The sequence below is a fragment of the Streptomyces sp. NPDC056479 genome, from assembly GCF_042795335.1.
Classification (GTDB): domain Bacteria; phylum Actinomycetota; class Actinomycetes; order Streptomycetales; family Streptomycetaceae; genus Streptomyces.
Genome location: NZ_JBHTRZ010000002.1, coordinates 473,097 through 530,767, shown reverse-complemented (window position 1 = coordinate 530,767; position 57,671 = coordinate 473,097). Strand labels below are relative to the sequence as shown.

The window sequence follows — 57,671 nt, the reverse complement described above, 5'->3', positions numbered from 1 at the left end:
CCGACGGCGACCTGGCCGCACATCCCGGCGCCCTCACCGGCAACCTGCCCAACCTGATCGCCGCCCGTCTCTCCCAGGCACTCGACCTCGACGGCCCCGCCCTGGCCGTGGACACCGCCTGCTCCTCGGCGCTCGTGGCGCTCCACCTGGCCCGGCGCAGCCTGCAGAGCGGCGAGTGCGATGTCGCCGTGGTCGGCGGCGTCCAGCTCGCCCTCACCCCGACCGGCCACCGGCTGCTCGCCCGCGCGGGCGCCCTGTCCCCGACGGGCGGCAGCCGGCCCTTCGGTGCCACCGCCGACGGAATCGTGCCCGGCGAGGGCGGAGCGGCCCTCGTCCTCGTCCGCACGGACGACGCCCTGCGGGACGGCGACCCCGTGCTGGCCCTGGTCCGGGGCACGGCCGTCAACAACGACGGCCGGTCGCTGAGCCTGCTCGCCCCCAACCCGCGCACCCAGCGCGAGGTCATCACCCAGGCTTACGACGAGTGCGGCATCGACCTCGACGCGGTGTCGTACATCGAGGCGCACGGCACCGGCACTCCGGTCGGCGACCCCGTCGAGGCGCAGTCGCTCGGCCACGCCTTCCCGCCCCGCACCGACGGGCTGCCGCGCCTGCTCGGCTCGGTCAAGGCGAACATCGGGCACCTGCTGAACGCCGCCGGAATGCCGGGCCTGGTCAAGACGGTCCTGGCGCTCCAGCACCGGCAGGTCCCGCCGTCCCCGAACACCACCCCGCCCGCCCCCTACCTGGAACGTGTCGCCCCCGGCTTCCGGCTCGTCACCGAGCAGCGGGAATGGCGGGTCCCCGGGCCGCTGATCGCGGGCGTCAACGCCTTCGGCTTCGGCGGCACGAACGCACACGCCGTCCTGGAGGAGGCGCCCGGACGGACGGCCTCGCCGGCGCCCGCCGTCGACGGCCCGCACCTCCTCACGCTGTCGGCCCACAGCCCCGACGCCCTGCGGGAGGCCGCCGCCGACCTGGCCGCGCATGTCCGTACGCACCCGGAACTGCGGGAAGCGGACGTCTGCGCCACCGTCAACACTGCCCGCGACGACGGTCCCCACCGTCTCCTCGTGGTCGCCGACGGCGATCTCGCGGACGGTCTCGACGCCGCCCGCGCCAAGGACTTCACGGTCGCTCGTTCCCGGCCCCGGACGGTGTTCCTGCTGCCGGGCCAGGGAGCCCAGCGCCCCGGCCAGGGCAGCGCGCTGTACCGGTCGGCGCCGGTGTTCCGGGAGGTCCTCGACGAGGCGTCCTCGCTGACGGGTCCCGTGCTCGGGCACTCGCTCGCCGAGTGGTGCCTCGATCCCCGTATGGATGCCGGGGAGTTGGCCAGGACGGAGGTGGCCCAGCCGCTGCTCGTGGCGTTCGGGGTGGGTCTGGCCCGGCAGTTGGCGGAGTGGGGCATGTCCGCCGATGCCGTCGCCGGGCACAGTGTGGGCGAGATCGCGGCGGCGTGTGTCGCGGGTTCGCTGAGCCTGGCCGAGGCGGTCGGGTTCGCCGCGGAGCGCGGGCGGTTGGTGGGTGAACTGGCCCTTCCCGGAGCCATGGCCGCGGTGAGGGGCGACGAGGACACCGTCGTCGATTTCGTCGGCCCGGTCGGCGTCGCCGCCGTCAACGGGCCCGGGCAGGTGGTGATCTCGGGTGCCGAGGACGCCGTGGACCGAGCCATCGCGGAGCTGACGAGGCGGGGCGTGGCCACGCGCAGGCTCCGTGTCTCCCACGCCTTCCACTCACCGCTGCTGGAGCCGGTCCTCGATCCGCTGCGGGATGCCGCGAAGGCACTGACGGTCAAGCCGGCGGACGTACCGATGCTCAGCACGGTCACCGGGGAGTGGCAGCCCGGTCTCACGCCCGCCTACTGGCAGGGGCATGCGGTCCAGCCGGTGCGGTTCGGGGCCGCGGTGGCGCGGCTTCTGGACGAGGGCTACGACACCTTCCTCGAACTTGGCCCCGGGAACACCCTGGGCGGGGCGGTCCGTTCCGTCGTCGTGGCGCGGGACGCCTCGGACGTGGCGGTGCTTTCGACGGGAGCCTCGGCGGGGGCGGCCCGTGACGCGGACGGGAGCGGCGCGCGAGCGCTGCTGGAGACGGCAGGCCGGCTCTGGGCCCGCGGTGCGTCCCTGGACCGGACGACCCCGGCCGCCGGGCGGCCGAGGGTGCCGGTACCGACGTACCCCTTCCAGCGCACCCGTCACTGGCCGCGCAGGCCCGCCCCGGCGTCCATGGTGCGGCGCCTCGACTGGCGGGACGCACCGCTGAGGTTCGCCACCGGGCCCCGAGTGGTACGGCTGCTCGGCGGCGACCGGGCGCTCGGCCGGGCGCTGACCGAGCGGCTCCTCGGCCGCGGGGTGACGGTGCTGGGCGACGACGCAGCGGTCGGGACGCCGGCGGACACCGTGGTGTGGCTGGGCGAAGAGGAGGCCGCGCGGGACGGCAGCCCGCAGGGCCTCGACGCCGCCACCAAGGCAGCCGTCACCTCACTGCGCCACGCCCTCGACCTGCTGCGCGACTGCTCACGCCTCCTCGTGGTCACCGAGGACGCCTACGTCACCGGCACTTCGGACACGGAAGAGCCGAACCCGGCGCAGGCCCTCCTGCACGGCTTCGCGCTGGCACTCCCGGACGAGCACCCGGGGCTCGCGGTACAGGGCGTCGACCTGTCCTGCGGCGACCCGCTCGCCGCCCGGGTCGACGCCCTGGTACGGGAGTTGGGCTCGGCCCGGGAGCCGGGCGCCGAGGGCGCGGTCGCATGGCGCTCCGGGCGCCGGCTCGGCCGTACGCCTGCCGACGTGGCGGAGACCGAGGCTCCCGCAGCGCCCGGGCAACTGCCGCCGGACGGCACCTTTCTGATCACCGGGGGCGCCGGAGGGCTCGGTTCTGCGCTCGCGCGTGACTTGGCGGGGCGCGGCGCCTGCGAGCTGATCCTCACGGGACGTTCCGGGAACGTGCCCGACGCACTGCTCGCCGAACTCCGGGCCCAGGGCGCGCGGGCCCGGTACCACGCGGCCGACGTGGCGGACGAGGCCGCCGTCGACGCCCTGTTCGCCGTACTGCCCCCGCTGGACGGGGTCTTCCACGCCGCGGGAACGGTCCGACCGGGCACCCTGCGCGCCAAGACCGACGACGAGATCGGGCAGGTGCTCGCCGCGAAGGTACGCGGCACGGCCCTGCTGGCCGAGGCGCTGCGCCGACACGGCCAGGAACCGGCCGTATGCGTCGCCTTCTCCTCCGTCTCCTCGGTCCTGCCCGGACTGGCGGGCGCGCTCGGCGACTACGCGGCGGCCAACGCCTTCCTGGACGCCTTCGCCGCCGCCGAGCGCGCGGCGGGCCGGCCCTGGCAGGCGATCGGCTTCGGGCCCGTCGCCGACACGGGCCTGGCCGCCGGGTATGCCGACGCGGGCCTGGCCGCCGGATCGTCGGCCGAGGCACGCCTGCGCGCTCGCGGTCTGAGCCCCATGAGCACGCGGGCCGCTGTCACGGCCCTGCGGAAGGCGGTCGCCGCCGATGCCGCGCACGTGCTCGTGACTTCCACGAAGGCGTCGGCACAGACCGCCGCCACCGAAGGCGTGCACCTCCCGGTGCCCTCCGCGCCCGCTGAGATCGTCGCCGCCGCGGAACGCCCGGCCACCACGATCGCCACGTCACTCGGCGAACCCGCCCGCATCACGGCCCTGATTCGCCGCCTCCTGGCCGAGGCCCTCCACCGCGCCCCCGAGGACATAGGCGCGGACGAGCAGTTCCTCAGCCTCGGCCTGGACTCGCTCACCGCCGTCGACCTCGCACGCCGCCTGGAGGCGGAACTCGGGCTGCCCCTGCCCGCCACGCTGCTCTTCGAGCACCGGACGGTCGGCGAACTGACCGCGCACCTCAGCACACGGCGGCCGGAAGCCCCCGCCGTGCCCGCGCCCGTGAGCCGCCCGCAGGCGAACACCCCGACCCCCCTCACCCCGCTGCAACTCGCCTTCCTCACCACCGAGGCGCTCTACGAAGGCGTCACCGCCTACGGCTACATCCGCCAGACCGTCCGCGGCCCCCTCGACCCCGACCTCCTCGGCCAGGCCTTCGCCCACCTCGCCGCACGGCACCCCATGCTGCGGCTGCGCATCACCGAGGGCGGCACGCCGCCGCGCCAGTACACCGAGCCCGCCGAGCCCACCGACCGCGCTCCCCGTTGGTACGAAGTGCACGAGCCGGATGCCGCCATCGCAGTCCACGATCTCGAACGGCGGCTGTACAACCGCCCGTTCGACCTGACCGCCGAAGCCCCGGCCCGCGCCGTGCTGGTGCGCGACCGCGACCGCGACCACGCCCACCTGCTGCTCGTCGTCCACCACAGCGCGGCGGACGGCTTCAGTCTCAAGGTCCTGTGCGAGGAACTCTGGTCCCTGTACAGCGCGCTCGCCCACGCCCGCCCCCTCGAACTCCCGTCTCCACGCGCCGAGTTCACCGACTATGCGACCCGCGTGACCGCCGACCGCGAGTCCGCGTCGTTCACCCGGGACCAGCGGTACTGGCGAGACCGCGTCGCCGCGCACACGGCGGCGGCCACGACCCCGGCCCTGCCGTACGACGGCGACCCGGCAGCCCTGCCGGCGCCGCCGCTCACCCATCACCAGTCGACCGTCGACGCCTCGCTCACGGCCGCACTGCGGGAGACGGCGGCCCGCCACGAAGTCTCCCTCTTCCATCTGCTCCTCGCGGTGTACGGCCGCTGCCTGGCCCGCTGGGGCGGACAGCGGGCCGTCGGCGTGAACGTGGCACGTGCCCGGCGGGAAGCGCCGCTGCCCGGGATCGAGCGCCTCGTGGGGCCGCTCGCCGACACGCTCCCGGTGTTCGTCACCGTCGACGCGGACGAGCCCGTGACCGCGCTGGCCCAGCGGCTGCGGCACATCTGGCGCGAGGCGGAGGCCCACGGGACGCTCGCCAGCCCCGACATCGCCGCGCTGCTGCCCGCCACCGGCCCCGCTCCCCGTACGGTCGCCCCGGCCGGGTTCAGCTTCGCCCGCTTCCCCGTGAGCCACGGCCGCGACTGGCCGGTCACCGTGACGCCTACGGCGGCGGCCACCGCTTCCGCGGCGACCAGGCTCGGACTGCTGTGCTGGGAATCGGACGAGTCGCTGCACTTCTCCTGGAACCACCCCGCGCAGCTCTTCCGCCCTGCCACCGTCGAGCGCCTGGCGGGGGAGTACGTGCGGGAACTGCGCGCCGCCACCGAGCAGTCCGCCCCCGCCCGCAGTCACGACGGCGACGAGGGGATCGCCGACCGTCTGTGGGCCCGGTTCCGGGCGACACCGACGGCCGTCGCCGTGAATACCGGCAGCGCCACGCTCACCTACGCCGAACTCGACGCCGCCTCCGCCTCCCTCGCGACCCGGCTGCGCGCGAACGGCGTACGCCCCGGCGATCTCGTCGGCCTGCTCACCGAACCCGGTCCGGACACCGTCGTGGGCGTGGTGGGCATCCTCCGGGCGGGCGCGGGCTGGGTGCCCCTGGACGCGGCCCATCCCGTGGCCCGGCTGCGGGATCAGGTGACACGCACCGGCGTCGGCGCGGTGGTCTGCCACGCCGAGACGCGCGAGACCGCCGACGCCCTGGACGGCGTCACACCGATCACCGCCGACGTCCGGGCCCCGGCCGTGCGGAACCCGATCGAGCCGCCGCCCGCCGACCCGGACGCGATCGCCTACGTGATCTTCACGTCGGGTTCCACCGGGCGCCCCAAGGCGGTCCCCATCACCCACCGGTCCATGCTGAACTACCTCGACTGGTCACTGACCACCTTCGGCTACGGCCCCGGCGACCACCTCGTGCAGACCGCGTCCGTCTGCTTCGACGCCTCCGTACGCCAGTTGCTGGCACCGCTGCTGGCCGGCGCGACCGTCCACACCCTCACCCGGGACCTTCTGCGCGATCCCGAGGCGCTCCTGGACCGTCTCGTCGACGACCGGATCACGGTGTGGAGTTCGGTGCCGACGCTGTGGGAGCGGCTGCTGACCGCCGCCGAGACCCGGGCGAGGCAGAACGGCACCGCTCCGGACCTGTCAGCACTGCGCTGGGTGCACGTCGGCGGCGAGGCACTGCCCGCCGCGCACGTACGCCGGTGGTTCGACCTGCTGGACGTGCGCGGAGGAGCGGAGCACAGGATCTCCAATCTGTACGGGCCCACCGAGGCCACCATCAACGCCACCTGCCACATCATCGACACCCGCCCGGCCGACGACGTACGGCAGTTGCCCATCGGCCGCCCCGTGGCCGGCACCGAACTGGCCGTCGTCGCCGAGGACGGACGCCTGTGCGCTCCCGGCGAGGCCGGTGAACTGCTGATCGCAGGAACGGGCCTGACGCCGGGTTACCTGGGCGACCCGCAGCTCACCGCGGGGGCCTTCGTCGAGCGCGACGGCCGCCGCTGGTACCGCAGCGGTGACCGGGTCAGTCAAGGCCCGGACGGCGTAATGGAGTTCCTCGGCCGCCGCGACGACCAGGTCAAGGTCCGCGGGCACCGAGTGGAGCTCGGCGAGGTCGAGGCCGCGTTGCTCGCCCACCCCGACGTCGCGCGTGCCGCCGTACTCCTCGCCGACGGACGGCTGGTGGCGTACCTCGAGTCCCGGTCCGGAGCGGCCGAGCCCGACACCCGCGAGGTGCGGACCTTCCTGTCCCGTGTGCTGCCGTCGTACATGCTTCCCGGACGCATCCGCACGCTGCCCGCGATGCCCCTGACCGGCACCGGCAAGATCGACCGGAACCGGCTGGCCCCCGAGAGCGAGGCGACCGACGAGCCCGCGCTCCCGGAGCTCCCGACCGGTGGGCAGCGAACCCCGCCCGCCACTCCGACCGAGCACACCGTGGCGCGCATCCTGTCGGCCCTGCTCGACGCACCGGACGTCTCCCGCGAGGACGACTTCTTCGAACTCGGCGGCGACTCCATCATGGTGCTGGAATTCTTCGCCCGGCTGCGCGAGGAACTGCCCGCGGTGCCCCGCCCGACGACCGTCTACACCCACCGCACGGTGAGCGCCCTCGCGGCAGCGCTCGACCGGGTCGCCACCGAAGCGTCGGCACCCCGCCCGACCCCGCCGGATGCCGTCCCCGCGCAGCCCGCCGTAGGCCCCTACCCCCTCACTCCCTCCCAACGGGGCTTCCTGCTCGCCGACACCATCAATTCCGACGCGGGCTCCGGTTGGCTGGCCCGGTTCCGGCTGAGCGGACCGCTGCGCCTAGACGTCCTCCAGCGCGCGGTGGACGTTCTGGTGGCCCGTCATCCGATGCTGCGCACCCTCTTCCCGGCGGGCGCCCGTCCGCCCGTGCAGCAGGAGCTGCCGCACTCGCTGCGCCTTCCGGTCGAGTCGGAGACCCTCGCGCACCCCGACCTGCTGGAGCAGCGGATCGCCGAGGAGGCCCGGCGCCGACTGGAGCCGTGGGCCTGGCCGTTGCTCCGGCTGCGGCTGTTCACCGTGGCACCCACCGAGCACGTCCTCCTCGTCCACGCCCACCACCTCATCGGCGACGGCTACAGTGCCGCCCTTCTCACCAGGGAACTCCTCACCGCCTACGACCGGCTCGACCGAGGCCTGCCGCACGGACTCCCGCCGCTCGACGGCACCTTCCGCGACCACGTGACCCAGTCGGCCGTACGGCCCCGCCCGCAGGGACCCGAGGCGGAGCAATACCGCGCCCGTCTCCGCGCGCCCTACACCCCGCCCGTGCTGCGCCGGCCGACCGCCGAGGACGCCGACACGCAACCGGCGTTCCACACCACGGGATTCACCCTGGACGCGGCCACCACCGGCGGGTTGCGCCGTCTCGCCCGAGCGGCACACCGCACCCTGTACGTGCCGCTGCTCACCGCCTACTACCGCGCGCTCGCCGACCTCACCGGCCGGCGCGACCTGATGCTCGGGCTCGCAGTCACCGGACGCGAGGAGTCCACCGCGGACGCGCACCGGGTGTTCGGCCCGTTCGCGGAGGCGGTGGCCCTGCGCCCAGCGCCGCCCGCCGGGGAAGCGACAGAGGAGCGAACCGCCGCCTTCGACGACGACTTGCGGCGTGTGGCCATCGAGGCGGATCTGGCCCGGGCCGAGGGCCCCGGCGAAACGCGCACGGCGGCAGGACTGCCGCACCACGCCCAGTTCTTCTTCACCTTCCTCGACTTCACGTCTCTGGGGTCCGAGTCGGGCGGCGGCCTGTCCCTGCACGCGGACGAGTCCGACACCTCCCTGGCCCCACCGCCGGTCGGCACCGATGTGTTCCTGGCCGTGCGGCCGGTGGCGGACGGCGAAGGCCTGCGGGTCACCGCGCGGGCCTCGGCGGCCGCCCTCACATTCGGTGAAGTGACCGGGTTCGCCCGGGAGATGGAGAGGCAGCTGCTCGAAGCCGTTCGCGGCACCGGCGGCCGCCGGCGACCCAGGCTGGACGCCGCGCTCGTCGGATACCTGCCGGCCCCGCACCACCTCGCCGCGCTCGCCGGGCTTCCGCACGACACCCCCGGCCTCGGTCGTGAGGAGGTCCGCGCTCTCCTCTTCCCGGACGGTCGTGCCCGTCTCCTGGAGGAGACCGCGACCCCGCTGGGGAACTCCGGCTTCGTCGCCCTGCCGCTCTTCGCCGACGAGCTGGCCCCGGCGGGCGATCTGGCGGCCCGCACCGCCCGCGCCGTCGAGCATGCCGCCTCACTCGGCGCACGCCGTGTCTCGCTCGCGGGCATGATCCCGTCGCTCACCGGCTACGGCTACGACGTCCTGCGGGAGACCACGACCGAGGCGGCGATCACCACCGGACACGCGACCACGACCGTCGCCGTGGTGAAGACCGTCCAGGCCGCGCTCGCGGCGACCGGCCGCCGATTCGACGAGCTGTCGCTCGCCGTCGTCGGCTGTGGCTCGATCGGGACCTCGTCCCTACGACTTCTGCTGGCGACGGCCTCACGCCCACCGGCCCGGCTCCTGCTGTGCGACGTGCCCGGCAGTACCGCGCGGCTCGAACAGCTGGCGGCGGAGCTGTCGTCCGAGCGCCCTCGGATGCCGGTCCAGGTCGTCGAATCGGGGCGGACGCTGCCCCCGGCGGTCTACGCGGCCGATGTGATCGTCACCGCCGTCAGCGGCGCGAGCAACATCCTCGACGTCGCTCGCCTGCGTCCCGGCACGATCGTCGTCGACGACTCCTTCCCGCACTGCTTCGACACCGCGAGCGCGCTGGACCGGATGAGCCGGGACCAGGACGTCCTGGTCGTCGGGGGCGGGCTGCTGGCCGTGGGGGGCACGCGGACACGGCTCAGCGAGGACCTGCCGACCGTGGCGAGCGCGGGCTTCGCCATGCGGCCCGGAATTCCGGGCACCCTGGCCTCCTGCCGACTGGAGTCACTGCTGCACGCCCACCTCGCCGAACCCTGCCGTACTCCGGGCGAACTGCCCCTGATCCACGGCCTGGTGGACCTGCCCCGTGCCCTCGCCCACTGGGACGCGGCCGAGGCGGCCGGAATACGGCCCGCCCCGCTGCATCTGCTGGACCGTGTCGTCGCCGGGGACGGACGACTGCCGCTCAGGCCCCCGGGCGCCAGCCCAGTGCCGGACCCAGCCGGGTCGCGACATCGGTGAGGATCTGCACGTAGTCCTCGTGCTCGAAGGCGAACGGCAGCGCGAACGCCACCTCGTCCACCTCGCGGAACGCGGCGTGGGCGTGGAGGCGTTCGGCGATCTCCGCCGAGGTGCCGACGAGGTCCGGCGCGAACAGCAGCCGCGCCGGACCCTGCGGTGAGGTGGTGCGTGGGGTGCGCTTGGCGACGTACTCCTCGTACTTCGCACCCTGTTCGGGTGTCGCGGAGTCGGTGGGGATCACGACGAGGCCCTGGGAGACTCGGGCCTGCTCGCCGTCGGGGTGGTGGGCGCGGAAGGCTCGGATGTGGGAGAGCTGGATCTGGGCGAAGTCCGGTGCCCCGGCCGCGTCCTCGGGCCCCGGCGCCTTGACGACGCTGCTGGTCAGGAAGTTCATGCCGTGCTCGCCGGCCCACTGGGCCGAACTCAGGCTGCCGCCTCCGTACCACATACGGCTGCCCAGGCCGGGTGCCTGCGGCTGCACCCGGTCCGCGAAGACTTCGAAGCCCTCCGTGCCGCTGAAATCCGTGGCCGGCTTGCCCCGCACGAAGTCCAGCAGCCGCCGTACCCGTTCGTACCCGAAGTCCTCGCCGTCGGCCGTGTCCGGGTAGAGGGCCTCCTTGATCCGGTCGAAGTGCATCGGTGGGCCGACGCTCACACCCGGATTGAGGCGGCCGCCGGAGAGCAGGTCGACCGTCGCCAGGTCCTCCGCCAGCCGCAGCGGGTTCTCCCAGCCGAGCGGGATGACCGCGGTGCCCAGCTCGATACGGCTGGTGCGCTGAGAGGCTGCGGCCAGTACGGCGACGGGGGAGGAGATGCCGTACTGCAGATGGCGGTGGCGGACCCACGCGCTGTCGAAGCCGAGCCGTTCGCCCAGCTCGATGATCTCCAGCGTGGACTCATGGCCCCGGCGCGGATCCGCCTCGTCGAAGAGCCCGATGGTGAGGAAGCCCAGCTTGCGCAGCGGGCGTGAGGTCGGCGGCATGGGCTCCTCCATCATTGAACCTTCAATGGGACTGCTCAGATGCCAACTCGATCACAACCCGCGCTGTTCCCGTCGTCCGCGATCACTTCAAGGGGATCGTCACCTCGTCCTCGACCGGCGGGTCGACCTCCTGCGCGAGGTTGCCGGTCGCGGCGTAGCAACGCAGACGGAGAGTCTCCGGAGTGACGTCCACGCGGAGGAACTGCTTGAAGAACGGCGGGCTGTACGTCGCCGAGCTCGGTGAGAACAGCTGGGTGTGGATCTTGCGCACGGGGAGGCGGAACCGCTTGGCCCGGTCGGGACGCCGTCCCGTGCCCAGCAGACCGGCGACCAGGCGGGTGCGCCAGGTGATGCGGGCGTCGGGGTCCGCCGCGCGACCCGGCTGGATCTCCAGCCGCTCGGCGATGACGGCCGTGGCCTGCGCCTCGGTGAGGGTGAAGAAGCAGCGCAGGCGCAGTCGGCGGCCGTAGAGCCTGCTGTAGAAGGCCAGGGAGTCGCCGCGCAGCGGATAGCAGCGGAAGTCCTTCTCGGTGACGTTCGCTATGTCGACCCGCGGGATGGTGTGGGTGGCGTGCGTGAACGCACCGCCGCCCGAGACCACGTACTGGATCGTGCGGCCGTCCACCTGTACCGGATAGCGCTGGTAGTTGTGGATGTCGCCGCCGATCGCCGCGACATAGCGGTGGGCCGGATCTCGGACGATCTCGTCGACGGTGCCGCCGCCCTCGATCGCGCAGGGATGGTGTTCACCGTCCACGTACAGGGGCGAGCCCGTGACGAGGACCTTCGGGCGGGGATCCTTCGACACCTCACGCAGCCAGGCGCCCTGTTCGGCGTCGATCCCGCCGAGCAGCCCGGTGTCGATGCCGACGATCCGCACCGGCCCGGCGTCGATCGCCCAGTACGGCCCCGGCTGGACGGCCTGCTGACCGACCGCCGACCTCAACTGCCGTGCCTCGGGCAGCCGTTGGCCGTCGCCCTTGCGCGGCCGGTGCCATAGCAGCCGGCGCAGCCAGGCCCGGCCGAGCGGACGTGGCGCGGGCTCCGGTGCGAGGGGCGGGGCGCCGTCGCAGAAGACGCGCATGAAGGCGCCGAGGTCCTCGTACCAGTCGTGGTTGCCCGGTATCGCGTATATGGGCGCCTGATAGTCCTGGTACGGGCGGAAGAACTTGGAGCCGTAGTCGTCGGCGCTTCCGACGGGATAGATCACATCACTGGCGAGGACCGTGAAGCGTGTGTCCTGACCCACCTTCAAAACCCCCGGTACGACGGCGTACTGAGGGTCGTCGCCCTCGCCGGTGTCGCCGATGACGAGGAAGGAGAACCGGTCGGGGTCGTCCCGCCGGATCACCTTGTCGGCGGGCGCGCCGGCGGCCGTGCGCTGTGCCACCCAGCGGCTTCGGGTGCGTCCTGTGGGGTCGCCGAACCAGGACGCCAGCACACCGTTGCGTGCGGCCCACAGCATCTTGGGGTTGAGCCAGGAGATCTTCTCGACCTTGTGCGGCACCAGCCGCTTGTACGTGCCGAGTTCGGTGGCGCCCCAGCCGGCGCCCTGGGCGGTATCGCGTGAGGAGTCAGACACCGGTGCACCGTAACAATGATCTAGAGAACGGCGAGAGGGGGAGCGGGGGCGCGGCGCGTCGCCGGGGCCCCGGCCCCTTCGCGTCAGGACTTGCGGGCGTACGTCTCCCGGCGCGGCGGCCGTGCGTGGGCAGCGGCCTTCAACCCCGGTGCTCGGCTCACCTGTTGCGCCGGTGCCGTGCCAGCTCCACCTCGCTTGCCCGGGCCGGAACGGCTTCGCTCGCCGTCGCCGAGGACCAGGAGCGGGTCGAACATCACGACCACTCCGGCCAGCACCAGGAAGATGATCGGCCCCAGCAGCATGGGGAGCAGCAGTGAACTGGGCGAGTCGCCGGCCCAGTTCGCGCCGGTCGTGCCGTGCAGGTGCACGTCGACGGCCGCCATGCCCGTGTAGTGCATCCCGGAGACGGCCACACCCATGACCAGGCTCGCCCCCAGGCTGGTGAGGAAGCCGCGGATGGTGACGGCCGCCCACAGCGCCGCGGTCGCGGCGACGATCGCGATGAGGACGGACAGCGAGACGGTGAGCGCGTCGTACCGGATGTCGCCGTCGAGGCGCAGCGCCGCCATCCCCAGATAGTGCATCGCCGCCACACCGAGCCCGGTGGTGACGCCGGCGCCGGTGAGCGCGCCCCTGCCCGCGCCCCGATAGCCCACGATGAACACACCGATGCCGACGACGACGATCGCCACGGCGAGGCTGAGGACGGTGAGTCCCGCGTCGTAGCCGACCCGGGACTCCTCGACCTGGAAGCCGATCATGGCGATGAAGTGCATGGTCCAGATGCCGCAGCCGATCGACGCGGCGCCCAGCGCCAGCCAACCCGGCTTCCACGACTGTTTGTCGAGCAGGGACCGCACGATGCACCGCAGCCCCAACGCCCCTCCCAGGCAGGCCATCAGATAAGCCGCCACCGGGGTCACCGCACCATAGCGGAACCCGTCAACCGTGCCTTGCATAAGCCAACTCCCCCCAGAGTCCTGGCTGGTTGTGGAGCAAATGTGTACGGGGCATGGGGTGTGAAGCAAGCCTTTACCGCCGGTAGCTGTTTAACTCTGCATTACCGGGAACCGACTCCGGCCACAGAAGGATGAGATTCGGCCAGATGGCGACCGGCGGTCGATGGATCTGCCCAGGCCCCGAGTGGTGTCGGTCCGGCGGCTGTGGCACAGATGGAGTGAGGGCGGGCGGCAGCGGTGATCGGGGACCAGCGGAAGGGGCCGTCATGCGGGAACTCGCGATCATCGAGGCACCGTCCGTGCTCGGCCTGCGTCCGGCCGGGGTCCAGGAGCTGCCGGCGGCCCTGCTGGAGGCCGGACTGCTCGCCGGTCTCGACGCCGTACGGGCCGGCACGGTCGAGCCACCGGCGTACGACCCGACGAGGGACGCCGACACCGGCGTGCTCAATCCCCACGGCATCGCGGAGTACTCCGTCCGGCTGGCCGATGCCGTCGGCGACGCCCTCGACGGCGGCCGATTCCCGGTCGTCCTCGGCGGGGACTGCACCGTCCTGCTCGGCAACCTGCTCGCGCTGCGCCGTCGCGGACGTCCCGGACTGCTGTTCCTCGACGGTCACACCGACTTCTACCAGCCCTCGGCGGAGCCGAACGGCGAAGCGGCCTCGATGGAACTCGCCCTGGCCACGGGGCGTGGCCCTCGGCTGCTCACCGACCTGGAGCGGCGCGGCCCGCTGCTGCGGGACGAGGACGTGGTGGCCTTCGGCTTCCGCGACGCCGGCGAGTCCGCCGAGGCCGGTATGCAGCCGCTGCCGGCCGAGCTGCACACGATCGACCTCGACAGCGTGCGCGCGTGCGGTGCGGCCATGGCCGCACGCCGGGCCGTCGACCGGCTCACCGCCGGAACGAGCACCGGATTCTGGGTACACCTCGATGTCGACGTCCTGGACGACGCGATCATGCCCGCCGTCGACTACCGGCAGCCGGGCGGCCTGACCTGGCAGGAACTGGAGATCGTGCTGAGCACGGCACTGGGCGACCCCGCAGCCGTAGGGCTCGACGTGACGATCTTCAACCCCCGCCTCGACCCGGACGGCACGATCGCCGCCCGCCTCGCCGAGTACCTGCGCCGGGCGCTGTCGGCCCGCGCCGGCACGAACCTCACATAGCGCACTCGACGCACGAGGCGTGCGGGATCTTGCGGCACGGCCCGGCCCCTGCGGCCCGTACGACTTTGCCGAACCGGCAACGAACATCGCGACGCCTCTCCTCGCCCACGCACGATGGCGGTACGCCGAGCCCTCGCACAGCACCTCCGGAGGAACCATGCCGCGCCCCGTCCACGCCACGGACATCACCCACCGCCTGATCCCCGCTCCCGCCGGGCGGCTCCATCTCGCGGAGCAGGGGACCGGCCCGCTCGTTCTCCTTGTGCACGGGTTTCCGGAGTCCTGGTACTCGTGGCGCCACCAACTGCCGGCGCTGGCGGCGGCCGGATACCGCGCGGTCGCCGTGGACGTGCGCGGCTACGGCCGTTCCTCCAGGCCCGAGTCGGAGGATGCCTACCGAATGCTGGAGCTGGTGGCGGACAACGTCGCCGTGGTGGAGGCCCTCGGGGAGCGGTCCGCCGTCATCGTGGGGCACGACTGGGGCGCGACCATCGCCGCCGACTCCGCGCTGCTGCGTCCCGATGTGTTCCGCGCGGTCGGACTGCTGAGCGTGCCCTACACCCCGCCCGGCGGACCGAAACCGAGCGAGGTGTTCGCCGGTATGGGCGGGCCGGAGGAGTTCTACGTCTCCTACTTCCAGCGGCCCGGTCGCGCCGAGGCCGAGATCGAGCCCGACGTCCGTGGCTGGCTCGCGGGCTTCTACGCCGCCCTGTCCGCCGACACCATGCCGGGCCCCGGCGCCCCCGACCCGCACTTCGTCACCTCCGGAGGTACCCTGCGCGACCGGTTCCCCGGGGGACGGCTGCCCGCCTGGCTCGACGAGTCGGACCTGGACATCTATGCCGGGGAGTTCGAACGCACCGGTATGACCGGAGCCCTGAACCGCTACCGGAACATGGACCGCGACTGGGTGGACCTGGCCGACCACGCCGGCGCCCCCGTCACCCAGCCCTCACTGTTCCTCGGCGGCTCGCTGGACGCCTCCACCGCCTGGCTGGCCGACGCGATCGAGGCCTACCCCACGACCCTGCCGGGCCTGCTGTCCTCTCACGTCCTCGACGGCTGCGGCCACTGGGTCCAGCAGGAACGCCCTGAGGAGACCAACCGACTGCTCATCGACTGGCTCGCAGCCCTGCCGGGAGCCGCATAGCCATCGTGCCTTGTTAAGTGGACCGGCAGTCCGTATGATGAATTTCATGCGGACTGACGGTCCGTTTTTGCTCAGGTGCCCTGCCATGACAAGCCGCCATCACCGGGCACTGGGACCACAGCGCCGTGTCCCGGCCAGGCGTCGACTTCGTAGGAGCGAACTCATGACCACCCCCGACACCACCCTGGTCATCGGCGCCACCGGCACCACCGGCCGCCGCGTCACCGCCGGGCTCGTCGCCGAGGGCCACCGCGTCAAGGCCGCCGGCCGAAGTGCCACCCCGATGGAAGGCGCGGAGGCTGTCCGCTTCGATTGGAACGAGCCCGCGACCTGGGACGAAGCCCTGGACGGCGTCGACCGCGCCTACCTCATCCCGCCCATCGGCTCCTCGGACCCGGCCGCGGTCATGCTGCCCTTCCTCCGCAAGGCCCGTGCGAGGGGCGTGCGTCGTGCGGTGCTGCTCAGCTCATCGGCGATCCCCGCGGGCGGTCCGGCGGTGGGTCAGGTCCACGAGGCTCTGCCCGGCCTGTTCGAGGAGTGGGCGGTGCTGCGGCCCTCGTGGTTCATGCAGAACTTCGCCGGCCTCACCCCCCACGCACGCGGCATCCGCGACGAGGGCGCCATCCTCACGGCCTCGGGAGACGGCCGCGTCGCGTTCATCGACGCCGAGGACATCGCCGCCGTCGCCGTACGGGCCCTGACCGACGGTCAGGCCCCCGACACCGACCTGATCCTCACCGGGCCGCAGACGCTGAGCTACGACGATGTCGCCGCGATCATCACCGAGATCACCGGCCGGCCCGTGGTGCACAAGCGGCTGACCTTCGAGGAGCTGCGCGACCGCTGGGCGGCCGAGATCCCCCTGGAGTTCGCCACCATGCTGGCCGGCATGGACCGCGCCATCGCCGGCGGAGCCGAGGACCGCACCTCGGACACCGTCGAGCGCCTCACCGGCCGACCCCCGGGCACGTTCCGCGCCTTCGTCGAACGGGAGGTCCGATGAAACAGCTGATGTTCCAGGACGATCCGTCGTTCTGGTTCGAGACCCTGCGCAACCTGGGCCTCGCCGCCTATGGCGGCTCGGACGTGGGCGAGGTCATCGCCACCGCCTCCCGCGTCACCTCCGGCGACTACGACGGCTGGCACGACGCCTGGCTGTCCACCGCCGAACGCCTGGAGACCGAGGCACGCGCGGCCCACCCCGTCAGCGCCCGCGACGGACTGCTGCGCGCCTCCAGCTACTACCGGGCGGCCGAGTTCTTCCTCCACGGCAACCCCGGCGACCCGCGCATCGACCATGCCTACGAGCGTGGCGTCGCCTGCTTCCGCGACGCCATCGCCCACCTCCCCGATGTCACGCCCGTCGAGATCCCGTACGAGGACACCGTGCTGCACGGCTACTTCTACCGGGCGGCGGGTACGGGCCCAGGCCCGAGGCCGACGCTGGTGATGCACAACGGATTCGACGGCGCCGCCGAGGAACTGCACTTCTTCGGCGCACTCGGCGGACAGGAACGCGGCTACCACGTCCTGACCTTCGACGGCCCCGGACAGCCCGCCGCCGTCCACCGCAACGGGCCGGCCTTCCGGCCGGACTGGGAGAACGTGGTCGGCCCCGTCCTGGACTTCCTCACCCAGGACCCGGGCGTCGACCCCGCCCGCATCGCGCTGCTCGGTGTCAGCCTCGGCGGCTACCTCGCGCCCCGCGCGGCCGCCTACGAGCCTCGCCTGGCAGCCGTCGTCGCCCTCGACGGCGTCTTCGACGCCGTCTCCGCGCTGACCGCGCACCTCCCGTTGCCGCACGAGGAAGCCGTCCGGCGCGCGGCGGCCGAGCACGACGAGGAAATGGACCGCCTGATCGCCCATGCCCGGGCGCGGAGCCCGATCCTGCGCTGGGCCCTCGACCACGGCCGCTACGTCACCAGGACCTCCACCGACCGTGAGTTCCTGGCCGAGTACGCCCGCTACACCTTCAAGGACGGCAGCGCCGGGAAGATCTCCTGCCCTGTGCTGGTGTGCGAGGCAACCGACGACCTCTTCTACTCCGCCACCGAGGAATCCGATCCGCGCAAGTTCTACCGGCACCTCGCCGCACCCAGGACACTCCTGAGCTTCACCGAGGAGGAAGGAGGTGACGCCCACTGCCACCCGGGCGCCATCCGGCTGGCGGTAGCGCGTATCTTCGACTGGCTCGACGACACGATATGACCCACCGCAGGCCAAAAGGAGGGCCCATGGCCCACCACCCCGAGCGCAGAGAGCGCGCGGACGCCCAGCGCAACCGGGCGGCCATCCTCGCGGCCGCCGACGCTCTCTTCGCCGCGAGCAGCAGCCCCAACAACGTGTCGATGGACGACATCGCCGCGGCCTCGGGGGTGGGCAAGGGCACCCTCTTCCGCCGCTTCGGCGACCGGGCCGGCTTGATCGGCGCCCTCATCGCCTCCCGCCTCGAGCCTCTCCGGCAAGCCGTGCGGGAGGCGCAGGACGCAGAGGGTTCGTCGCCACGGCAGCTGGTGAAGGACCTGCTCGACGCCTCGCTGCGCTTCAAGATCGAGAACCGGAACCTGATGTCGGCCGCGGAGGACGCCGGACTCAGCAGCCCGTACCAGGCCGAGCACTACGGCTCGTGGCATGAACTCCTGCGCGTGGCGCTGGACCAGGTGCCCGAAGTCAGCGACGCGGAGTTCACCGCCCACGCGCTGCTGGCCGCCATTCGCGCCGACCTGGTGGTGCACCTGATCGACGCTCAGAAGAAGACGCCCGAAGGTCTGCGGTCGGCGCTCGCGGCCCACGTCGACAACGTCCTCGGCAACAGCGCCGATCCGTCACGGGTCCGGGGATAGGGACGGCTTCTCAGAGGACCCGGCGCGGAATCCCGACGGAAGAGCTCTAGGCCGCTCGACCGGCCGACGGCACCGGCCGCCGGAGCAGATAAGCGGCCGCCGTGGAGACCAGGACCGTCATGCAGGCGATGAACACCAGGCCCGCGCCCTCCAGACCGAGGGGACCCGTCAGTACGCCCACCCCGATGACCGGAAGCGAGATGCCGGTGTAGGCGACCACGAACAGCGCCGAGATGACCGCCGCGCGCCGGTCCGCCGGGGACGCACCGGCCACGGCGGACAGCGCCGCGCGGAACGACAGCCCCTGACCGCCCCCGCCGACGATCGCGCTCGCCACCACCAGCGCCAGCAGATCCCAGAACAACGCGCCCGCGAGCAGCGCCAGCCCGGCGAGGAGAGCGGCACAGCCCAACGGCAGCGACCGGCTCACCCCGACGCGGCCGACGGCCAGTTGCCCGGCGACCGAGGCGAAGAAGGCCAGCGCCACGATCAGTCCGCTCACGGCGTGGTTGCGTTCGTTCAGGGACTCCGCGAGGAAAGCCGGGCTGACCGAAGTGAACACCCCGAACAGGGCGAAACCCACGAAGGAGGCCGCCGCCGCCGGACCGAACACCGACCGCACCTGCGGCGGCAGGCTCGCCCCTTGCGGCCGTACGGTCCTCAGCGGCCGGCGCTCCGCCACGGTCTCCGGCAGCCACAGCACGACGGCCGCCGAACAGGCCACCAGGGCGAGATGCACGGCGAACGGCAGATACAGCGGCCAGGGAGCGTACTGCGCCAGCAAGCCGGCGAGCAGCGGACCGCAGCCCAGGCCGCCCATGTTGGCGGCGGTGGCGACCAAGGTGGCGCGGGCGCCGCCGTCACGTGGCGCCAGCTCCATCACATAGGCCGTGGCGGCCCCGGTGAGCAGACCGGCGGACAGTCCCGACAGCAGCCGTCCCACGAACAGCCAGCCCAGCGCGGTGGCGAGGAGGAAACAGACGGCACTGGCAGCCGCGAATCCCAGGGCCCACAGAATCACCGGACGTCGGCCCACGGCGTCCGAGACGTTGCCCGCGAGCAGCAGCACACCGATGACCCCGAAGGCGTAGACGGCGTACACGATGGTGACGGTCAGCTCGGAGAACCCGAACTTGTCCTGGTAGTGGCCGTAGAGGGGAGTCGGCAGTGTGGTGCCGGCCATGCACACGGCGAACACCGCCCCGCCGAGCAGACACGCCCGCCACCCCCCGCGATCATCGAGGGCCGTCTCCCGGGCGGTGTCGTTCCTCAGCGTCATCAGTGGTCGTACTCGTCCGGCAACAGCATCCCGGGCCCGCCGACCTGCAGACCCAGCGGATCCGCGCGGCCCGTCGGCTCCTCCCACGGCTCCTGGCGGCCCAGCGCCGTGAGGTCGAGCCACGGGTAGCCGTTGTGGAACTCCTCGATGCCCCGGCCGTATGTGGAGTAGGTGTGGAACACGGCGTCCCCGACGCGCAGGAACGCGCTGATCCCCGGATAGTCGCCGCGCATCCACTCCTCCCACGGCTGTCCCGCCTCGGCGAGCTCGGCCGCGGTGCGCTGGGCGACCTGCACCGGAGCGACCCGTTCGTCGACGGTGGCGTGGAAGTCGTAGTTGAAGTCGCTGCCGGCCGAGGAGTACCAGGGGAAAGTCCACCCCATCCGCTCGCGGTACGCGGCGAGCTTCGCGTACGGCGCCCGGGTCACCGCGACCAGTGTCGTGTTGCGGGCGTTCAGCTGCCGCTGCCTGGACGGGATCTGATCGGCCGCCGAGGAGCAGCTGGGGCAGCCCGTGGCGCGGGGGTGCTCGGTGCCGTCGGCGTCGATGTCGAACGTCCACATGAAGTGATGCATGACCAGCTGGGATCGCCCGTCGAAGAGGTCCAGCAGGCCGACCCTCCCGTTAGGTCCCTCGAAGCGGTACGGCTCGTCTACCCGGACCATCGGCAGCCGTCGCCGCTCGGCGTTGACCAGGTCCCGCGCCCGGGTGAGCTCCTTCTCCAAGGCCAGCAGCTGCTTGCGGGCCGCCGCCCACTCCTCACGCGACACCACATCCGGCAGGTTCGCCATCGAGGTCATCGGATCCTCCCCATCGGGCCGGTGCTGAGAGCAGGCAGAGCGGGCACGCCTCAAGCTTGCTCCAGCGCCACTGGGGCCGCACATCCGCCGCTCCGGCACCCTGCACGGCGACGCTCGCCACGCCGACGGCCCCGACAACGCCCGAAGTCTGCGGACGCTGTCGGAGCACCTGCTCGTCAGGCGGGCCGAATCAGCCGCGGATCACCTGGCGAGCTCGACCAACTCGTCCAGCCGCGTGAGCTTGCGCGGGTTCGCCGTCGCGTAGATGCGGGTGACCCGGCCGTTCTCCACCACGAGGCTCACCGCGGCCGGCCGGCCACCGGATTCCACCCGGGCCGCGGGGGCGCCGTTGAGCCACACGGCCGTCGTCTCGAACGCGGACCGGTCCGAGCGGGTGAGCAACGTCGCCACGACCTCGGCCCCGTGGACCGGAGCCAGTGCGGCGGCCGCCAGCCCGCCGCCGTCGGCGATCAGGACCACATCGGGCGCCATGACCTCCATCAGGTCCTGCAATCGCCCCGTGCGCAGTGCCGCCAGGAACCGCTCGACCATGGCCTGCTGCTGCGACCGGCTCACCTCCATCCGGGGCCGCCGGGCCGCCACGTGCTCGCGGGCCCGCCGCGCGATCTGCCGCACCGCGGGTGCCGACCTGCCGACGGCCTCGGCGATCTCGCCGTGCGGCAGGTCGAAGACCTCGCGGAGCACGAACACCGCCCGTTCCACGGGTCCGAGCGTCTCCAGCACGGTCAGCATCGCGATCGAGACGCTCTCCGCGAGTTCGACGTCCTCGGCGACGTCGGGGCTGGTCAGCAGCGGCTCCGGCAGCCATTCACCGACATAGTCCTCGCGGCTGCGCGCCAGCGACCGCAGACGGTTGAGGGCCTGGCGGGTAACGGTCCGCACGAGGTACGCGCGCGGGTCACGCACCTCGGCGTGGTCGACCTCCGCCCACCGCAGCCAGGACTCCTGCAGCACGTCCTCCGCGTCGGCGGCCGAGCCGAGCATCTCGTAGGCGACCGTGAAGAGCAGGCTGCGGTGGGCGACGAAGGGGTCCTCGGTCATCACGCCGACGCCACACCGGACTTCTCGGACCGCGCCGCCAGCGGGATCTCGCAGGCGTCGGAGAAACCCTGTGAGGTGACGCCGTTCGCCACGTTGGCCCTCGTCGCCAGATTGACGAACGCGATGTACGCCGTGAGCTCGACCATCGCCGCCGTGCCGAGCCGCTCCAGCAGACCGGCGTACTGCTCGTCGGTCACGGTCGGGGGCGTGTTCGTCATGGCCTGCGCATACCCCATCACGTCCCGCTCCAGCGGCGTGAACACCCCGGACTCCCTCCAGCGCGGCACCTAGCTCGCCTTGGCCAGGTCCAGGTTCTGGTTCTGCGCCTGGAAGTAGCCGACGTCGAGGCACCAGCTGCACCCGACCTGCACGGCGACGGCCATGTGCGCGAACGACTTCAGACTCGCGTCCGCCGCCTTCCACGCGCCCACCTTGCCGCCGAACTCCAGATTGGCCTGGGCGACCTCGGGGCTGTGCCACACCACCTCGACGTTCTCGGGCACCGCCCCGAGCTGATTGATCATGTTCTCCTTGAGATCGGCGGGGAGTTCGGCCTTCGGGAGGCGAAGCGCCATGGTGTCCTCCTGGTATGTCTGCGAGTTCGACATGAAGACACCGGCGAGCCGACGAACGTGACAGCCGCGGAAGGCTACTTCGCCTCGCCGAGGGCATCCAGCTCGGCGACCGCGTCGGCGGGCAGGTCCAGTGCGGCGCCGGCGATGTTCTCGCGCAGGTGCTCCGTCGAGGACGTGCCGGGAATGAGCAGCAGATTCGGCGAGCGCTGAAGCAGCCAGGCGAGTGCCACGGACATCGGTGTGCCGTCCAGCCGCGTGGCGACCTTGCGCAGCGTGTCCGACTGCAGGGGCGACATGCCGCCCAGCGGCCAGTACGGCACATACGCGATGCCTTGCCGGGCCGTGCTGTCGACCAGCGCATCGTCCTGCCGGTTGGCGAGGTTGTAGAAGTTCTGCACACACACGACGGGGGCGATCGACCGGGCCTCGGCGACCTGGTCCGCGTCGACCGTGCTCAGCCCGAGGTGACGGATCAGCCCCTGCTCACGCAGCTCGGCCAGCGCGCCGAACTGTTCGGCGATCGACCCCGGTACGGGCGAGTCGAGTCCGCCGACCCGCAGGTTCACGACGTCGAGCGCGTCGAGGCCGAGGCGCCGCAGGTTGTCGTGGACCTGCTGCACCAGCTCGCCCGGTGTACGGGCAGGGAGCCACCCGCCCCGCTCGTCCCGGCGTGCGCCGACCTTGGTGACGATGCGCAGGTCGTCCGGGTACGGCGCGAGCGCCTCGCGGATGATCTCGTTGGTGACGTACGGGCCGTAGAAGTCGGCCGTGTCGATGTGCCGGATGCCCATCTCGATGGCCGTGCGCAGTACGGCGACGGCGCCGCCGCGGTCCTCTGGCGGGCCGAACACGCCGGGCCCGGCCAGCTGCATGGCGCCGTAGCCGAACCGGGCGAGGGTGAGGTCGCCGACGCGGTAGGCGCCGCCGGGAAGCTCGTTGACAGTCATGATCCCTTTCCGCTCGCCGGCATGTCCGGGAGCAGATCCGACGCTACGAAACACTCGCGGGCACAGCCTGAGCCCTGCTCATCCTGGGGGCGACAGGACCAGGCACCGTGCTGCCGGCGCTCGTAGGATCGAAGGCATGAGCAGGCCGAACGCGCTCGGCGAGTACCTTCGGGCCCGCCGGGAACTGACCGATCCGGCGGACGTGGGACTGCCGGTCGTGGGCGTACGCCGCACCCCGGGCCTGCGCCGCGAGGAGGTCGCCACCCTCGCCGGGGTCAGCGCCGACTACTACCTCCGCCTGGAACAGGGCCGCGACCGCAACCCCTCCCCGCAGGTACTGGAGGCCCTGGCAAGGGTGTTCCGGCTGGACCCGGCCGCCACCCAGCACCTGCTGAGCCTGTCCACGGCCCGCCCGGCCACGCCGCCCCGGCGACCGCGCCGCGAGGCCGTGCCGGCCGGGATCAGGCAACTCCTCGACGCCATCAACCTGCCGGCGTTCGTGGAGAGCCGGATGTTCGAGGTGCTCGCCGCGAATCCGCTGGCCACCGCCGTGTCACCCAACATCCGGCCCGGGGGCAACCGGCTGCGCGCGATCCTCCTCGACCCCGCCGAGCGGGAGCTCTACCCGGACTGGGACCAGGCGGTCAGGGGCCTGATCGCCGGGTTCCGCACCTCCGTGGGCAGCGACGTCGACGACCCGAGGATCGTCCAGCTGGTCGGCGAGCTGTCGCTGGCCAGCGACACGTTCCGGAGGCTGTGGGCCCGGCACGACGTCAGCGCGCTGGCCGGAGGAACGATGCGGCTGCGCCATCCGCAGGTCGGCATGCTGGAGCTGCGCCGGGAGAAACTGCCGATCACCGACTCCGGCGGCCAGATTCTGGCGATCTACCACGCCGAGCCCGGATCGGAATCGGCCCGCGCGCTGGACTCACTGCGTCCGCCGACGGCCACCGAGATGCACGGCAGATCGACGGCCGACGACGGAACCGCGTGAGCCCGAGCGCTCGACCTGCGGCTCAGAACGTCCGCTTCAGCAGGTCGAGCAGCGCCTCCCAGTGCCGCTCGTCGGCGCCGTGGTCGTACGCCGAGGTGTCGGCCTGCGTGTAGCCGTGGTGCGCGCCCTCGTAGACCTCGCACTGGTGACGGACCCCGGCCGCGGTCAGTGCTGCGGCGAGGCGCTCCATCTGCTCGGGCGGCATCGAGTGGTCCGCGTCGGCGTGGCCGAAGTACAGCTCCGCCGTGACGTGTTCGGCGACCAGGTGCGGACTGTCCGGCGCGTCGGTCGCCAACTGCCCGCCGTGGAAACCGGCCGCGGCGGCCACCCGGTCCGGATAGGCACCGGCGGTGCGCAGCGCGAGCCGCGCGCCCATGCAGTAACCGGTGAGGGCGACCGGACCGTCGGCGAACTCGGGCCGCTCGGCCATCCAGCGCAGATAGGCACCGGCGTCCCGCATCGCGAGTTCGGGCGTCAGGGTCTGCAGGACCGGAGCGATCTTCTCCCACAGCTCCGGGCGCGCGGCGGGGTCGATGAACTCGGGCAGGTCGAAGACCGGGCTGCGTCCGTGCCGGTAGAAGACGTTCGGCACCAGGACCGTGTAACCCGCGCCCGCGAGCCGGTCGGCCATCGACCGCAGATGGGGACGCAGCCCGAAGGCGTCCTGGTACAAGAGCACGCCGGGCCGGGGCAGGCCGTCGTCCGGACGGGCCAGATAGGCGTCCGCCACGCCGTCCTCGGTGGGGACGTCCACGTCTGTTCCCTGTACGGAGGTCATGGGGGTTGCCTCTCTGCGCAGTCCATGGCGATCAGGTCGCCGACCCGGCGGAATCGGGCCGCACGCATGGTTGCACGCACCATCCATCCGGGCCCCGCCACCCCCTCCCACTTGGGGACGGCTTTACTCGAACCGGGATGTGTCCCCTGCTCCCTTCCGTACGATCTCGACCTCACCGGACGAGAAGTCGATCACCGTCGTCGGCTCGGTGCCGCAGTCCCCGGAGTCGACCACCGCGTCCAGCACATGATCGAGCCGGTCCTTGATCTCCCAGCCCTGGGTCATCGGTTCGTCCTCGTCCGGCAGCAGCAGCGTGCTCGACAGCAGCGGCTCCCCGAGCTCGGAGAGCAGCGCCTGGGTGACGACGTGGTCGGGGATGCGCACGCCCACCGTCTTCTTCTTCGGATGCTGGAGCATGCGCGGCACCTCCTTCGTCGCGGGCAGGATGAACGTGTAGCTGCCGGGCGTCGACGCCTTGATCGCGCGGAACACGTCGTTGTCGATGTGGACGAACTGTCCGAGCTGCGCGAAGTCCTGGCAGACGAGGGTGAAATGGTGCCGGTCGTCCAGGCGGCGAATGGTCCGGATCCGGTCGATGCCGTCACGGCTGCCCAGCCGGCAGCCCAGCGCATAGCAGGAGTCCGTCGGATACGCGATCAGCGCACCGGCGCGGACGCTGTCGGCGACCTGGGCAATGGTGCGCGGCTGAGGATTGTCGGGGTGCACATCGAAGTACTTCGCCATTGGACGAGCCTATGCCCTGGACGCCCGACGACTGCGCAGGCCGGGGCGGGCGGGACCCGGGAGCACGGCGTCGCGGGCACATAAATCGCTGGTGAGCGCGATAGGACCGGCAGCAGAATGACTGCGGCTCAGGCGGTGGAGGGGGTACGCGAGGTGGGTGCGCTGTCGACGGCGTACGACGAACAGGTGCGCGGCCATGTCCCGCCGTACCCGCCCGTCGGAACCGTCCTCGCCCAGGACGGCCCGGTCCTCCGCGTCCACCACGACACCCACGCGACCGTCCGGCACGCACCCCTGCCGCGCACGACCGCCCCGTCAGAGGTGGCCGCCCTGATCCGCCGGCAGCAGGAGGCGTGCGCCGAGCGGAACGAGCCGGTCCAGTGGCGGACTTACGGCCATGACGAGGTGTCACCGGATGCGGCCCTGCTCATGGCCGGGTTCCGCCCCGGCCCAGAGCGGTCTCTGTTGATCGCCGGTCTGTCGAGCCTGAGAGCCGAGAGGAAGCCGCCGCGCAGGCACCGGGTGCGAGGGCTGAACCACGGCGACCACCGGACGCGCGAGGTCGCGGCCATGGCCGCGTCCGGGGGACCGTACCGCAAGGCCTACGCCGAACTCCGGGCCGATCATGGGGGGTTGTACCACCGGACCCACGTCCAGCTGCTGGAGTCGGAGGCGCGGCTGATCGGCGTGGGCTGGGCCGAGCACCTGGAGGGCACCGGCTTCCTCGCGATCCAGGGGATGACGGGGCCGCACCCCGAGTTCCTGCCCCAGTGGGGGCGATGGGCGACCGGCTCGCTGCCCTCGAAGGACATCACGCACGTCGTCGCCGAGACCGCGGACGACCGGCTGAAGACGGCGCTGATCGAGGCGGGGTTCGAGGAGGTGTCGAGCGTACGGACGTACCGCTGGGGCCCGCCGGGATCCACCCCGGCCACCACGCGCCCGGTGCGGGTGCTGCTCGACGAGCCCGAGTACGACGGCCTTCTGCACGCCTTCAAGGAGAGGTTCTCCTTCAGGCCCAGCGTCTCCTACTACCCGGGCATCGAGGAGCCGGAGGCGTCCGTCACCTGGCACGTGGGCGACATCAGCGACACCGCCGGCCGACTGCTGACCGCGCTCCCGGACGACCACCCGGTCCGGCTCGTGCAGGCCATCGCCGAACGCGGCCTGCGCGCATGCGCCCGCCCCGGCGAGCCGTTGTACTCGGCCGACTGGAACCACCAGGGCTACGTCTTCGACCCCACCCGCGTCGGCGGACCCGGCCGACCGGGCTGGCCCGGGGTCGTCTGCCGGGAGGGTGACTACCACAAGTACCTCAGCGCGGACCTGCGCCTGGGCACCTTCTGGCACCCGTGGGAGGAATCCCTCTGCGTCTTCGGCGCCGACCTGCTCACCGAGGTCGAGGCGGACCTCACCGCCGCACTGGGCACCGTCATGCGCCGGGGCGGCCGCAACACCGGCAACGTCTGGACGTTCGAGTCGGTGTCCGGCCGGCCCACCTTCACGGACTCGTGAGGTAACGTCCCCGACCGGTACGTCGTGGAACAGTGCAGGACGAGGTGAAGGCCGACGTGGCTGGCAGGGAGGACGGGAGCCGTCAGGCAGCGGTGAGGGGCGCCGACGGCTCGGCGTGGGCGGAGGAGTTGCTGGAGCATCTGCGGCCGAACGGACGGGACGTCCGCCAGGTCGTCGCCTGGCTCGCGGACGCCGTGCGGGGCGTCGCCTCGCTCCAGGACGACACCGGCAGGCACCTCGCCGGCACCCGGCAGCCGCTGGACGACCAGCTCGTCGAGGCCGTGGCCGCCGGCCGCATCGCCTCCGCCGCCTGGGAAGGCCAGGACCGTCATCTGCGGCTGGTCAGAGTGACGTATCCGAACCCGTCGGCGGCGGGTGTCCTCGCCGTCTCGCGCGAGACCCCCTTCGACCGCCGTGCCGCCGATATCGTCACGCACACCGTCCAGGTCATCGAACTCCTGCTCAGGGCGGGCGAGACGACCGCCGCCGGACTCCGGCTCGAACAGGCCACGTCCGATCTGCGGCTGGCGATCCTTCAGCTGCTGATGGTGGAGGACACCGTCTCGGCGCGCCGCGTCGCCGCGGGGCTGTGGCCCGGCCTGCTGGACACGGACACCGCGTCCGTCCACGTCGTCGAGGGCACGGTCGAGGAGCGCGACCGGCTCGCCGACGAATGCATCGACGTGACCGGTGAGCGGGCGCTGGTCGTGCTCTGTCCGGCGGTCGACGAGCATGTGATCGTCGTGACGCCCGGCGAGGCCGAGGCCCGGGAACTGCGGTCACTGATCGGCCCGCGCCCCCGCACCTTCCTAGGCGGCAGCGCCCGGCATAGCCTGGCCCGCACCGCCACCGCGTACGGACAGGCCGTGAGCGCCCTCGCCGTCGCGCACTTCCGCCCGGACAAGGCCGCGGTCTACGCCGAGCGCACCCACCCCGAGCGCCTCATCGACCCGGCGGCCCTGCGCGACTGGACCGACCGGCTGCTGCGCCCGCTCGACACCCTGCCGCACCACACCCGCGCCGAACTGCTCGCCACCACCCGGCTGGGCCTGGAGTTCACCGCCGTCAACGCGGCCAAGGTCCTCGGCGTCAGCCGCAACACCGTCCGCGCCCGGATGGAACGGGTGGAGTCCCTGCTGCGCACGGACTTCGCCGACCTGACCGCCCGCGCCGTGGTCCACCTCGCGCTCAACATCCAGGTGAGCCTGCCGGACGCGCCGGCCGGCACCGGCACCGAGGAAGCGGCCTCCACCTCGCTGTGCGACCTGCTGTCCGGGCTCGCCATGCGCACCTGGGCGCAGGACCTCCTCGGCCACCTGGACCGGGACGCCCGGGATTTGCGTCGCACCCTGCGGACCTGGATCATCGCGGGCGGAAACGCCGAACGGACGGCGCAGACCCTCGGCGTGCACGCCCAGACCGTCCGCGAGCACGTCCGCAGCGCGGAGCCCGTCCTCGAACGCCAGCTGCTGGCCGGCGGCACCGACCTCTATGAGGTCGTCCTGGCCCATCTCGCGCTGGGCGACCTCGAGCAGCCCGCCCTGCACGGGGCGAAACCGGGCCTTTAGGACTCACCTGTGCACGGGTGAGTCCTGCCGGCGGCACAGTGGGCATCGATGCGATACCCAATGTCTGGGTCGCAGACGTAAGTTCGACTTTCCGCGGGGGCTCGACCGGAACGGGGGACCGGTCGCGTCCCCGCGCCCCGAACGCGTCACCCCCGCAGCCGCACCGGTATCTCCTGCCAGCCGAACGCGATGAACGACGGCACCTGACGCAGCTCGTCCACCCCGACGGTCAGCTCCAGATCGGGGAAGCGGTCGAAGAGCGCGGGCAGCACCGTCAGGGCCTCGACGCGGGCCAGCGGCGCGCCGATGCACCGGTGCACCCCGATCCCGAAGGCCAGATGGTCGTCGGCCCCGCGCGAGGCGTCGAAGGCGTCCGCGTCCGGGCCGTAGTGCGCGGGGTCCACCCCGGCGGCGGCGAACGTCGTGATGATCGCGTCGCCCGCCGCGATGGTCACGTCCCCGATCTCGATGTCGCTGACCGCGAACCGCAGAGGCAGCGCCGCGATCGACGGGTGCACCCGCAGCGTCTCGTCGATCACCGCGTCCCAGCCGATCTTCCCGGACCGTACGGCGGCCAGCTGCTCGGGATGGGTCAGCAGGGCGACGACCGCGTTGCCGATGAGATTGACCGTCGTCTCGAACCCGGCGCCGATGACCAGCAGCAGCGTGTACAACAGCTCCTCGTCGCTGAGCCGGTCGCCGTCCTCGTCGCGCACCCTGATCAGTTCGGTCGTCAGATCGTCCCCGGGATGCTCACTGCGGTGGGCGATCAGCGCGGGCAGCACTGTACCGATCTGCTGCTGCACGAACGCGGCGTGCTCCGGGCTCGGGTCGGAGGTGTCCATGATCGCCGCGACGAGGTTTCCGGTCGCCTCCCGCAACTCGTCGGGGACACCGAAGAGTTCGCAGATCATCTGCATCGGCAGAGGATGGGCGAGCCCGGCCTTGAGATCGACCTCCGCGCCGCCCTTGTCGAGGGTGTCGAGCAGCTCGGCGGTGATCGCCTCCACACGCGCTCGCATCGACTCCGTGCGCCGCTGGGTGAAGCTCGGCGCGACCAGCTTGCGCAGCCGGGTGTGGTCGGTGCCGTACGTGGAGAGCATGTTGACCACGCCGACCCAGCCCAGGATCCAGCCCCAGGAGGGGTGTTCGCCGATCTCGGGCCACAGCCGCCAGTGCCGCCGGGGATCCTTGCTGACCCGGGGGTCGAGGATGAGTTCCTTGAGCGTGTCGTATCCCGTGGGCGCCCACGCGGGGATGCCGCCGGGCAGCTCCACGGGCACGATCGGGCCGAGCGCGCGCAGCCGGGCGCTCTCGGCGGGGATGTCGGCGCCGAACGGGTCGATGGCGAAGCGGTCGATACGGTCGGTCACGGTCACTGCGGAACTCCAGGATGGTCGGGGGAGCGAGGGCTGAACCGGACGGGCAGCGAGGTCAGCGAGCGATGGAAGGGGCCGGGCCGCCAGGTCAGGCGCGCCCGCGGCAGCACCGGCTCCAGGTCGGGCAGCCACTGGGTGAGCCGCTCGATCGCCTCGGTGGCGATGAGCAGCGTGTGCTGCCGGACCGGGCAGGCGTGCGGGCCCGCCGACCAGGACAGGTGCGAGGCGTCCCGGGGGTGCCGGCCGCCGGCGTCGTCCCGTTCGGCGAAGTGCGCGATCGCCCCGTAGGAGACGACCACCGGTACCGCGGCTCTGAGCCACGTGCCGTGGAAGGACACCGGCCTGCGCGCGTAGTGGATGCCGTAGTTGGCCAGCGGTGTCTCATGGTGGAGCACCTCCACCACCGCGTCCGTCACCGGGCGGGCGCCGCTGGTGAGGGTGGAGTAGTAGCGCGCGTCGCCGAGGATGCGGGACAGCGCGTTCGACACCAGGTTCGCCGTCGGCTCGTGCCCGGCGCCGAGGGTGAGGAACACCTGCCAGGTGACCTCCTCGGGGGTGAGTCCGGCGGGGTGGTCAAGGAGCCGGCTCGGCAGGTCGTCGCCCCGCAGCTGCGACTTGGCCGCGATCAGTTCCAGTACGTAGCCGCCGAACTCGGCCTCGCCCTCGGCCGCTTCGGCGCCGCCCTCCATCAGCTTGCCCAGCGCGGTGTTCAGCCGGTCGCTCTGGCTGTCGGGCATCCCGAAGAGGCTGTTGAACACCAGCGCCATCAGCGGCCGGGTGAACTCGGCCACCAGATCGGCCTCGCCCTTCGGCCCGAACCGGCCCACCAGCACCCGCACCGCCCGGTGCACCCGGGCCCGCAGGTCATGCGGTTCGATCCGGTCGAAGGTGTCGATCAGCGTGGTGCGGTACCGGACATGGGCCGCGCCGTCGGCGAACAGCGTGTTCGGCCGCCAGCGCATCATGCCGAGGACCGGCGAGTCGTCGGCGACCGTGGCCTCCCACGGGCGCGGGTCGTGCGAGAACGTGTCCGTGTCGTGCAGCAGATCCAGCGCAGCCCGCCGCTCGGTGACGACATACGCGGGCACGCCGGGCGCCAACTCGGCCCAGCCGACCGGGCCCTGGGCGCGCAGGTCGTCGTAGTAGCGGTACGGATCCAGTGCGAAGCCGTCCTCCCACAGCCGCACGGGCGCCGAGCGGGAGAAGGCCTGCCGGTCGGGGGAGTGGGTGGTCACCGGGCCTCCGGGGCGTGGAGTTCGATCAGGTGCTGGACCAGCGCGAGCAGCGCGTCGACGGACGAGTCCGAGTCCCGCGCGTCACACGTCACCATCGGCGTGCCCGCCGCCAGGTCCAGGGCGGCGCGCAGCTGTTCCTCGGTGTGGTGCCGGGGCGCGTCCGGGAAGGCGTTGAGGGCGACGGCGTACGGCAGCCCCGACTCCTCCACCAGCCCCAGCACATCGAACGACGCGTCGATCCGACGGCTGTCGACCAGTACGAGCGCACCCAGCGCGCCGTACGCGATGTCGTCCCAGAGCGCCCGGAACCGTTCCTGCCCGGGTGTGCCGAACAGATACAGCACGACCCCGCCGGGCAGGCTGATCCGGCCGAAGTCGACGGCGACGGTGGTCGTCGACTTGTCCCGCACCCCGGCCAGATCGTCCAGTGGCGCGGACGCCTCGCTGATCGGCTCCTCGGTGTGCAGCGGGCGGATCTCGGAGACGGAACCGATCAGGGTCGTCTTGCCCACGCCGAAGGGACCGGCGACCAGGATCTTGACCAGGTCGCGGGCGGTGTCGGGCAGGTGGACGTCCCCGGACGGGCCCGGGGGAGCGCTAGGTGTGCTTGAGGGCGCGAAGGCCATCGGCCACTCTCTCCAGCAGGTCGGGGGCGAAGCGTTCGGCGGGCGGGATCGGCGGGCGGGCCGACGCCAGGTCCCGGTCGATGAGTTCGCCAGCCAGAACGCGCACGGCGGAGACCGGCAACCGCAGCAGCGCGGCGGCCTCCACGACCGTCAGCGAACCGCCGTCCAGGGCGTCCAGCAGGGCGAGTTGAGCGGCGGGCAGTCCGGTGGGCGGGGGCGTACCGGTGCTCCTGAGCACCGACAGCCGTTCCAGCTGGGGCCGGCTGGAACGGGCCACGCCGCCGGTCGACAGATAGGCGGGAACCAGGGGGCGGCCGGCACGGCGCCCGGTCATGCCGACGCGCCGCCGTCGGCACCTCGGGGCGCGGCGGCCATCGCCTTCTCACCCAGCCGCGCCACCTGCGAGTGCACCCGGTGCGCCAGCAGATCCAGGCGCACCTCCTCGTCCCCGTAGGCGGCCACACAGGTGCCGTGGTCCGTCGGCACGATCAGCACGTACCCGTGGTCCGACTCGATGACGACCTGCCGCACCTCGGCGCCCTCCCGGTCGGCGAACGCCGCCGCAGCCGTGCGGCACGCCCCCTGCACGGTGCCGGTGATCGCGGCCACCCGCTCCGCCGTGGGCCGGGTGAGCGTGTCCGTGTACCCGGTCACCAGACCGTCCCGGGTGAGCAGTACGGCGGCGACCACGTGCGGCACCTGCACGATCGGATCGAGCACCCATGCAGTGTCCCCCGCATCGCGGCTGGTCATCGGGCCGTTCCCCCTTCGTGGTCGTGGTCGTGGTCGTGGTCGTGGTCGTGGTCGTGGTCGGCTTGATCCGGGTCGTCTGCCGTGGGCTCACCGGCCGCTGACCGGGCCGCCGCGGTACCGGCCTGCAGCGCGCCGAGTGCCGCGGCGGCCTGCTCCGGGCGGCGCACCGCGGGCCGGGGTTCCGGCGTGTCACCGGACGGCGCGGTCACCTGCGTGCGGCGCCGGCGCTGCGGCAGGCCGCCGGTGTCTCGTGGCGCGTGGTGCCCGGATACGGTGCCGGAGGCGTCGTCGGCATGGTCGGACCCGTATCCGTGCGAGGTGCCGGACACCTCGGATCGGGAGGCTGCGGATGCCCCGTTCGCGGAGGCTGCGGAAGCCCCGCTTCCGGAGGCAACGGATGTCTCGCGCCCTGAAGCGGCGGAATCCTCGTCCCGGGAGGCCGGGCGCGTGGAGCGCGGTGCGCTGGCCGCGGGCGGTCGCTCGTCGGGGTCGATACGGCTGAGCAGGTGGCTGTCGACCCGCAGCACCGCCCGCACCCCGCCGTACGGCGAGGGCGAGGACAGATCGACGCCCAGATCGAACTGCCGGGTGAGCTGCCCGATCGCGGCGAGGCCCATACGCGGCGGATCGCCCAGCTCGGTCAGCAGAATCGGGTCGGAACCCGCCACCAAGCGCTGTGCGCGGGCGCGTTCCTCCTGGGTCATGCCCAGGCCCGCGTCGTCGATCGTGACACAGACGCCGTGATGGACGTGCTCCAGGTTGACCACGACGTCGGTGTCCGGCGCGGAGTGCCGCAGGGCGTTGTCGACGAGCTCGGCGACGATGATCGCGACGGGCTCCACGGCGTGGGACACCAGCGCGGTGCCCGCGCTGAGGTGGTTGTGGATCCGGACCCGGTGGTAGCCCACGAGCCGGGCCTGGCCGCCGGTCACCGCGTCCACCAGGTGCGACTCCTCGCGGGCGAGCCCCACCCAGGCCCCGCACACCACGGCGGCGACCTGTGCCCGCCGCAGGGACTGCTCGTTCTCGTGGTCCAGTTGGAACAGTGTCTGGGCCAACTCGGGCTCGTCGTACTTCTGTTGAAGACCGCGCAGCGCGTCCTGGAGGCGGTACAGGGCCGCCTGGATCTCACGTGTCGCTCCGCGCATGCCGGCCTGCGCGGCCGCGTCGATCCGCGTGCGCTGCCCGGCCAGCTCGGTGCGCAGCCCGGTCAGGACGTGCTCCAGGGCCGGGCCCAGCGGTGACGCCTCGGTCTGCGGATGCAGCGGACCGGGCACGGGGACATGCGGATGGGCGAGTTGCTGGGCGGTGGCCGGGACACGCTGAGTCGCCAGATGCTCGATCTCGGCCGTGAACGCGTCGACCGCGCCGTCGAGTTGACTACGCAACGCGGCGATCTCGGCGCGGCGGCGCGCCAGTTGGCGCTGTGCGCGCAGCAGCCCGCCGCCCAAGGCGAGAGCGGACACCATGCCGACGGCGAGACCGCCGGTGGCCAGGTCCGGTAGTTCGATCATCGAGTCGGTTTCCAGAGGTCGGTTCCGGGCAGTCGGGCAGGGCTGGTTCCGAGGGCCGTCGGGCGAGCCGCTCGCAGCACAGTACACACCGTCATCGATCGATCTCGCACGGTCCGCGGATACTTCGCTTCGAAAGTGAAGGGACTCTGCTCACTTCTGCGAGGACTGTCTGAATTGCCGTACGACGAGGCCGAGTTGGCGTCGATCAGGGGGTTCACGGGTTCCGGGCCGGGTGCGGGAATGGCCGCCCCCGCGTCGTGTACCAGGTCGGGCGCCGGGTACTCGGGCGAGGTCAGGAACGAGAGCGCTGGGAGGAGGCCCGTATGACCAGTGGCACGGAGACCGGCGGCGTCACCGGTACCCAGGACAAGGGCCCGTTCCGCAAGGCCCAGGCCGACAGTCGCAAGGGTGCCGAAATGGGCAAGGCGCTCCTCGCCAGCGACTGGGCGGCGGCTGAGAGACAGCCGAGCGGCAGCTGAAGCAAGCCCGTTCCCACGGCCCGGAGACCGAGAACGCCGAACGTGTCGGGGCTTTCGCCTGTCCGCAGGCGTGCTGGAGGCTCGAAGTGCCGTGGAGGAGACCCCCGCTTCGCCAACCGGCTTTGTACACGTAGGGTTTACATGCGTTCGGCTCGTCGAACCGGGCACTGTTGCTATGGTGCTACTCATCGGTAGCAAGCCGAACGGGGGGATGTCGGGGGTCGGCACATCGGTGCCGTGACGCCTCGGCGGGTCGTCGCCACGGAGGTCGGGCAAGGGGGCCCGACCGACCGGGACGCCCGCGCGTATTCAGCACCTCACCCTCGAACTCCAGTTCGTCATCCATCGATGCAGACAGGTGAGACTCACCACATGGTTCGTTCCCTGGTCGATCTGCTGTTCCAGCACGCCGCCCATCACCCCGACCGAACCGCCTACCGCTACCTCGCCACCGGCGACTGCGACGGTGAGATCCAGGAGATCTCCTACGGCCGTCTCGCCGACCGGTCCCGGGCCGTCGCCGCCTGGCTCCAGGAGCGCGGCCTCGCCGGGTCCCGCGCCATGCTGCTGTACCCGCCCGGCCTGGAGTTCATCAGCGCCTACCTCGGCTGTCTCGCGGCCGGAGTCGTCGCCGTACCGGGTGTCCCGCCGCAGGGCCGCGCGCAGAACCACCGCGCCCTGACCCGGATGAAGCGGCTGATCGCCGATGCCGACGCCAAAGTGATCCTGGGCGGCCGCGAGGTGATCGCGGCCCTGGCAGACCAGGCGGAGCACCTGCCCGAGCTCGCCGACCTCACCCGCGTCGCCACCCAGGACGTCCCCGACGAGGCCGCCGCCTCCTGGCGCGAGCCCGACCTCACCGCCGACTCGGTCGCCTTCCTCCAATACACCTCAGGCTCCACCTCGGCCCCGCGCGGCGTGATGGTCACCCACGGGAACCTGCTCGACAACGAGCGGGTCATCACCGAACGCATGGGCCACACACCGGACGTCATGGCCGAGTACGGCCACGAGATGTTCGTCAGCTGGCTGCCCGTGTACCACGACATGGGCCTCATAGGACCCGTCCTCAACACGGTCCACCTCGGCGCCACCGCCACCTTCTTCTCGCCGCTGCACTTCCTCCAGCGGCCCGAGCGCTGGCTGACCGCGATCAGCCACTACCGCCCGCACACCAGCGGCGGCCCCAACTTCGCGTACGAGCTCTGCCTCAAGCACGCCACCCCCGGGCTCCTCGACGGACTCGACCTCAGCAGCTGGAAGGTCGCCTTCAACGGCGCCGAACCGGTACGCGCCGCCACCCTGCGACGCTTCACCGACACCTTCGCCCCGGCCGGCTTCCGCAGCGAGGCGCTCTACCCCTGCTACGGCCTCGCCGAGGCCACCCTGATGGTCACCGGCAGCACGGTCCACACCCCGCCCACGCTGCTCCAGGCACCCGAAACCGGCCCGCACGCCGGACAGGCCGACGCCGCGGCGGTGAGCTCCGGCCGCCCCGGCCCCGATGTCACCGTCGCCATCGCCGACCCCGAACGGCACGAGGAACTGCCCGAGGGCGAAACCGGCGAGATCTGGGTGCGCGGCGCGAGCGTCGCCAAGGGCTACTGGCGCAACGCCCTCGCCACCCGCGAGACCTTCCGCGCCACCCTGGCCGGTCACGAGGGCCGCTTCCTGCGCACCGGTGACCTCGGATTCCTCAGCGACGGCGAACTGTTCGTCACCGGCCGCCTGAAGGACCTCATCGTCATCGACGGACGCAATCACTACCCGCAGGACCTGGAACTCACCGCCGAGATGGCCCACCCGGAGCTGCGCCCCGGCTGCACCGCCGCGTTCTCCGTCGAGGGGGACCACGGTGGAGCGGGCGGCGAACAGCCCGTCGTCGTCGCCGAGATCGCCCCGGACGCCGCGTCCGAGGCGGAGAAGATCATCGACGTCATCCGCAGCGGCATCGGCGACGCCCACGGCCTGTCCGTGCGCGACGTCGTCCTGGTCCGGCCCGGCACCATCCCCAAGACGTCCAGCGGCAAGATCCAGCGCCGCGCCACCCGGGCCGCCTATCTGGACGGCACCCTCGCCGTCGTCACCGAGCCCTCCCTGAGCTGACTCCGCCCGGCCGGTCGTCGTACGCCGTCGAATGCGCCGTACGCAGAACCGCGACGGCCGTTCCGCCACGCCACCGGCGTGAGCCCACGGCCGGACCGGTCCCCGAGCCGGACGGGCCGTACGGCCGTCGGCGCCACGGGTCGTACCGCCGCCCCGCCCTTTGCCCGAATCCACGAGGACACCTGTTCCTGATGCCTGCGCACGAGTCCACGAAGCAGTCCCCCGAGCCGTCCCTCACCACACCGGAGGGTGTGCGGGCCTGGCTGGAGTCGGCCGTCGCCGAGGCGGCCGGGCTCGACCCGCTGACCGTCGACCCGGACCGCCCGATCGCCGAATTCGGTCTGGGATCAAGGCAGTTGGTGACCCTGGCCGCCGAGCTGTCCGCGTCGACCGGCCGGAGCGCGGACCCGTCCCTGGTCTTCAACCACCCGACCATCGCGGCGCTCGCCGAGGCGGTGTTCGCCGACCCGCCCGCGCCCGCGACACCCGAGGTCGCTTCGGTGGGCGACGCTCCGGGGCGGGCCGAGGACGACATCGCGCTCATCTCCATGGCCTGCCGTTTCCCCGGGGGTGTCGACAGCCCCGAGGCTCTGTGGCGGCTGCTCGCCGCCGGCGAGGACGCCATCACCGAGGTGCCGGCGGGCCGTTGGGACACCCAGGGGCTGCACGACCCCGACCCGGAGGCCACCGGGAAGGCCTACTCCCTGCACGGTGGCTACCTCTCCGCGATCGACCGCTTCGACGCGGCCTTCTTCGGGATCTCGCCGCGCGAGGCCGCCGCCATGGACCCCCAGCAACGGCTGCTGTTGCAGACCGGCTGGGAGGCGATCGAACGTGCCGGGATCGTCCCGGAGACGCTGAACGGCAGCTCCACAGGCGTCTACATCGGCCTCTACGACAGCGGCTATCTGGCCTCGGCTGCGCTGGACCAGCTCGACGGGCACGTCGGCACGGGCTCCGCGTCCAGTGTGGCGTCCGGTCGAATCGCCTACACCCTCGGCCTGCAGGGTCCGGCGGTCACCGTCGACACCGCCTGCTCGTCCTCCCTGGTCGCGCTGCACCTGGCGGCGCGGGCCCTGGCGGCCGGTGAGTGCGACCTCGCGCTGGCGGGCGGCGCGACCATGCTGGTGACCCCGCGGGGGCATGTGGAGTTCAGCAGGCTGCGCGGACTGTCGCCGTCCGGGCGGTGCAGTCCCTTCTCCGCGGACGCCGACGGAGTGGTGTGGGCCGAGGGCTGCGGCGTGGTGCTGCTCAAGCGGCTCGCCGACGCGCGCCGGGACGGCGACCGAATCCTCGCGGTCGTCAAGGGTTCGGCGATCAACCAGGACGGCCGCAGCCAGGGCCTGAGCGCCCCCAACGGCCCCGCCCAGGAGCGCGTCCTGCGCGCCGCCCTCGACGCGGCCGGGCTGCGACCGGACGACCTGGACCACATCGAGGCGCACGGCACCGGCACCCCGCTGGGCGACCCCATCGAGGGCCGCGCCCTGACCGCCGTCTTCGGCCCCGACCGTCCCGCCGACCGCCCGCTCGGCGTCGGCTCCCTCAAGTCCAACATCGGCCACACCCAGGCCGCCGCGGGCATCGCCGGCGTCATCAAGACCGTGCTCGCCCTCGCCCACGAACGCATACCGGCGTCCCTGCACGCCGAGACCCCCACCGAGCACATCGACTGGGAGCACGGCGGACTGCGCGTACTGCGCGAGGCCCAGGCCTGGCCCAGGGACCCCGAGCGGGTCCGGCGCGCCGGGGTGAGCGCCTTCGGGATCAGCGGCACCAACGCCCATGTGGTGCTGGAGGAGGCAACGGCAGTGGCCGGTGCCACGCCCGAGGACCAGCCGCAGTCGCCCGGCGACATCCCGGGCGCGACCCTCTTCCCGCTCTCCGCCCGCGCCCTCCCCGCCCTGCGCGCACAGGCCGATCGTCTGCTCCGAACCCTGGAGCGGCAACCTGAGTTGCCGCTCCCCGATGTGGCCGCGACGCTCACCCACCACCGCACCCACTTCGAGCACCGGGCCGTCGTCCAGGCCGGTGACCGCGACGAACTGCTCACCGCCCTGCGCGCACTCACCGAGGACCGGCCGGACCCCGACCTGACCGTCGGCCCCCAGCAGACCCGCCCCGCCGGCAAGGTGGCGTTCGTCTTCCCCGGCCAGGGATCCCAGTGGCCCGGCATGGCACGTGATCTGCTCGCCCGCGACCCGGTGTTCGCCGATGAACTCGACCGCTGCGACGCCGCCCTGCGCCCCTTCACCGACTGGTCGGTGACCTCCGTCCTGCGCGGCGACGCGGGCGCTCCGGGCCTGGACCGTGTCGATGTCGTCCAGCCGGTGCTCTTCGCCGTGATGGTGTCGCTGGCCGCGGTGTGGCGCGCTCGGGGTGTACGGCCGGACGCGGTCGTCGGACACAGCCAGGGCGAGGTCGCCGCGGCATGCGTCGCCGGTGCGCTCAGCCTCAACGACGCTGCGGCCGTGGTCGCCCTGCGCAGCCAGGCCCTGACCGAGCTGTCCGGCACCGGCACCATGGCCGTCGTAGCCCTGCCGCACACCGAGGTCGAGACACAACTCGCCCGGAACGGCGGCGAGATCGGTGTCGCGGCCGTCAACAGCGGTCGCTCGACCGTGGTCGCCGGTGCCGTGGAGGCGGTGGAAGCCCTGCTCGCCGACCTGGACCGGCAGCAGGTCTTCGTCCGCCGCCTCGACGTCGACTACGCCTCCCACAGCACCCAGGTCGAGCGGGTCCGCGCCACGATCCTCGACGAACTCGACGGAGTCACCACCTACCCCGCCTCCGTCGCCTGGTACTCCACGGTCACGACCGAACCGGTCACTGAGGAAGTCCAAGCCGACTACTGGTACACCAACCTGCGCGAACCCGTCCGCTTCGCGCCCACCGTCGAACGCATGGCTGCCGACGGATACCGCCACTTCGTCGAACTCGCCCCGCACCCGTCGCTGCTCACCGCCCTGCGCACCATCGACGAGGACCTGGTCGCCGTCGGATCGCTGCGCCGCGACGAGGACGGCCCCGCCTGTCTGGACCGCGCCGCCGCCGAACTCCACGTCCACGGCCGGCGGATCGACTGGCGCCGCCTGGTCCCGCACACGGATCCGGTGGACCTGCCGACGTACGCCTGGGACGAACAGCGCCACTGGATCGAGCCCGCCGCCTCCGCCACCGCCCCGGGACTCTTCGACCGCGCCGCGCACCCGTTGCTCGGGATCCAGCTCCAGTCGGCCGACGAGACCCGCTGGACCTTCCGCGACGAGTGGTCCCCGGCCACCGCCGACTGGCTGCCCGACCACACCGTCTTCGGCCGGACCGTCGTCTCGGGCACCACCCTGATGGAGCTGTGCCGCGCCGCCCTCGCCGTGGCCCGCCCCGACACCCCCGCCGACATCACCGACCTGCTTCTCCTGACACCCCTCACCCTGCCCGCCACCGGCACGGTCGAGGTGTCCGTGGAGGTGGTCACCGCCGGGGCCGCACCGGAGATCACGGTCCACAGCCGCCCGCGCGGCCAGGAGGCCACGGACTGGACCCTGCACGCCACCGCGTCCGCCGCCCCCACCACCCTGCCGGCCGACGAGCCACCGACGTGGCCCGAGACGGCCGAACCGGCCTGGCGCGAGGACACCTACCAGCGCCTGACGGAGCTCGGCCTCGGCTACGGCCCCGCCTTCCAGGGGGTACGGCAGGCCACCGCGGCCGGCGACGGGACCCTGCTGGCCCGGCTCTCGCTGCCGCCCGCGGCCCGCGACACGGCCGACCCCTACCCGCTGCACCCCGCACTCCTGGACGCCGCACTGCACGTGGCCGCCGCCCTGGACACCTCGGATCAGCGCGTACTGCTGCCCGTCGCGGTGGCCCGCTGCGTCCTGCCGCCCGGCGGAGCGACGGACCTGATCGCGTCCGTGCACCGGACGGACGCCTCCGACACGGACCTCACGCTGGACGTCACCCTGTGGGACGCCGACGGCTTCCCGGCGGGCCGACTGCAGGGCGTACGGCTGCGGGCCGTGAACCCGGCCGACCTGAGCGGCGGGTCGGAGAACGCGCGCCACCTGTACGAGGTGGCCTGGGCCGCCGTACCGGAGGCGCCCGCCGAGACCGGCGGCGCGGCGAACGCCCAGGCGGCCACCTACGACGGCTCCGACACCGTCGTGCGGCTCTGGCCCCGGACGACGGCGGAGACCGAACCGGCCGCCGCGGCCCATGAGTTGGCGGCCACCGCCCTCGCCGAATTGCAGGCGCTGATCGCGCTTCCGCCGGACGAGGCACCCGCACGCACCATCTGGGTGACCCGTGGAGCGGTCGCAGCCGCCGACGGGGACACGGTTCCCGGCCTCGCGCAGTCGGTGCTGTGGGGGCTGGCGCGCAGCGCCCGTGCCGAACACCCCTATCTCGGGCTGACCTTGCTGGACATCGACGGTGACGAGCTGCCGCCGTCGAGTGTGGTGACGCGCGCCGACGAGCCCGAACTCGCCCTGCGGGGCGACGTGTTGTACGCCCCACGCCTCGTGCGGGCCCGCCCCGCCCCGCCGGAGCGGCCCGAGCGGATCCCCACCGACGGGACCGTGCTGATCACCGGAGGACTCGGCGCGGTGGGCCGGCACATCGCCCGCATGCTCGCCGAGAACGGCGTCCCGCGTCTGCTGCTGACGTCCCGTCAAGGGCCCGACGACCCGCGCGTGGCCGACGTCACCGCCGAACTGACCGCACTCGGCGCCGACGTCGAGGTCGTCGCCTGCGACATCGCCGACGCGGCGGCCGTGGCGGACGTACTGGACCGTGTCGGCGACGAGTGGCCCCTGCGCGGCGTGGTGCACTGCGCCGGTGTCCTCGCCGACGGCGTGGTCGCGGAGCTGAGCCCCGAGCGCCTCGGGCAGGTGCTGCGCCCCAAGGCCGACGGCGCCGCCCACCTGCACCGGCTCACCGCCGATCACCCGCTCGACCTCTTCCTGCTGGTCTCCTCCGCCGCGGGAGTCGTCGGCAACGCGGGCCAGGCCAACTACGCGGCCGCCAACGTCTTCCTCGACCAACTCGCCCACCACCGACGCGCTGTGGGCCTGCCAGGCGTCTCGGTGTCGTTCGGCGCCTGGGCGGGGGAGGGGCTCGCCGCCGAGCACGCCGACCTGGACCGGATGGCCCGCCTCGGCCACCGGGCCATGACCGCCGAGCAGGGCCGGGAGCTGACCGAGCTGGCCTTGCGGCGCGGTGCCCCGCACCTGGTCGCCTGGGCACTGGACCTGCCCCGGCTGAGGACCGCCGCACCGACGGACGCGCTGTGGCGCACCCTGCTGCCCGCACCCCGGCCGGACCGGGCCGGCGGCCGCACCCTCGCCGACCGCCTGGCCCGGCTGCCGGAGCCCGAACGCGCCGCCCGTGTCCTCGCTCTGGTCCGCGAGGAGGCCGCCCACGCGCTCGGGCTGCGCTCGGCGGAGTCCGTCCGCACCGACCAGCCGCTGCGCGACCTCGGCATGGACTCGGTGACGGCGGTCGACCTGCGCAACCGCATCAGCACCCGCATCGGCACCAAACTCCCCGCCACGCTGCTCTTCGACCACCCCACGCCGACCCGCCTCGCCGAGTACCTGCTGACCAACGCCCTGGCGACGACGGGGCCTGCGAGTCACGAGGCCGCGCCCGCACCGGCGCCCGCCTCGGACGAGCCGGTGGCCCTCGTCGCCATGGCCTGCCGACTGCCCGGCGGAGTCGCCGACCCCGAGGGGCTGTGGCGCCTCGTCGCGGAGGGCCGGGACGCGGTCGGCCCGTTCCCGGCGGGGCGGTGGGACGTCGAGTCGCTGTACGACCCCGACCCGGACGCCCTCGGCAAGTCCTACGCCCGTGAGGGCGGCTTCCTCGACGACATCGAGACCTTCGACGCGGGCTTCTTCGGGATCACCCCGAGGGAGGCTGCGGCCATGGACCCCCAGCAGCGACTGCTGCTGGAGACGGCCTGGGAGTCGCTCGAGCGAGCCGGAATCGTCCCCGCCGACCTGGCGGGCAGCACGACCGGTGTGTACGTCGGGATGTTCGGCAGCGACTACCTGTCCGGCACCCGGCTCGACCAACTCGACGGCTACGTCGGCACCGGTTCCGCCCTGAGCGTGGCCTCGGGCCGGCTCGCGTACACGCTGGGGCTGAACGGGCCCGCGATGACCGTGGACACGGCCTGCTCGTCGTCGCTCGTGGCCGTGCATCTGGCGGCGCAGGCGCTGCGCGCGGGCGAGTGCGATCTGGCGCTGGCCGGCGGTGTCACGCTGATGGTCACGCCGCAGACCTTCGTCGAGTTCAGCCGGCTGCGGGGGCTGTCCCCGACGGGCCGCTGCCGGTCCTTCTCCGACGCCGCCGACGGTGCCATCTGGGCCGAGGGCGCCGGGATGGTCGTACTGAAGCGACTCGGTGACGCCCGGCGCGACGGCGACCGGATCCTGGCCGTGCTGCGCGGCACCGCGGTCAACCAGGACGGCCGCAGCCAGGGCCTGTCCGCTCCGAACGGCCCCGCCCAGGAACAGGTCATCCGCCGCGCGCTCGCGCAGTCCGGGCTGCGGCCCGAGGACATCGACCACATCGAGGCACACGGCACGGGCACCACGCTGGGCGACCCGATCGAGGCGAACGCCCTCACGGAGGTCTTCGGCGCCTCGCGTGCCGAGGGGCGGCCGCTGTACCTCGGCTCGCTGAAGTCCAACGTCGGGCACACACAGGCCGCTTCGGGTGTGGTCGGCCTGATCAAGGTCGTGCAGTCGCTGCGCCACGCGACCCTGCCCCGCACCCTGCACGCCGACACGCCCAGCCGGCACGTCGACTGGGCGGAAAGCGGGCTGCGGCTGCTGCGGGAGGAGGTCCCCTGGCCCGCGTCGACGGGGCGGGTGCGGCGTGCGGGTGTGAGCGCGTTCGGGATCAGCGGTACCAACGCGCATGTGATCGTGGAGGAGGCCGAGCCCCTCGCGCTCGATCCCGCGGACGAACCTTCCGCGGGCAAGCGCCTGTTCGTGCTTTCCGGGCGTAGCGAGCCGGGCCTGCGTGGGCAGGCGGCCGCGCTGGCACGCCACCTCGCCGAGGACTCCGCCGGGCTGCCGGACATCGCACACACCCTGGCCCGCCACCGCAGCCACTTCGAGCGGCGTACGGCGGTCGTGGCCGAGGACCGGGATGAACTGCGTTCCGTGCTGGGTGAGTTGGCGGCCGGACGCATCTCGCTCCCCCCGCTCCGGGAGGAGCAGACGGGCAAGGTCGCTTTCGTCCACGCCGGTCATGGCGGTCAGTGGCCCGGCATGGGGCTGGACCTGATGGGGGAGTCGGCGGCGTTCCGCGAGGAGCTGACGCGGATCGACGAGGCCGTGCAGCGGCACGTGGGCTGGTCGGTGCTCAACGCGCTGCGGGCGCCGGAGGAGTTCTCCCCGCTGGAGCGCACCGAGTACCTGCAGCCGACGCTGTTCGCGGTGAACGCGGCGCTGACGGCCGCCTGGCGCTCGCTGGGCGTCACCCCGGACGCCATGACCGGGCACAGCCTGGGCGAGATCGCCGCCGCCTACAGCGCGGGAGCGCTCAGCCTGGACGACGCCGTGCAGGTGGTGACCGGGCGTGCCCAGGCCGTCGTACCGGTCGCGGGCAAGGGCGGCATGCTCTCCCTGGACCTGCCGCGCCCCCGGGTCGAAGAACTGCTCGCCCCCTACGCCGGCCGCCTGTTCGTCGCCGCCGTCAACAGCCCGCACTCCACGGCGGTTTCCGGCGACGCCGACACACTGGCCGAACTGCGTCGCAGCCTGGGCGAGCGGGGGATCGAGGCCCGGTCGCTGTCGACGCCGTTCGCCTCGCACACCCCGCTGATGGCCCCCTTGCGCGAAGACCTCCTCGACCGCTTCTCCGGCATCCGGGGCACCCGCACCGGGACCCCGCTGTACTCGACGGTGCTGGCGGAGCCCGTGTCCGGGGAGCGCCTGGACCCTGAGTACTGGTACGCCAACCTCAGCGAGCCGGTCCGCTTCGCGGACACGATCCGGCGCATGTTGGACGACGGCTACCGCTACTTCGTCGAGCTCAGCCCGCACCCCTCCCTCGGCGCGTCCATCGAGGCGGTGGCGGCCGATGCCGGAATCGACGCGGTCGGCATCGGCTCGCTGCGCCGCCGCAACGGCGGGCGGGACGTACTGCTCGGCAGGCTGGGGGAGTTGTACACGGCCGGCCACACGCCCGACTGGACGCCGCTGTTCCCGGCGGACCGCCGCGTCGACCTGCCGACCTACGCCTTCGCCCGCGAACGCCACTGGCTCGCCCCCGCACCCGCCACCGCGACGGGTGCCTCACCGCTCCTGGCCACACACGTGGAGGCCAGCGACGAAGCCGACCGGCACCTCTTCCAGAGCGAGGTGGACCTGCGCGACAGCCGCTTCGCCTATCTGACCGACCACCGCGTCACCGGCGAGGTGTGGCTCCCCGGCTCCGCCTTCCTCGACATGGCGCTGGAGGCCGCGTACGCCGTCGAGGGCGCCGCCGACGCACGACTCGCCGACGTGCGGTTCCTCCAGCCGCTGCGTCTCGACGAGTCCCGGGCGACCCGGCTGCAACTGGTCCTGCACCCCGCCGACGGCGGCTTCCGCGACTTCACCGTCTCCTCGGCTCCCACGGCACGCGGACAGCGCGCAAGCTGGGAACGCCACGTCGCAGGCCGCATCGCCGTCACCCCGGCCGAACCCATGGCCGACCCGGGCGAGCCGCTCGCCGCGCTGCGGGAACGATGCACCGAGCAGGTCGACCTGCCGGCCGTCTACGGCGGTCTCGCCGCCCTCGGCATCGAATACGGCCCCGCCTTCCGAGGCCTCGAGTCGGGCCACCGCACCCGGTCGGCCGGCCTCGCCCGACTGGCCGACACACCCGCCGCCGGTCATCTGCTCCACCCGGCCGTCCTCGACGCCGCCTTCCACACCGCCGCACTGCCCGGCGACGCACCCCAGGGCAGGGCGTTCGTGCCCGCCGGGGTCCGACGCCTGCGCCACACCGGGCTGCGCACCACACCCGCGTGGGTCACCTGCGAGCTGCGGTCCGTCTCCGGCGACACCGCGACACTGGACCTCCGCCTGTACGACGAGAACGACCAACTGGTGCTGGAGGCCGAGGAGTTCGAGCTGGCCGCGCTCTCTCCGCTGGACGGAGCGCTCTTCGAGACCCGCTGGCAGCCCCGCCCGAACGCCGACGAGCCGCCCGCGAAGGGCAGTTGGCTGATCCTGGCCGACGAGTCGGGTGTGGCCGCCGGACTCGTCGAGCGGCTCGGTGACTCGACGCCGCATGTGATCGCCCGCAGGGGCGAGACGTTCGCCGTCGAGGGGCCGGGCCGCTACGTCCTCGACCCGGCCGACCCGGGGCATCTCGCCCGCCTCCTCGACGAGGCCTTCGCGAGTGAAGCGCCCGGTCGAGTCGTCCAGTTGTCCGCCCTTGACGCGCCCGCGATCGAGGACGACCGCACGGCCGAGCAGGCGGCCCGGCTGTGCTGTCTGAGCACCCTGCACCTGGTCCGCACACTCGCCGACCGCGTCCAAGGCTCGACGCCGCGCCTCTTCGTCGTCGCCCGGGGCAGCCAGGCGGCCGGTGAGAGCGAGCAGGTGACGCATCCCGAGCAGGCGCTCGCCTGGGGCTTCGGCCTCACCGTGGCGCAGGAGTACCCGGAGCTCAGGACCACCCTCGTCGACCTCCCGTCGACGGACGGCGCCGACGCTCTGTGGGCCCAGCTGCGGCACGCCGACGACGAACGGCTCGTCGCGCTGCGCGGTGCCGGACGACTGGTGCCCCGGCTGACCCGCACCCGCCCCGACGAAGGCGGCCACGGCACGATCACTCCCGACGGCGTCCACGTGATCACCGGTGGTCTGGGTGGCCTCGGGCGTGTCGTCGCCGAGCGGCTCGTCCGCCGTGGCGCCCGCCGGCTGGCCCTGATGAGCCGTAGCGCGCCCACCGAGGACGCCCTGGGCTGGATCCGGCTGCTGCAAGAGCAGGGCGTGACCGTGCACCTGGCCCGCGCGGACGTCGCCGACCGCGACGGCCTGACGGCCGCCTTGGACGCCGTACGCCACGCACTCGGGCCGATCACCGGGGTCGTGCACGCGGCCGGTGTCCTGGACGACGCCGCGATCGCCAACCTGACCGACGAGCGCGTCCTGCGCGTCCTCGCCCCCAAGGTCCTGGGTACCGCCCTGCTCACCGAACTCACCCCGGACACGGCTGACTTGGTGCTGTTCGCGTCGGCGGCCGGTCTGCTCGGCTCGGCCGGACAGAGCCCCTACTCCGCGGCGAACGCCTTCCTCGACGCCTGGGCCCACCACCTCTCCCGTTCGGACCGTCGGGCGCTGAGCCTGGACTGGGGGGCCTGGTCGGGCGTCGGCATGGTGGCCGAGTCCGGCACCCGCGAGACGGAGACGGCCCGCTCGGGCCTGGTCGCCTTCTCCGCACAGGACGGCGGTGAGCTCTTCGAGCGGGTGCTGACCACGGCCCGCCGCCAGCTCGCGCCGCTGGCCCTGGACTGGGAGATGCTGGCCCTCGATCCCGAGGCCGCCCGCACCCGCCCGATCCTGGCCGACCTGGTCACCCTCCCCACCGGGACACCCGGCACGGACGACCTCGTCAAGAAGGTGTTCGCGGCGACCGACGACACCGAGCGGGGCGCCCGGCTGGAGGCCTATGTGCGCGCCAGGGTCGGCGAGGTCTCCGGCGGCTCGGTCCAGGTGTCCGCGACCACGGCCCTGAAGGAGCTCGGCCTCGACTCCCTGATGCTCGTGCGGCTGCGCAACGCCTTCGCCCGCGAACTCGGCGTCGGACTCCCCGCCGCCACCGTCTTCTCCGCCGCCGACATCCGGGGCCTCGCCCAGGCCCTCGGCGAGGCCCTGCCCGAACGGGAGGCAGCGGCGCAGAAGGAGCCGCAGCACACGACCGAGGTTCCGGCCGTCGAGCCGCACCCCGCGACCCGTGACGTCGTACGCCTCCTGCGCAGCGCGCGACCCGGCATGCCGGAAGCGGCCCACGCCGTGGGTCTGGCGGTGCGCCTCACCACAGCGACCACCCGTGAGGCGCTCACCGGCATCCTCGCCCGCCTCACCGCACGGCACGCGGCCCTGCGCACCGCCGTCGTCACCGCCGCCGAGGGCGGACGGCACCTGCGGGTGGATCGCGAACTGCCGCAGCCGCTCCTGCGGTGGACGGTCGTGCCGGCGGACACCGCCCTCGACCCGGCCGACCGGCTGCGCGCACTCCTGGAGCCGGCGTTCGACCTCGCGCTCGCACCCCTGTGGCGATTCGAGCTGCTCGATGCCGGCGAGCGCGGCCAGATCCTGGTGTACGGCGCCCACCACGCCGTCAGCGATCTCCAGTCGCTGCTGCTGGTCGCGGGCGAGATCGACGCGGAACGGTCCGGCGCCCCGCTGGGCGACACCGTCACCAACCGCGACATTCACCTGCTGATCGAGGCCCAGCGCACCGATGAGCAGACGAACAGCCGGGCCGATGCGTCCGATTGGCGTGCCGCGTTCCAGGGTGCAGCGCGCCTCGACCTGACCCTGAGCCGACCGCGCCCGGGGACCCGCTCGTACCGCGCCGGCAGTGTCACCGTGCCGATCCCCGACGGGCTGAAGGACCGGATCTCGGCCGCCGCGAGCCGCCTGGCCGTGACGCCCGCCGCGTTCTGCCTCGGCACTCTGACCGTCCTGCTGGCCAGAAAGCGGGAGCGTGAACGTTTCGTCCTCGCGGTGCCGGTGGACACCCGCATCCACGCCGACGCCTACGACGCGGTGGGCTTCTTCGGTGTGCCGGTGCCCTTCCCCGCCGAGGCGAACGCGGGAGAGCGGATCGAGGAGGTGCTGCGCCGCACCGACGGGCGTCTGGAGAGGGTGCTCGCCAAGGGCGCCATGTTCTCCGACGTGCTGCCGGTGCTGGCCGAGCAGGGGCTGTACCGGGCGAACGCGCCGCTGGTGGAGGTGTACTTCAACTACGTGCGCGCCGCCGGCCGGTTGAGCGGGCTCGAGGTGCTGCCGGCGGGGACCGGTTACTCCGACCTCGACCTGATGATCACGATGACGCCGGACGCGGGGCGGGTCCGCCTCGACCACAATCTCGACATCCTGGACGCGGCGACGGTCACCGAGCTGGCGGAGGACCTGCTGCGGCTGCTCGCGGAGACGGCCGAGGAGCCGACGAGCCCCGTGCGGGCGACGAAGGAGGTCCCCGAACAGGCCGCGGCCGCCCCGCCCCGCACGCTGGCCCTCGCCGCCACCTTCGCCCTCGGCAACCTCCCTGCGATGTGCGAAACGGCCCTCGGCGAGGCGGTGCGCGACGGCAGCGCCACGACCGTCGCGGAAGCCCCGTACCACCATGTGCTGGCCGGTCTGCGCGACCCGTCCGGAGTCTTCGCCGACCCGGCCACGACGGCGGGCGTCGTCCTGCTGCGGGCGACCGACCTGCAACGCTTCGGCCCCGTCGACGACACGCTCCTGGCCGAACTGCGCACCGCCTACCCGGACGCCCTGCGCACGGTCGCCGAGCGCACCGGCAAGCCGTTGATCGTCGGCATCCTGCCCTCCGCACAGCCCGAGGACCGCCTCCGCCGGTGGGAGCGGCAGATCACCGCCGACCTGGCCGAGGTGCCCGGCATCGCCGTCCTCGGTCCCGACGACTGGACCCGCCACCACCCCGTCGGGGAACCCTTCGACGAGCGCACCGACCGCCTGGCCCATCTGCCGTTCACCCCGGAGTTCCAGGCGGCCGTGGCCCTGAGCCTCGCCGAGGTCTTCAGGGCGGTACGACGCCCGGCGCCGAAGGTGATCGCGGTCGACGGCGACGAGACCCTGTGGAGCGGCGTGGCCGGCGAGGTCGGCCCGGAGGCCGTGGATCTGACCGGCCCGCGAGCCCTGCTGGCGCGCCGGCTGCTGCAGTGGCGCTCGGGGGGCGCGCTGCTGGTGCTGGTCAGCAACAACGACGAGGACACCGTCCGCGCCGTACTGGACCGCCCGGACAGCCTGTTGAAGGCGGAGCACTTCAGCGTGCTCTCCGCGGAGTGGGGCCCCAAGCCGGTCCGTCTGTCCGAGGCGGCGCGCACGCTCAACCTCGGGCTGGACAGCTTCCTGTTCCTCGACGACAACCCGGCCGAGATCGCGAAGGTGCGCGCCGCGCTGCCGCAGGTGCTGTCGGTGACCTGCCCGACGGCGGCCGAACTGCCGGCGTTCCTGGGGCGGTTGTGGCCGCTGGTCCCCGCGGCGGCGACGGCCGAGGACGCGCTGCGGGCACGGTTCTACGAGCAGGAGCGGGAGCGGGACGCCGTCCGGGAACAGGCGGGCTTCGAGGAGTTCCTGGAGCAGCTGGACCTGGAGGTCGACGTCCTGGCCCTGTCCGAGGCCGATGTGCCGCGGGCGGAGCAACTCGTGCGCCGCACCAACCAGTTCACCCTCCATGCCCGCTCCGCCGACGGCGGCGACGTCGCCCGGTGGCGCGAGCACGGCGAGGTGTGGACGGCGACGGCCCGGGACCGCTTCGGTGACTACGGCCAGATCGGCCTCCTCGCCCTGCGCCACGAGGGCGACCGACTCGACGTCCTGGCCTGGTCGATGAGCTGCCGCGCACTCGGCCGGGGCGTCGAGGAACGGCTGCTGCAGTGGCTCGCCCACCGCGCCGAGGAACTGCACTGCGCCAAGGTCCGCCTGACGGCGGAACGCACGGCGCGCAACACCCCCGCCCGCCGTCTGCTGGCGGCACTGGGCGGCGGCGACCAGGACGACGAACGGATCGAGATGGTCGTCACGCCGGAGCACCTGAGGACATTCCGCTCCTGGCGGCGCCCATGACGGGACGGGGACGTGCGGACGGCAACGAGGAAAGGGCAGGGCAACACCGTGAAGGGCTCTCATGCGTGAGGTGAACGAGAACATGTCGGCAGCCGCCGGCCGGCGGGCGACGGAGGAGGCGATCGAGCGGGGCGGAGTCGGTCTGACGGTGTCCGACCTGCTGGCCAAGGTGCAGGGGGCGGCCGAGCCGTCCCTGCGGCCGGATGACGGGGTCCCTTCGACGCCCCACCGGACCGCTCCGGGCACGGTCCCGCCGGTCGGTCCACGTGATATCGACGAACTCGCCACCGCCGTCGCGGCCGTGGCGGGCCGTTACGTCCCGGCGGGACAACTGGCGCCCGACGTCGACTTCTTCGACGCCGGGGGCACCTCCGTGAACGCGGTCGAGCTCCTCTCGGCGCTGGAGGACGAGCTGGGCATGTCGCTCGATCTCGACGAGGTGTTCGCCGACGCCAGGCCGATCGCCCTGGCCAGGCGCCGCCGGGAGAGCACGGGAGCCGTGATCGCCGTACCGGACACGGCAGATGCTGTGCCGCGGACGTCGATTCAGCCGCCGCCGTCGGCCGTCGCCCCGCCGCCCCTCACCGCCCCGTCGGACGCGGCGGCCCGCCCCGAGGACCTCACCCAGATCCTCGCCGACCTGTCCCTCGCCGACCGCCTCCCCTTCGTCGCCTCGCCCGACCCCCTCCCGCCGCGCCGCGTGCTGCTGACCGGAGCCACCGGCTTCCTCGGCAGCCATATGCTCCTGGACCTGCTGCGGCACAGCGACGCCCACGTCCACTGCCTGGTCCGTGCCGCCGGCGAGGCGGCGGCCGAGGCCCGGCTCGGCGAGGCGCTCAAGAGCTATGGGCTGCCCTGGTCGTCGGAGGTCCGCCGCCGCATCTCCGTGCTCCCCGGCGACATCCGCCACCCCCGTCTGGGCCTGTCGGACGAGGTCTGGAACACCCTCGCCCACGAACTGGACAGTGTCGTCTCGGTCGCGGCCGCCGTGGACTTCCTACGCGGCTATCAGTCGTTGCGCACCAGCAACGTCCTCGGTGCCCTCACCCTCGCCGAACTCGCCGCGACCGGCCGTCCCAAGCCCCTGCACCACATCTCCTCCGTCGCCGTCTTCAACGAGGTCGGCATCCCCTCCATGGGCGAGGACGACCCACTCGCCCACATCGACCGGCTCATCGCCGGATACGACCAGACCAAGTGGGCCGCGGAAGTCGCCCTGCGCCGCGCCCGCGACCACGGGCTCGTGGTCACCGCCCTGCGGCCGGGCGGCATCGGCGGCCACACCAGGACCGGCGCCTACAACCCGCAGGACCTCAGCAGCGGCCTCATCTCGGCCTTCGGCCGCTTCCGCACCGTCCCCGCCTTCCGCTACCTCAACGCCGCCCCGGTCGACTGGGTCAGCCGTGTCGCGGTCGCCGCCGTCTGCGAACCCGACGCCTGGGGCTTCGACTACAACCTCACCGGCGAGCCCAACACCCTCGACGACGTCGTACGGGACATGGCACTCGGCGGCATGCACGTCCGCGTACAGGACTGGGACGAGTGGCGCACCGACGCCGTGGCCCGCCTGGAGGCCGACCCGGTCCCCGAACTGGCCTTCCTCACCCGTGTGTTGCAGAGCCCCACCGCCCTGAAGCTGTGCGAGGCGACCCTCAAGGGCCCGGCGGCCACGGCCGACCGCACCACCGCACTGGTCGAGGCCCTCGGACTGCCGCCCGCCGCCCGTTACGACGCCCGGGCCCAGCTGAAGACCTTCGAGCGTCTCGCCGACGACGGTCTGGCCCGCCTGCCGCACAAGGACGACCAGCCCTACCTGTGGTTCACCGAAACCACCAAGGGCGGCGTCGGTCCCGTCGGAGCCACCCCCGACACCCCGTGCTCGATGTCCCTCACCCTCTCCATCGCGGGCATGCACCAGCTGGTGACGGACCGTCGGGTCGACGTCCGCGGCGAGGTCGCCTGCACGGCCGTCCACCCCGAGCCGCTCATCGTCGAGCGCGGCGACATCTGGATCCGCCCCGAGGAAGGCATCCCGCAGCAGCATGGGCTTCGTCACCAACTCCTGCGCTACCGACTGGAGTTGACGGACGCCGACGGTGGCCGCTGGTGGCTGGAGGGCCACAAGTACGCCCGCGCCCGCCGCGACGTCTGGCGCCAGACACGCGCCCTCGCCGTGGAACTCGGCCGCGAGGGCGAACCGGCGAGGCTCGCGGGCGAGGTCGTGGTCCCCGCGGATTCCTACGTACGCGACCAGATCGACGGCATCAAGGTCGACCCGCGCCTGACCAGCCAGGAGAAGCGCGCCGCCAAGCTGACCTGGCTCGCCTGGTTCGGCCTGGAGATGGGCCGCGGACTGCTCGGCCCGTTCGCCCGCGCCGCCGCGGACCTGCTCGACCTGCGCCGTACCCAGACCCCCACGGAGCACCGCCGATGATCTTCCGCGCGACCAGCCCCAGGACCACCAGGCCCGCCCTGCGCAGGGTCAGGACCACCACGGCCCTGCGCCCTCTCCACCACCGCCTCGACCCGGCGAGGGTCGAGGAGATCCCGTTCCACGCGAGTGACGGCGTGCGCCTCGGCCTCACCCGCATCGGCCCCGGCGACCAGGACCGCCCCGCCGTGCTGCTCCTGCACGGGCACACCGCCTCGGCCGACATGTTCCTGCTGCCCGAGACCCGCAATCTGGTCGACGTCCTCCTGGACGAGGGCTACGAACCCTGGCTGCTCGACTGGCGGGGCAGCTGCCGGCTGCCGTACAACGAGACGGGCCGCCGCTACACCTACGACGACGTCGCCCTCTACGACATCCCCGAGGCCGTCGCCCACATCCGCAGCCGCATCGGCGACCGCCCCCTGTTCGTGGTCGCCCACTGCATCGGCTCACTCACCCTGTCCCTGAGCATGACGGCGGGCCTGGTGCCCGGCCTCGCGGGCGTCGTGTCCCAGGGCGTCTTCCTCACTCCCAAGCTCGCCGGCCGCACCTCCCTGCGCATGTCCCTCGCCGGGGAACTGCTGAAGTCCCGTATCGACCACATCCCCGTCGACTTCCGCAAGGTCGGCCTGTGGTCGAAGTACACCCCGCTGTTCGCCCTGGCCTCCCGCAAGGCGAGCTGCCCGGACCCCACCTGCCAGATCCTGCACCACTCGGCCTGGGGGACCGGTGCCTCCCTCTTCGTCCACGAGCACCTGAGCGAGACCACCCACAACCGGCTCGCCGAACTCCTCGGCCCCGCTCCCTTGTGGATCCTGCCGCACCTGCGCCGCATCGAACTGGCCCGCACCGTCGTCCGCTGGCACGACACCGACCACCGCTACCGGGCCCTGCCGCAGAACGCCCTGGACGCGGCGGCCCGTATCGACGCCCCCGTCCTGCTCCTGGCCGGCAGCGAGAACGGGCTGTGGCTCGACTCCCAGCGGCTCTGCCGCGACGTCCTCGCCCACCGCCAGCCACAACTGGACGTGACGTACACCGAGATCCCCGGCTACGGCCACCTGGACACGTTCCTCGGCAGGGGAGCGGCCCTCGACGTGTTCGGTCACATCCTCGATTTCCTGGGCGAACTCCGGTGACGGCAGCCGGGACGGACGGATACCGTACCGGTCAGTAACCGGTAACGCACTCCAGGAGGCCACCCATGCCGCAGCTCGAAGTCGACGCCGCGAGGCTGACGTACGACGACGAGGGCCCCCGCGACGGCGAGGGTGTGCCCCTGGTGTTCGTCCACGGCTGGACGGCGGACCGGCACCGCTGGGACCACCAGATGGCCCACTTCGCGAAGCAGCGGCGCGTCGTCCGGCTCGACCTGCGCGGACACGGCGAGAGCACCGGGGCGGGAGTGCGCACGATCGACGCCCTGGCCAAGGACGTCCTCGCCCTGCTCGATCACCTGGAGATCGAGCGGTTCGCGATCGTCGGCCACTCGATGGGCGGCATGATCGCCCAGACCATCGCCCTGGGCCACCCGGAGCGCGTCGAGCGCATGGTGCTCGTGAACTCCATCGGCAAGATGGCCTACAACCGGGGCCGTGCCCTGCTGATGGCGGCCTCGACCCTCGTCCCCTTCAAGCTGTTCGTCGCCACCAACATCCAGCGCGCCTTCGCCCCCGGGTATCCGCGTGAGGAGATCCGCGAGTACGTCCGCGCCTCGGCCGGCACGCCCCGGGAAGTCGTCATGACGCTCTACGGAGCCATGCGCGCCTTCGACGTCCTGGACAAGGTCGCCGAGATACGGACGCCCACGCTGATGGTGCACGGCTACCACGACATCCAGCTGCCCCTGTCCCAGATGCTGCGGATGGCCAAGGCCTACCCGGACGCAGTGGTCCGCGTCGTGGACGCCGGCCATGAACTGCCCGTGGAGAAGCCCGCCGAGCTGACGACGGCGCTCGACCGGTTCCTCACCGACCACACGTAGCCACTCCGCACCTCGTTCGGGCCTCGGCCGTCCCTGAGTCTTATTTAAGCCTTGCCTTATATAAGCGAGTGCTGGCATAGTGAGATCCGTGCACGCCTTCGATGTGCTGGGTGATCCGGTGCGACGCCGGATATTGGAGCTGCTCGCCTCCGGCGAGCAGGCGTCGGGCGACATCAGCGCCGTGATCCAGGAGGAGTTCGGAATCTCCCAACCCGCCGTCTCACAGCACCTGCGGGTGCTGCGCGAGAGCGGCTTCGCGTCGGTCCGGGCGGAGGGCACACGGCGGCTGTACGCCGTCGACGCCGCGCCGCTGCGCGAGGTGGACGCATGGCTGGAGAGATTCCGCGGTTTCTGGGAGCAGCGCCTTGACGCCCTCGGAACGGAACTCGCGCGAGGCAAGCGCGAACGCAGACTGAGAAAGGGAGCGAACGAGGATGAGTGAGATCGTCGACGAGCTGAACCGCCTGCACCGGCAGGTCGGTGTCCGCCAGGTCGAGGCCGGCGAGGCCCGTACGGTGCTGATGCGGCGCACCTACGACGCCGAGGTCGCCGACGTGTGGGACGCGGTGACCTCGCCCGAGCGCATCGGCCGCTGGTTCCTGCCGGTGAGCGGGGAGTTCAAGGTGGGCGGGCGGTACCAGCTGGAGGGCCAGGCGGGCGGCGAGATCCTGCACTGCGAGGAGCCGACCCGGCTGCGGGTGAGCTGGCTGTACGGTCCCGATCCGGGGTTCAGTGAGGTCGAGCTGCGACTCACGCCGGAGGGCGGGGAGCGCACGGTGCTGGAACTGGAGCACGTGGCCGTGGTGCCGCCCGACTTCTGGGGCCGGTTCGGACCGGGAGCGGTGGGTGTCGGCTGGGACATGGCGCTCATGAGCCTCGGTCTGCACCTCGCCGGCGGCGGGATGACCAAGGAGGAGGGCGAGGCCTGGCAGGTCTCGGACGAGGGGAAGGCGTACGCGACGCGGTCGGGCGAGCTGTGGGGAGAGGCCTATGCCGCTTCGGGCGCCGAAGGGGAGGTCGTGGCGGCCACGACGGCGGCGACGATCGCGTTCTACACCGGGGCCGAGTCATAGGTCCGCTATCCCGGAACGGTCGTAGAGGGGGTCGAAACTTTCGGCCCCCTCTGGTGTTAGTGATGCTGCTTGCGCTTTCTTCAGCCAACTCGGACGGGTGGATGTGAAGCCTGTTGACGGCTTCGAGTGGTGCTCCTAGGGTCTGCCGCGAAATTCGGAACGAAGTCCGAAAGTTTCGAACTCGAGAAGCCTGTCCACTCACCCGAAGAAGGGACGAGATGGTGACCCGCACATCCATCGACCCACCTCCCAGGCGCCGGACCCGACGCTCCCGTACCCGCACCGCAGTGGCCCTCGGTATGGCCGGCCTGCTCGCCACGGCCGGCGTCACCGCCCTCGCGGGCACCGCCCAAGCAGCGAGCACCCTCGGCGCGGCGGCCGCCGAGAAGGGCCGCTACTTCGGTGCCGCGGTCGCCGCGAACCACCTGGGCGAAGCCGCCTACGTCTCGACGCTCAACACCGAGTTCAACTCGGTGACGCCGGAGAACGAGATGAAGTGGGACGCCACCGAGCGCACCCGTGGCACCTTCACCTTCGGTTCCGCCGACCAGGTCGTGAACCATGCCCAGAGCCGGGGCATGAAGGTCCGCGGGCACACCCTGGTCTGGCACTCCCAGTTACCGAGCTGGGTCGCAGGACTGGGCACCGCCGACCTCAGATCGGCGATGAACAACCACATCACCCAGGTCATGCAGCACTACAAGGGCAAGATCCACTCCTGGGACGTCGTGAACGAGGCCTTCCAGGACGGCAGCAGCGGCGCGCGACGCAGCTCGCCCTTCCAGGACAAGCTCGGCAACGGCTTCATCGAGGAGGCGTTCCGCACCGCCCGCGCGGCGGACCCGGCCGCCAAGCTCTGCTACAACGACTACAACACCGACGGCGTCAACGCGAAGAGCAATGCCGTCTACAACCTGGTCAGGGACTTCAAGTCCCGTGGTGTGCCGATCGACTGCGTCGGCTTCCAGTCCCACTTCAACAGCGCCTCACCGGTCCCCTCCGACTACCAGGCGAACCTCCAACGCTTCGCCGACCTCGGCGTCGACGTGCAGATCACCGAGCTGGACATCGAGGGCTCGGGCACCGCGCAGGCCAACAGCTACGGCAGCGTGGTGCGGGCCTGTCTGGCCGTTCCGCGCTGCACCGGCATCACCGTCTGGGGCGTCACCGACAAGTACTCCTGGCGCGCGAGCGGAACGCCCCTGCTGTTCGACGGCAACTACAGCAAGAAGGCCGCCTACAACTCGGTGCTGACCGCGCTCGGCGGCTCTTCCTCCGGCGGCGGCACACCGGGCGCCGCCTGCACGGCGACCTACAGCAAGGCCGAGGACTGGAGCGACCGCTTCAACGGCAAGGTCACCGTCACCGCGGGCAGTTCGGCCATCAGTGACTGGACCGTGGGCGTCACGGTGACGTCTCCGCAGAAGGTCTCCGCGACCTGGAACGGCACGCCCTCCTGGGACGGCAGCGGCAACGTCATGACGATGAGGCCGAACGGCAACGGCACTCTGGCCGCCGGAGCGTCCACCAGCTTCGGCTTCACGGTCATGAAGAACGGCAACAGCGCGGCCCCGGCGATCGGTTCCTGCACGGCGCCCTGACCGGCTCCGGCCGGTGGGGGGGGGGGGGGGGGGGCCCCCCCCCCCCCACACCCACACCCCCCCCCCCCCCCCCTTTCCCCGCCCCCTTTTTTTTTCTTTCTCCCACCACCCCCCCCCCCCCCCCTTCTTTTTC

Annotated in this window: 33 protein-coding genes and 1 pseudogene (1 of these 34 only partly in view); 18 read left to right on the top strand and 16 right to left on the bottom strand. The window is 72.5% G+C overall.

Features of this window, described 5'->3' with window-relative positions; genetic code table 11:
• Nucleotides 1-9,590, top strand: partial view of an amino acid adenylation domain-containing protein gene (locus ACFQ6S_RS08590; RefSeq protein ID WP_383405160.1) — the 3' portion only. The gene continues 2,395 nt to the left of window position 1, outside the view; 9,590 of the gene's 11,985 nt are visible here — the last part of the coding sequence; its start codon lies beyond the left edge, outside the window; its stop codon occupies nt 9,588-9,590.
• Here ACFQ6S_RS08590 and ACFQ6S_RS08585 read toward each other — a convergent pair.
• The 3 genes from ACFQ6S_RS08585 to ACFQ6S_RS08575 form a co-directional block, all read right to left on the bottom strand.
• Nucleotides 9,535-10,572, bottom strand: coding sequence for an LLM class flavin-dependent oxidoreductase (locus ACFQ6S_RS08585; RefSeq protein ID WP_383405158.1), 1,038 nt, complete (start codon nt 10,570-10,572; stop codon nt 9,535-9,537). The genes ACFQ6S_RS08590 and ACFQ6S_RS08585 overlap by 56 nt on opposite strands.
• An 82-nt stretch (nt 10,573-10,654) precedes the next feature.
• Nucleotides 10,655-12,154 carry a metallophosphoesterase family protein gene (locus ACFQ6S_RS08580; RefSeq protein ID WP_383405156.1) on the bottom strand — a complete coding sequence of 500 codons (1,500 nt, stop codon included), beginning with the start codon at nt 12,152-12,154 and terminating at the stop codon, nt 10,655-10,657.
• Between the two features lie 83 nt (nt 12,155-12,237).
• Nucleotides 12,238-13,113, bottom strand: coding sequence for an MHYT domain-containing protein (locus tag ACFQ6S_RS08575; RefSeq protein ID WP_383405154.1), 876 nt, complete (start codon nt 13,111-13,113; stop codon nt 12,238-12,240).
• Nucleotides 13,114-13,379: 266 nt separating this feature from the next.
• Here ACFQ6S_RS08575 and ACFQ6S_RS08570 point away from each other — a divergent pair, with 266 nt between their 5' ends.
• The 5 genes from ACFQ6S_RS08570 (at nt 13,380) to ACFQ6S_RS08550 (ending at nt 18,272) form a co-directional block, all read left to right on the top strand.
• Nucleotides 13,380-14,279, top strand: coding sequence for an arginase family protein (locus ACFQ6S_RS08570; RefSeq protein ID WP_383405152.1), 900 nt, complete (start codon nt 13,380-13,382; stop codon nt 14,277-14,279).
• Nucleotides 14,280-14,436: 157 nt separating this feature from the next.
• A complete protein-coding gene (locus ACFQ6S_RS08565) occupies nt 14,437-15,429 on the top strand; it encodes an alpha/beta fold hydrolase (RefSeq protein ID WP_383405150.1) in 993 nt (330 codons plus the stop codon).
• A 163-nt stretch (nt 15,430-15,592) separates the two neighbouring features.
• Complete coding sequence (locus tag ACFQ6S_RS08560; protein WP_383405148.1) at nt 15,593-16,432, top strand: NmrA family NAD(P)-binding protein; 840 nt, start codon at nt 15,593-15,595, stop codon at nt 16,430-16,432.
• Nucleotides 16,429-17,637, top strand: a complete 1,209-nt coding sequence (locus ACFQ6S_RS08555; protein ID WP_383405146.1) for an alpha/beta hydrolase family protein — start codon at nt 16,429-16,431, stop codon at nt 17,635-17,637. The genes ACFQ6S_RS08560 and ACFQ6S_RS08555 overlap by 4 nt, the downstream gene beginning before the upstream one ends.
• A 26-nt stretch (nt 17,638-17,663) precedes the next feature.
• Complete coding sequence (locus ACFQ6S_RS08550; RefSeq protein ID WP_383405144.1) at nt 17,664-18,272, top strand: TetR/AcrR family transcriptional regulator; 609 nt, start codon at nt 17,664-17,666, stop codon at nt 18,270-18,272.
• 46 nt (nt 18,273-18,318) lie between these two features.
• On the opposite strand, the gene ACFQ6S_RS08545 is transcribed toward ACFQ6S_RS08550, so the two are convergent.
• The 5 genes and pseudogenes from ACFQ6S_RS08545 to ACFQ6S_RS08525 form a co-directional block, all read right to left on the bottom strand.
• Complete coding sequence (locus ACFQ6S_RS08545; protein WP_383405142.1) at nt 18,319-19,551, bottom strand: MFS transporter; 1,233 nt, start codon at nt 19,549-19,551, stop codon at nt 18,319-18,321.
• Nucleotides 19,551-20,351, bottom strand: a complete 801-nt coding sequence (locus ACFQ6S_RS08540) for a DUF899 domain-containing protein (RefSeq protein WP_383405140.1) — start codon at nt 20,349-20,351, stop codon at nt 19,551-19,553. The genes ACFQ6S_RS08545 and ACFQ6S_RS08540 overlap by 1 nt, the downstream gene beginning before the upstream one ends.
• A 201-nt stretch (nt 20,352-20,552) precedes the next feature.
• Complete coding sequence (locus ACFQ6S_RS08535) at nt 20,553-21,413, bottom strand: RNA polymerase sigma-70 factor (RefSeq protein WP_383405139.1); 861 nt, start codon at nt 21,411-21,413, stop codon at nt 20,553-20,555.
• Nucleotides 21,413-21,988, bottom strand: a pseudogene (locus tag ACFQ6S_RS08530) (carboxymuconolactone decarboxylase family protein). The gene ACFQ6S_RS08535 and the pseudogene ACFQ6S_RS08530 overlap by 1 nt, the downstream one beginning before the upstream one ends.
• A 74-nt stretch (nt 21,989-22,062) precedes the next feature.
• Nucleotides 22,063-22,935, bottom strand: coding sequence for an oxidoreductase (locus ACFQ6S_RS08525; RefSeq protein WP_383405137.1), 873 nt, complete (start codon nt 22,933-22,935; stop codon nt 22,063-22,065).
• A 136-nt stretch (nt 22,936-23,071) separates the two neighbouring features.
• On the opposite strand from ACFQ6S_RS08525, the gene ACFQ6S_RS08520 reads away from it, so the two are divergent.
• A complete protein-coding gene (locus tag ACFQ6S_RS08520) occupies nt 23,072-23,929 on the top strand; it encodes a helix-turn-helix transcriptional regulator (RefSeq protein WP_383405135.1) in 858 nt (285 codons plus the stop codon).
• Between the two features lie 22 nt (nt 23,930-23,951).
• Here the strand turns inward: ACFQ6S_RS08520 and ACFQ6S_RS08515 are convergent, their stop codons facing one another.
• Entirely contained in the window at nt 23,952-24,707 is a 756-nt protein-coding gene (locus ACFQ6S_RS08515) for a dienelactone hydrolase family protein (protein WP_383405133.1), read from the bottom strand.
• Between the two features lie 123 nt (nt 24,708-24,830).
• Nucleotides 24,831-25,451 carry an L-threonylcarbamoyladenylate synthase gene (locus ACFQ6S_RS08510; RefSeq protein ID WP_383405131.1) on the bottom strand — a complete coding sequence of 207 codons (621 nt, stop codon included), beginning with the start codon at nt 25,449-25,451 and terminating at the stop codon, nt 24,831-24,833.
• A gap of 117 nt (nt 25,452-25,568) precedes the next feature.
• Here ACFQ6S_RS08510 and ACFQ6S_RS08505 point away from each other — a divergent pair, with 117 nt between their 5' ends.
• Together ACFQ6S_RS08505 and ACFQ6S_RS08500 are read left to right on the top strand one after the other, a co-directional pair.
• A complete protein-coding gene (locus ACFQ6S_RS08505; protein ID WP_383405129.1) occupies nt 25,569-26,966 on the top strand; it encodes a DUF2716 domain-containing protein in 1,398 nt (465 codons plus the stop codon).
• Between the two features lie 56 nt (nt 26,967-27,022).
• Nucleotides 27,023-28,534 (top strand): helix-turn-helix domain-containing protein, encoded by a 1,512-nt coding sequence (locus ACFQ6S_RS08500; protein ID WP_383405128.1) that lies wholly within the window; start codon nt 27,023-27,025, stop codon nt 28,532-28,534.
• Nucleotides 28,535-28,680: 146 nt separating this feature from the next.
• On the opposite strand, the gene ACFQ6S_RS08495 is transcribed toward ACFQ6S_RS08500, so the two are convergent.
• The 6 genes from ACFQ6S_RS08495 to ACFQ6S_RS08470 are packed head-to-tail and all read right to left on the bottom strand — an operon-like array spanning nt 28,681 to nt 34,041.
• On the bottom strand, nt 28,681-29,913 hold the full coding sequence (locus ACFQ6S_RS08495) for a cytochrome P450 (protein WP_383405126.1): 1,233 nt from the start codon (nt 29,911-29,913) through the stop codon (nt 28,681-28,683).
• Nucleotides 29,910-31,148: a cytochrome P450 gene (locus ACFQ6S_RS08490; protein WP_383405124.1), complete on the bottom strand. Its 1,239-nt coding sequence runs from the start codon at nt 31,146-31,148 to the stop codon at nt 29,910-29,912. The genes ACFQ6S_RS08495 and ACFQ6S_RS08490 overlap by 4 nt, the downstream gene beginning before the upstream one ends.
• Nucleotides 31,145-31,774 carry an ATP/GTP-binding protein gene (locus ACFQ6S_RS08485; RefSeq protein ID WP_383405122.1) on the bottom strand — a complete coding sequence of 210 codons (630 nt, stop codon included), beginning with the start codon at nt 31,772-31,774 and terminating at the stop codon, nt 31,145-31,147. The genes ACFQ6S_RS08490 and ACFQ6S_RS08485 overlap by 4 nt, the downstream gene beginning before the upstream one ends.
• A complete protein-coding gene (locus ACFQ6S_RS08480; RefSeq protein ID WP_383405120.1) occupies nt 31,746-32,108 on the bottom strand; it encodes a DUF742 domain-containing protein in 363 nt (120 codons plus the stop codon). The genes ACFQ6S_RS08485 and ACFQ6S_RS08480 overlap by 29 nt, the downstream gene beginning before the upstream one ends.
• Complete coding sequence (locus ACFQ6S_RS08475; protein WP_383405118.1) at nt 32,105-32,527, bottom strand: roadblock/LC7 domain-containing protein; 423 nt, start codon at nt 32,525-32,527, stop codon at nt 32,105-32,107. The genes ACFQ6S_RS08480 and ACFQ6S_RS08475 overlap by 4 nt, the downstream gene beginning before the upstream one ends.
• Nucleotides 32,524-34,041, bottom strand: coding sequence for an ATP-binding protein (locus ACFQ6S_RS08470; RefSeq protein WP_383405116.1), 1,518 nt, complete (start codon nt 34,039-34,041; stop codon nt 32,524-32,526). Before ACFQ6S_RS08470 ends, ACFQ6S_RS08475 begins: the two co-directional genes overlap by 4 nt.
• 323 nt (nt 34,042-34,364) lie before the next feature.
• On the opposite strand from ACFQ6S_RS08470, the gene ACFQ6S_RS08465 reads away from it, so the two are divergent.
• The 9 genes from ACFQ6S_RS08465 (at nt 34,365) to ACFQ6S_RS08425 (ending at nt 57,538) form a co-directional block, all read left to right on the top strand.
• Nucleotides 34,365-34,520: a hypothetical protein gene (locus tag ACFQ6S_RS08465; RefSeq protein ID WP_383405114.1), complete on the top strand. Its 156-nt coding sequence runs from the start codon at nt 34,365-34,367 to the stop codon at nt 34,518-34,520.
• Between the two features lie 372 nt (nt 34,521-34,892).
• Nucleotides 34,893-36,626: a fatty acyl-AMP ligase gene (locus ACFQ6S_RS08460; protein ID WP_383405112.1), complete on the top strand. Its 1,734-nt coding sequence runs from the start codon at nt 34,893-34,895 to the stop codon at nt 36,624-36,626.
• A 191-nt stretch (nt 36,627-36,817) separates the two neighbouring features.
• On the top strand, nt 36,818-50,449 hold the full coding sequence (locus ACFQ6S_RS08455; protein ID WP_383405110.1) for an SDR family NAD(P)-dependent oxidoreductase: 13,632 nt from the start codon (nt 36,818-36,820) through the stop codon (nt 50,447-50,449).
• A gap of 61 nt (nt 50,450-50,510) precedes the next feature.
• Entirely contained in the window at nt 50,511-52,883 is a 2,373-nt protein-coding gene (locus ACFQ6S_RS08450) for a thioester reductase domain-containing protein (RefSeq protein ID WP_383405108.1), read from the top strand.
• Nucleotides 52,880-54,019 carry an alpha/beta hydrolase gene (locus ACFQ6S_RS08445; protein ID WP_383405106.1) on the top strand — a complete coding sequence of 380 codons (1,140 nt, stop codon included), beginning with the start codon at nt 52,880-52,882 and terminating at the stop codon, nt 54,017-54,019. Before ACFQ6S_RS08450 ends, ACFQ6S_RS08445 begins: the two co-directional genes overlap by 4 nt.
• A gap of 65 nt (nt 54,020-54,084) precedes the next feature.
• On the top strand, nt 54,085-54,864 hold the full coding sequence (locus ACFQ6S_RS08440; protein WP_383405105.1) for an alpha/beta fold hydrolase: 780 nt from the start codon (nt 54,085-54,087) through the stop codon (nt 54,862-54,864).
• A gap of 79 nt (nt 54,865-54,943) precedes the next feature.
• Nucleotides 54,944-55,306: an ArsR/SmtB family transcription factor gene (locus ACFQ6S_RS08435; protein ID WP_383405104.1), complete on the top strand. Its 363-nt coding sequence runs from the start codon at nt 54,944-54,946 to the stop codon at nt 55,304-55,306.
• Entirely contained in the window at nt 55,299-55,937 is a 639-nt protein-coding gene (locus ACFQ6S_RS08430; RefSeq protein ID WP_383405102.1) for an SRPBCC family protein, read from the top strand. Before ACFQ6S_RS08435 ends, ACFQ6S_RS08430 begins: the two co-directional genes overlap by 8 nt.
• Nucleotides 55,938-56,155: 218 nt before the next feature.
• Nucleotides 56,156-57,538, top strand: coding sequence for an endo-1,4-beta-xylanase (locus ACFQ6S_RS08425; RefSeq protein WP_383405100.1), 1,383 nt, complete (start codon nt 56,156-56,158; stop codon nt 57,536-57,538).
• Nucleotides 57,539-57,671: the final 133 nt, after the last annotated feature.

Coding starts and splice junctions, on each gene's coding strand:
- ACFQ6S_RS08585 (WP_383405158.1), bottom strand. CDS start 10,572: ATGCCGCCGACCTCACGCCCGCTGCGCAAGCTGGGCTTCCTCACCATC.
- ACFQ6S_RS08575 (WP_383405154.1), bottom strand. CDS start 13,113: ATGCAAGGCACGGTTGACGGGTTCCGCTATGGTGCGGTGACCCCGGTG.
- ACFQ6S_RS08570 (WP_383405152.1), top strand. CDS start 13,380: ATGCGGGAACTCGCGATCATCGAGGCACCGTCCGTGCTCGGCCTGCGT.
- ACFQ6S_RS08565 (WP_383405150.1), top strand. CDS start 14,437: ATGCCGCGCCCCGTCCACGCCACGGACATCACCCACCGCCTGATCCCC.
- ACFQ6S_RS08560 (WP_383405148.1), top strand. CDS start 15,593: ATGACCACCCCCGACACCACCCTGGTCATCGGCGCCACCGGCACCACC.
- ACFQ6S_RS08555 (WP_383405146.1), top strand. CDS start 16,429: ATGAAACAGCTGATGTTCCAGGACGATCCGTCGTTCTGGTTCGAGACC.
- ACFQ6S_RS08550 (WP_383405144.1), top strand. CDS start 17,664: ATGGCCCACCACCCCGAGCGCAGAGAGCGCGCGGACGCCCAGCGCAAC.
- ACFQ6S_RS08545 (WP_383405142.1), bottom strand. CDS start 19,551: ATGACGCTGAGGAACGACACCGCCCGGGAGACGGCCCTCGATGATCGC.
- ACFQ6S_RS08540 (WP_383405140.1), bottom strand. CDS start 20,351: ATGACCTCGATGGCGAACCTGCCGGATGTGGTGTCGCGTGAGGAGTGG.
- ACFQ6S_RS08535 (WP_383405139.1), bottom strand. CDS start 21,413: ATGACCGAGGACCCCTTCGTCGCCCACCGCAGCCTGCTCTTCACGGTC.
- ACFQ6S_RS08525 (WP_383405137.1), bottom strand. CDS start 22,935: ATGACTGTCAACGAGCTTCCCGGCGGCGCCTACCGCGTCGGCGACCTC.
- ACFQ6S_RS08520 (WP_383405135.1), top strand. CDS start 23,072: ATGAGCAGGCCGAACGCGCTCGGCGAGTACCTTCGGGCCCGCCGGGAA.
- ACFQ6S_RS08515 (WP_383405133.1), bottom strand. CDS start 24,707: ATGACCTCCGTACAGGGAACAGACGTGGACGTCCCCACCGAGGACGGC.
- ACFQ6S_RS08510 (WP_383405131.1), bottom strand. CDS start 25,451: ATGGCGAAGTACTTCGATGTGCACCCCGACAATCCTCAGCCGCGCACC.
- ACFQ6S_RS08505 (WP_383405129.1), top strand. CDS start 25,569: ATGACTGCGGCTCAGGCGGTGGAGGGGGTACGCGAGGTGGGTGCGCTG.
- ACFQ6S_RS08485 (WP_383405122.1), bottom strand. CDS start 31,774: ATGGCCTTCGCGCCCTCAAGCACACCTAGCGCTCCCCCGGGCCCGTCC.
- ACFQ6S_RS08480 (WP_383405120.1), bottom strand. CDS start 32,108: ATGACCGGGCGCCGTGCCGGCCGCCCCCTGGTTCCCGCCTATCTGTCG.
- ACFQ6S_RS08475 (WP_383405118.1), bottom strand. CDS start 32,527: ATGACCAGCCGCGATGCGGGGGACACTGCATGGGTGCTCGATCCGATC.
- ACFQ6S_RS08470 (WP_383405116.1), bottom strand. CDS start 34,041: ATGATCGAACTACCGGACCTGGCCACCGGCGGTCTCGCCGTCGGCATG.
- ACFQ6S_RS08465 (WP_383405114.1), top strand. CDS start 34,365: ATGACCAGTGGCACGGAGACCGGCGGCGTCACCGGTACCCAGGACAAG.
- ACFQ6S_RS08460 (WP_383405112.1), top strand. CDS start 34,893: ATGGTTCGTTCCCTGGTCGATCTGCTGTTCCAGCACGCCGCCCATCAC.
- ACFQ6S_RS08455 (WP_383405110.1), top strand. CDS start 36,818: ATGCCTGCGCACGAGTCCACGAAGCAGTCCCCCGAGCCGTCCCTCACC.
- ACFQ6S_RS08450 (WP_383405108.1), top strand. CDS start 50,511: ATGCGTGAGGTGAACGAGAACATGTCGGCAGCCGCCGGCCGGCGGGCG.
- ACFQ6S_RS08445 (WP_383405106.1), top strand. CDS start 52,880: ATGATCTTCCGCGCGACCAGCCCCAGGACCACCAGGCCCGCCCTGCGC.
- ACFQ6S_RS08440 (WP_383405105.1), top strand. CDS start 54,085: ATGCCGCAGCTCGAAGTCGACGCCGCGAGGCTGACGTACGACGACGAG.
- ACFQ6S_RS08430 (WP_383405102.1), top strand. CDS start 55,299: ATGAGTGAGATCGTCGACGAGCTGAACCGCCTGCACCGGCAGGTCGGT.
- ACFQ6S_RS08425 (WP_383405100.1), top strand. CDS start 56,156: ATGGTGACCCGCACATCCATCGACCCACCTCCCAGGCGCCGGACCCGA.